The 56,282-nt window shown below is 67.7% G+C and carries 49 protein-coding genes, 1 tRNA gene and 1 pseudogene (2 of these 51 running past the window's edge); 35 read left to right on the top strand and 16 right to left on the bottom strand.

Translation table 11 applies throughout. The features are described from left to right. The 8 genes from DEQ92_RS07115 to DEQ92_RS07080 form a co-directional block, all read left to right on the top strand. Window positions 1–1,388 carry the 3' portion of a DNA-directed RNA polymerase subunit B'' gene (locus DEQ92_RS07115; RefSeq protein ID WP_004969057.1) on the top strand. It extends 178 nt beyond the left edge of the window, so 1,388 of the gene's 1,566 nt are visible here — the last part of the coding sequence; the start codon falls outside the window, past its left edge; the stop codon is at window positions 1,386–1,388. Between the two features lies 1 nt (window position 1,389). Beyond that, window positions 1,390–3,219 carry a DNA-directed RNA polymerase subunit B gene (gene rpoB / locus DEQ92_RS07110; protein WP_004973581.1) on the top strand — a complete coding sequence of 610 codons (1,830 nt, stop codon included), beginning with the start codon at window positions 1,390–1,392 and terminating at the stop codon, window positions 3,217–3,219. A 12-nt stretch (window positions 3,220–3,231) separates the two neighbouring features. Further along, window positions 3,232–6,156: a DNA-directed RNA polymerase subunit A' gene (locus DEQ92_RS07105; RefSeq protein ID WP_004973579.1), complete on the top strand. Its 2,925-nt coding sequence runs from the start codon at window positions 3,232–3,234 to the stop codon at window positions 6,154–6,156. Further along, the gene (rpoA2, locus tag DEQ92_RS07100; RefSeq protein ID WP_050458527.1) at window positions 6,149–7,408 is read left to right on the top strand and encodes a DNA-directed RNA polymerase subunit A''; all 1,260 of its coding nucleotides are present in this window, start codon (window positions 6,149–6,151) and stop codon (window positions 7,406–7,408) included. Before DEQ92_RS07105 ends, rpoA2 begins: the two co-directional genes overlap by 8 nt. A gap of 2 nt (window positions 7,409–7,410) precedes the next feature. Next, entirely contained in the window at window positions 7,411–7,830 is a 420-nt protein-coding gene (locus DEQ92_RS07095; RefSeq protein ID WP_004973575.1) for a NusA-like transcription termination signal-binding factor, read from the top strand. Between the two features lie 54 nt (window positions 7,831–7,884). Next, complete coding sequence (locus tag DEQ92_RS07090) at window positions 7,885–8,778, top strand: mechanosensitive ion channel family protein (RefSeq protein ID WP_004973574.1); 894 nt, start codon at window positions 7,885–7,887, stop codon at window positions 8,776–8,778. Window positions 8,779–9,003: 225 nt separating this feature from the next. Then, on the top strand, window positions 9,004–9,432 hold the full coding sequence (locus DEQ92_RS07085) for a 30S ribosomal protein S12 (protein ID WP_004044570.1): 429 nt from the start codon (window positions 9,004–9,006) through the stop codon (window positions 9,430–9,432). 2 nt (window positions 9,433–9,434) lie between these two features. Continuing rightward, entirely contained in the window at window positions 9,435–10,049 is a 615-nt protein-coding gene (locus tag DEQ92_RS07080) for a 30S ribosomal protein S7 (RefSeq protein WP_004973571.1), read from the top strand. Between the two features lie 105 nt (window positions 10,050–10,154). On the opposite strand, the gene DEQ92_RS07075 is transcribed toward DEQ92_RS07080, so the two are convergent. After that, window positions 10,155–10,910: a DUF5781 family protein gene (locus DEQ92_RS07075; protein WP_004973570.1), complete on the bottom strand. Its 756-nt coding sequence runs from the start codon at window positions 10,908–10,910 to the stop codon at window positions 10,155–10,157. A 190-nt stretch (window positions 10,911–11,100) separates the two neighbouring features. On the opposite strand from DEQ92_RS07075, the gene DEQ92_RS07070 reads away from it, so the two are divergent. The 8 genes from DEQ92_RS07070 to DEQ92_RS07035 all read left to right on the top strand — a co-directional run bounded on the left by DEQ92_RS07070 (window position 11,101) and on the right by DEQ92_RS07035 (window position 18,290). Then, the gene (locus DEQ92_RS07070) at window positions 11,101–13,284 is read left to right on the top strand and encodes an elongation factor EF-2 (RefSeq protein ID WP_004973569.1); all 2,184 of its coding nucleotides are present in this window, start codon (window positions 11,101–11,103) and stop codon (window positions 13,282–13,284) included. A 340-nt stretch (window positions 13,285–13,624) separates the two neighbouring features. Further along, a complete protein-coding gene (locus DEQ92_RS07065) occupies window positions 13,625–14,194 on the top strand; it encodes an amino acid-binding protein (protein WP_004973566.1) in 570 nt (189 codons plus the stop codon). Next, window positions 14,191–15,144, top strand: coding sequence for a homoserine dehydrogenase (locus DEQ92_RS07060; RefSeq protein ID WP_004973563.1), 954 nt, complete (start codon window positions 14,191–14,193; stop codon window positions 15,142–15,144). Before DEQ92_RS07065 ends, DEQ92_RS07060 begins: the two co-directional genes overlap by 4 nt. 190 nt (window positions 15,145–15,334) lie before the next feature. Next, window positions 15,335–16,600, top strand: a complete 1,266-nt coding sequence (gene tuf / locus DEQ92_RS07055; protein ID WP_004969067.1) for a translation elongation factor EF-1 subunit alpha — start codon at window positions 15,335–15,337, stop codon at window positions 16,598–16,600. 2 nt (window positions 16,601–16,602) lie between these two features. After that, window positions 16,603–16,911: a 30S ribosomal protein S10 gene (gene rpsJ / locus DEQ92_RS07050; protein ID WP_004044563.1), complete on the top strand. Its 309-nt coding sequence runs from the start codon at window positions 16,603–16,605 to the stop codon at window positions 16,909–16,911. A 252-nt stretch (window positions 16,912–17,163) separates the two neighbouring features. Further along, window positions 17,164–17,235: transfer RNA gene (locus DEQ92_RS07045), tRNA-Ala, on the top strand. Window positions 17,236–17,609: 374 nt separating this feature from the next. After that, window positions 17,610–17,984 carry a hypothetical protein gene (locus DEQ92_RS07040; protein ID WP_004973561.1) on the top strand — a complete coding sequence of 125 codons (375 nt, stop codon included), beginning with the start codon at window positions 17,610–17,612 and terminating at the stop codon, window positions 17,982–17,984. Between the two features lie 66 nt (window positions 17,985–18,050). Then, on the top strand, window positions 18,051–18,290 hold the full coding sequence (locus DEQ92_RS07035; protein ID WP_004065334.1) for a hypothetical protein: 240 nt from the start codon (window positions 18,051–18,053) through the stop codon (window positions 18,288–18,290). A gap of 115 nt (window positions 18,291–18,405) precedes the next feature. On the opposite strand, the gene DEQ92_RS07030 is transcribed toward DEQ92_RS07035, so the two are convergent. Further along, window positions 18,406–19,725, bottom strand: a complete 1,320-nt coding sequence (locus DEQ92_RS07030; protein WP_115820608.1) for a ribonuclease R family protein — start codon at window positions 19,723–19,725, stop codon at window positions 18,406–18,408. A gap of 120 nt (window positions 19,726–19,845) precedes the next feature. Further along, a complete protein-coding gene (locus tag DEQ92_RS07025; protein ID WP_008091528.1) occupies window positions 19,846–20,148 on the bottom strand; it encodes a hypothetical protein in 303 nt (100 codons plus the stop codon). Between the two features lie 211 nt (window positions 20,149–20,359). Between DEQ92_RS07025 and DEQ92_RS07020 the strand changes: the two genes are divergently transcribed. Further along, on the top strand, window positions 20,360–20,839 hold the full coding sequence (locus tag DEQ92_RS07020; protein ID WP_004969073.1) for an RNA-binding protein: 480 nt from the start codon (window positions 20,360–20,362) through the stop codon (window positions 20,837–20,839). Between the two features lie 47 nt (window positions 20,840–20,886). On the opposite strand, the gene DEQ92_RS07015 is transcribed toward DEQ92_RS07020, so the two are convergent. Next, a complete protein-coding gene (locus tag DEQ92_RS07015; RefSeq protein WP_115820607.1) occupies window positions 20,887–21,567 on the bottom strand; it encodes a DUF1028 domain-containing protein in 681 nt (226 codons plus the stop codon). Between the two features lie 219 nt (window positions 21,568–21,786). On the opposite strand from DEQ92_RS07015, the gene sepF reads away from it, so the two are divergent. Further along, the gene (gene sepF / locus DEQ92_RS07010; RefSeq protein ID WP_004969075.1) at window positions 21,787–22,143 is read left to right on the top strand and encodes a cell division protein SepF; all 357 of its coding nucleotides are present in this window, start codon (window positions 21,787–21,789) and stop codon (window positions 22,141–22,143) included. 117 nt (window positions 22,144–22,260) lie between these two features. Next, window positions 22,261–25,209 (top strand): excinuclease ABC subunit UvrA, encoded by a 2,949-nt coding sequence (gene uvrA, locus DEQ92_RS07005; RefSeq protein WP_008091532.1) that lies wholly within the window; start codon window positions 22,261–22,263, stop codon window positions 25,207–25,209. 36 nt (window positions 25,210–25,245) lie between these two features. Here uvrA and DEQ92_RS07000 read toward each other — a convergent pair whose 3' ends face one another. After that, window positions 25,246–27,198, bottom strand: a complete 1,953-nt coding sequence (locus DEQ92_RS07000; protein WP_008091533.1) for a COG1361 S-layer family protein — start codon at window positions 27,196–27,198, stop codon at window positions 25,246–25,248. Between the two features lie 133 nt (window positions 27,199–27,331). Between DEQ92_RS07000 and DEQ92_RS06995 the strand changes: the two genes are divergently transcribed. The 4 genes from DEQ92_RS06995 (at window position 27,332) to DEQ92_RS06980 (ending at window position 31,380) form a co-directional block, all read left to right on the top strand. Continuing rightward, window positions 27,332–28,324, top strand: coding sequence for an ABC transporter ATP-binding protein (locus DEQ92_RS06995; RefSeq protein WP_115820606.1), 993 nt, complete (start codon window positions 27,332–27,334; stop codon window positions 28,322–28,324). Beyond that, window positions 28,317–29,120 (top strand): ABC transporter permease subunit, encoded by an 804-nt coding sequence (locus DEQ92_RS06990; protein ID WP_008091536.1) that lies wholly within the window; start codon window positions 28,317–28,319, stop codon window positions 29,118–29,120. The genes DEQ92_RS06995 and DEQ92_RS06990 overlap by 8 nt, the downstream gene beginning before the upstream one ends. Window positions 29,121–29,213: 93 nt before the next feature. After that, window positions 29,214–30,221, top strand: coding sequence for a hypothetical protein (locus DEQ92_RS06985; RefSeq protein WP_115820605.1), 1,008 nt, complete (start codon window positions 29,214–29,216; stop codon window positions 30,219–30,221). Window positions 30,222–30,297: 76 nt separating this feature from the next. Continuing rightward, on the top strand, window positions 30,298–31,380 hold the full coding sequence (locus DEQ92_RS06980; RefSeq protein WP_115820604.1) for a geranylgeranyl reductase family protein: 1,083 nt from the start codon (window positions 30,298–30,300) through the stop codon (window positions 31,378–31,380). Between the two features lie 30 nt (window positions 31,381–31,410). On the opposite strand, the gene DEQ92_RS06975 is transcribed toward DEQ92_RS06980, so the two are convergent. Together DEQ92_RS06975 and DEQ92_RS06970 are read right to left on the bottom strand one after the other, a co-directional pair. Then, window positions 31,411–32,508 (bottom strand): aminomethyltransferase family protein, encoded by a 1,098-nt coding sequence (locus tag DEQ92_RS06975; RefSeq protein WP_008091542.1) that lies wholly within the window; start codon window positions 32,506–32,508, stop codon window positions 31,411–31,413. A gap of 137 nt (window positions 32,509–32,645) precedes the next feature. Then, window positions 32,646–33,029 (bottom strand): annotated as a pseudogene (locus DEQ92_RS06970) (DUF6432 family protein); the annotation flags it as partial. Between the two features lie 20 nt (window positions 33,030–33,049). On the opposite strand from DEQ92_RS06970, the gene DEQ92_RS06965 reads away from it, so the two are divergent. The 7 genes from DEQ92_RS06965 (at window position 33,050) to DEQ92_RS06935 (ending at window position 39,434) form a co-directional block, all read left to right on the top strand. Continuing rightward, entirely contained in the window at window positions 33,050–34,069 is a 1,020-nt protein-coding gene (locus DEQ92_RS06965) for a hypothetical protein (protein WP_004973534.1), read from the top strand. A 70-nt stretch (window positions 34,070–34,139) separates the two neighbouring features. Further along, window positions 34,140–34,520, top strand: coding sequence for a DUF5611 family protein (locus DEQ92_RS06960; protein WP_004973531.1), 381 nt, complete (start codon window positions 34,140–34,142; stop codon window positions 34,518–34,520). A gap of 193 nt (window positions 34,521–34,713) precedes the next feature. Next, window positions 34,714–35,172, top strand: coding sequence for a universal stress protein (locus DEQ92_RS06955; protein ID WP_004973529.1), 459 nt, complete (start codon window positions 34,714–34,716; stop codon window positions 35,170–35,172). An 87-nt stretch (window positions 35,173–35,259) separates the two neighbouring features. Continuing rightward, window positions 35,260–35,937: a TIGR00266 family protein gene (locus tag DEQ92_RS06950; RefSeq protein ID WP_004973527.1), complete on the top strand. Its 678-nt coding sequence runs from the start codon at window positions 35,260–35,262 to the stop codon at window positions 35,935–35,937. An 85-nt stretch (window positions 35,938–36,022) separates the two neighbouring features. Then, window positions 36,023–36,991 (top strand): ROK family protein, encoded by a 969-nt coding sequence (locus DEQ92_RS06945; RefSeq protein WP_004973524.1) that lies wholly within the window; start codon window positions 36,023–36,025, stop codon window positions 36,989–36,991. 464 nt (window positions 36,992–37,455) lie between these two features. Beyond that, entirely contained in the window at window positions 37,456–38,931 is a 1,476-nt protein-coding gene (locus tag DEQ92_RS06940) for an LVIVD repeat-containing protein (RefSeq protein ID WP_115804468.1), read from the top strand. A 170-nt stretch (window positions 38,932–39,101) separates the two neighbouring features. Then, the gene (locus DEQ92_RS06935) at window positions 39,102–39,434 is read left to right on the top strand and encodes a NifU family protein (RefSeq protein ID WP_004058105.1); all 333 of its coding nucleotides are present in this window, start codon (window positions 39,102–39,104) and stop codon (window positions 39,432–39,434) included. Between the two features lie 314 nt (window positions 39,435–39,748). Here DEQ92_RS06935 and DEQ92_RS06930 read toward each other — a convergent pair whose 3' ends face one another. Then, window positions 39,749–41,161, bottom strand: coding sequence for a DUF402 domain-containing protein (locus tag DEQ92_RS06930; protein WP_115820603.1), 1,413 nt, complete (start codon window positions 41,159–41,161; stop codon window positions 39,749–39,751). After that, a complete protein-coding gene (locus DEQ92_RS06925; protein WP_115820602.1) occupies window positions 41,158–41,532 on the bottom strand; it encodes a hypothetical protein in 375 nt (124 codons plus the stop codon). Before DEQ92_RS06925 ends, DEQ92_RS06930 begins: the two co-directional genes overlap by 4 nt. Before the next feature lie 162 nt (window positions 41,533–41,694). Here DEQ92_RS06925 and DEQ92_RS06920 point away from each other — a divergent pair, with 162 nt between their 5' ends. Beyond that, complete coding sequence (locus tag DEQ92_RS06920) at window positions 41,695–42,732, top strand: PrsW family intramembrane metalloprotease (protein WP_115820601.1); 1,038 nt, start codon at window positions 41,695–41,697, stop codon at window positions 42,730–42,732. A gap of 45 nt (window positions 42,733–42,777) precedes the next feature. Here the strand turns inward: DEQ92_RS06920 and DEQ92_RS06915 are convergent, their stop codons facing one another. Further along, the gene (locus tag DEQ92_RS06915) at window positions 42,778–43,389 is read right to left on the bottom strand and encodes a riboflavin synthase (RefSeq protein WP_004973513.1); all 612 of its coding nucleotides are present in this window, start codon (window positions 43,387–43,389) and stop codon (window positions 42,778–42,780) included. Window positions 43,390–43,498: 109 nt separating this feature from the next. Between DEQ92_RS06915 and DEQ92_RS06910 the strand changes: the two genes are divergently transcribed. After that, complete coding sequence (locus DEQ92_RS06910) at window positions 43,499–44,248, top strand: DUF502 domain-containing protein (RefSeq protein ID WP_004973511.1); 750 nt, start codon at window positions 43,499–43,501, stop codon at window positions 44,246–44,248. A gap of 15 nt (window positions 44,249–44,263) precedes the next feature. Here the strand turns inward: DEQ92_RS06910 and DEQ92_RS06905 are convergent, their stop codons facing one another. Beyond that, complete coding sequence (locus DEQ92_RS06905; RefSeq protein ID WP_004973510.1) at window positions 44,264–46,090, bottom strand: SLC13 family permease; 1,827 nt, start codon at window positions 46,088–46,090, stop codon at window positions 44,264–44,266. Window positions 46,091–46,236: 146 nt separating this feature from the next. Here DEQ92_RS06905 and DEQ92_RS06900 point away from each other — a divergent pair, with 146 nt between their 5' ends. Continuing rightward, complete coding sequence (locus tag DEQ92_RS06900; protein ID WP_004973507.1) at window positions 46,237–46,479, top strand: hypothetical protein; 243 nt, start codon at window positions 46,237–46,239, stop codon at window positions 46,477–46,479. On the opposite strand, the gene DEQ92_RS06895 is transcribed toward DEQ92_RS06900, so the two are convergent. From DEQ92_RS06895 to DEQ92_RS06880, 5 genes are all read right to left on the bottom strand, one after another. After that, window positions 46,480–47,640 (bottom strand): Xaa-Pro peptidase family protein, encoded by a 1,161-nt coding sequence (locus DEQ92_RS06895; RefSeq protein WP_115820600.1) that lies wholly within the window; start codon window positions 47,638–47,640, stop codon window positions 46,480–46,482. 6 nt (window positions 47,641–47,646) lie between these two features. Continuing rightward, window positions 47,647–49,497 carry a UvrD-helicase domain-containing protein gene (locus tag DEQ92_RS06890; RefSeq protein WP_004973502.1) on the bottom strand — a complete coding sequence of 617 codons (1,851 nt, stop codon included), beginning with the start codon at window positions 49,495–49,497 and terminating at the stop codon, window positions 47,647–47,649. Window positions 49,498–49,655: 158 nt separating this feature from the next. Beyond that, window positions 49,656–49,832: an HVO_0416 family zinc finger protein gene (locus tag DEQ92_RS24440; RefSeq protein ID WP_004973500.1), complete on the bottom strand. Its 177-nt coding sequence runs from the start codon at window positions 49,830–49,832 to the stop codon at window positions 49,656–49,658. Between the two features lie 91 nt (window positions 49,833–49,923). Further along, window positions 49,924–51,438, bottom strand: a complete 1,515-nt coding sequence (locus DEQ92_RS06885; protein WP_115804471.1) for a carboxypeptidase M32 — start codon at window positions 51,436–51,438, stop codon at window positions 49,924–49,926. A 328-nt stretch (window positions 51,439–51,766) separates the two neighbouring features. Next, complete coding sequence (locus tag DEQ92_RS06880; RefSeq protein WP_115820599.1) at window positions 51,767–52,861, bottom strand: M20 family metallopeptidase; 1,095 nt, start codon at window positions 52,859–52,861, stop codon at window positions 51,767–51,769. A 159-nt stretch (window positions 52,862–53,020) separates the two neighbouring features. Here DEQ92_RS06880 and DEQ92_RS06875 point away from each other — a divergent pair, with 159 nt between their 5' ends. Both DEQ92_RS06875 and DEQ92_RS06870 read left to right on the top strand, forming a co-directional pair. Then, window positions 53,021–54,652 (top strand): methyl-accepting chemotaxis protein, encoded by a 1,632-nt coding sequence (locus DEQ92_RS06875; protein ID WP_115820598.1) that lies wholly within the window; start codon window positions 53,021–53,023, stop codon window positions 54,650–54,652. A gap of 96 nt (window positions 54,653–54,748) precedes the next feature. Further along, window positions 54,749–56,282, top strand: the 5' portion of a protein-coding gene (locus DEQ92_RS06870; protein WP_115804473.1) for a PINc/VapC family ATPase. The gene runs 356 nt beyond the window's last position; 1,534 of the gene's 1,890 nt are visible here — the first part of the coding sequence; it begins with the start codon at window positions 54,749–54,751; its stop codon lies beyond the right edge, outside the window.

Below are 56,282 nucleotides of genomic sequence, written 5' to 3'. Positions count from 1 at the left end.
TCGAACTCGGTGGCGTCCGCGTGGAGACGCCCCGCGTCCGCGAGGCCGACGGCTCCGAGGAACTGCTCTTCCCGCAGGAAGCGCGCCTGCGCAACATCACCTACTCCGCCCCCGTGTTCATGGAGATGTCCATCGTCCGCGGCGGCGAAGAAGAAGAGGAGGTCGTCGTCGACACCGCGGAGACGAAGGTCGGCCGGATGCCCATCATGGTCGGCTCCTCGAAGTGCAACATCGCCGAGCTCTCCGACGAGGACCTCGTCGAAATCGGCGAAGACCCCGTCGACCCCGGCGGCTACTTCATCGTCAACGGCTCCGAGCGCGTGCTCATGACCTCGGAGGACCTGGCGCCGAACAAGATTCTCGCCGAGTACGACACGAAGTACGGCGACGAGATTCAGGTCGCGAAGACGTTTAGCCAGCGCCGCGGCTACCGCGCGCTCGTGCTCTGCGAGCGCAACCGCGAGGGACTCCTCGAAGTGTCGTTCCCGTCCGTCTCCGGGAGCGTCAACTTCGTCACGCTCGTCCGCGCGCTCGGCCTCGAATCCGACGAGGAGATCGTCCACCGCGTCTCCGACGACCCGGAGATTGTGAAGTTCATGCTCGAGAACCTCGAGGAGGCCGAGGTGCAGACCCAAGAGCAGGCCATCGAGGCGCTCGGCAAGCGCGTCGCCGGCGGCCAGGGCAAGAACTACCAGCTCAAGCGCGCCAACTACGTCATCGACCGCTACCTGCTCCCGCACCTCCACGAGGAGGGCGCGGAGGAAGAGGAAGTGCGCATGAACAAGGCGTACTACCTCTGTCGCATGGCCGAGGCGTGTTTCGAACTCGCGCTGCAGCGCCGCGACTCCGACGACAAGGACCACTACGCCAACAAGCGCCTGAAGGTCTCCGGCGACCTCATGAAGGACCTCTTCCGGACGGCGCTCAACAAGCTGGCACGCGACGTGAAGTACCAGCTCGAGCGCGCCAACATGCGGAACCGGAACCTGACGGTCAACACCGTCGTCCGGTCCGACGTGCTCACCGAGCGGCTCGAACACCCCATCGCGACGGGTAACTGGGTCGGCGGCCGCTCCGGCGTCTCCCAGCTCGTCGACCGCACCGACTACATGGGTGTGCTGTCGCACCTTCGCCGCCTCCGAAGTCCGCTGTCGCGGTCGCAGCCGCACTTCGAGGCGCGCGACCTGCACGCGACCCAGTGGGGTCGCATCTGTCCCTCCGAGACTCCCGAGGGACCGAACTGCGGTCTGGTGAAGAACTTCGCGCAGGCGATGGAACTCTCCCAGAACGTCGAAGACGAACAGTCGCTGAAACGAGAACTCGCGTCGATGGGTGTCGAGGGTATCCCCGGCATCGACAGCGTCGACGCCACACCCGCGGACGACTAACATGGCTCAGGCACAGCGAGAAGCGAAAGTATACGTCAACGGTAGTCTCGTCGGGACCCACCCGGACCCCAACCAACTCGCGGCACAGATCCGAGAGGCGCGCCGCCGCGGCGACGTGAGCCAGATGGTGAACGTCTCCGTCAAAGAGCGCACCCGCGAAGTCATCATCAACGCCGACGCGGGCCGCGCCCGCCGTCCGCTCATCGTCGTCGAAGACGGTGAGCCGCTCCTCGACGACGACCACGTCGAGGCGCTCGACAACAACGACCTCGACTTCGACGACCTCGTCGAGCGCGGACTCGTCGAGTTCATCGACGCCGAGGAGGAAGAAGACATCTACGTCGCGGTCGACGAGGACGAACTCAACGAGGACCACACGCACCTCGAAATCGACCCGCAGCTCATCTTCGGCATCGGTGCCGGGATGATTCCGTACCCGGAGCACAACGCCTCGCCCCGCATTACGATGGGTGCAGGGATGATGAAGCAGTCCCTCGGGCTGCCCGCGGCGAACTACCGCATCCGCCCGGACACCCGTCAGCACCTCATGCACTACCCGCAGCTCTCGATGGTCAAGACGCAGACCACGGAGCAGATCGGGTTCGACGAGCGACCCGCGGCCCAGAACTTCGTCGTGGCCGTCATGTCCTACGAGGGCTTCAACATCGAGGACGCGCTCGTCATGAACAAGGGCTCCGTCGAACGCGCCCTCGCCCGCTCGCACTTCTTCCGCACCTACGAGGGCGAAGAGCGCCGCTACCCCGGCGGTCAGGAAGACCGCTTCGAGATTCCGTCGCAGGACGTGCGCGGCGCGCGCGGTGAAGACGCCTACTCGCACCTCGACGAGGACGGCCTCGTCAACCCCGAGACGGTCGTCGACGAGAACTCCGTGCTGCTCGGCAAGACCTCGCCGCCGCGGTTCCTCGAGGAACCCGACGACATGGCGGGGCTCTCGCCGCAGAAGCGCCGCGAGACCTCCGTCACGATGCGCTCGGGCGAGTCCGGCGTCGTGGACACGGTCACGCTCATGGAGGGCGAAGACGGCTCGAAGCTCGCCAAGGTGTCCGTCCGCGACCAGCGCGTTCCGGAACTCGGCGACAAGTTCGCGTCCCGCCACGGACAGAAGGGCGTCGTGGGCCACCTGGCACCCCAGGAGGACATGCCGTTCACCGCCGACGGCGTCGTTCCCGACCTCGTGCTTAACCCGCACGCCCTGCCGTCGCGGATGACGGTCGGCCACGTGCTGGAGATGCTCGGCGGCAAGGTCGGTGCGCTCGAAGGCCGCCGCGTCGACGGCACCGCCTTCCAGGGCGAAAACGAAGAGGAGCTCCGCTCGGCGCTCGAAGAGCGCGGCTTCATGTCCTCCGGCAAGGAGGTCATGTACTCCGGCGTCACCGGCGAGAAGATCGAGGCCGAAATCTTCGTCGGCATCATCTTCTACCACAAGCTGTACCACATGGTGAGCAACAAGCTGCACGCCCGCTCGCGCGGTCCCGTGCAGGTGCTCACCCGCCAGCCGACGGAGGGGCGCGCCCGCGAGGGTGGCCTCCGTCTCGGGGAGATGGAGCGCGACACCGTCATCGGCCACGGTGCCGCGATGGTGCTCCAGGAGCGCCTGCTTGACTCCTCCGACAAGGAGAAGGTCTACATCTCCGCCGACACCGGCATGGTCGCCGTCGAGGACCGCGACCAGCGCCGCATCTACGACCCGGTCACCGGCGACGAGGACAACATCCACGAGATCGAGATCAGCTACGCGTTCAAGCTGCTCCTCGACGAGATGGTCGCGCTCGGCGTCCGGCCGCGAATCGAACTGAAGGACGCGGTCTAACCACTCATGTCAATGCAGACACCCAAAGAAATCGGCAGCATCCAGTTCGGGTTGATGGACCCGGAGACGTACCGAGACATGTCCGCGACGAAGGTCATCACCGCGGACACCTACGACGACGACGGCTACCCAATCGACATGGGTCTCATGGACCCGCGGCTGGGCGTCATCGACCCCGGCCTGCAGTGCCGCACCTGCGGCCAGCACTCCGGGTCGTGTAACGGGCACTTCGGCCACATCGAACTGGCCGCGCCCGTCATCCACGTCGGCTTCACGAAGCTCATCCGCCGCCTGCTCCGCTCGACGTGCCGCGAGTGCGGTCGCCTCTCGCTCACGGACGAGGAAGCAGACGAGTACCGCGACAAGCTCGGTCGCACGAAGGAACTCGGCGACGACTGGAGCGACGTGATGAAGTCGGCAGTCCGGCAGGCCCGCAAGGCCCACCGCTGTCCCCACTGCGGCTCGCCGCAGCACGACATCAAACACGAGAAGCCGACGACCTACTACGAGGTCCAGAACGTGCTCGCCGGGGACTACTCCGAGCGCATCGCCGAAGCGATGCAGCCCGACCCCGACGACGAGGACGACGAGGGCGTCGACCCCGTCACCCTCGCTAACGAGACCGGCCTCGACGCCGAGCGCGTCAACCAGGTGCTCGCCGGCGAGTTCCGCCCGGTCGGCGACGACCGCAAGGCGCTCGAGAAGGCGCTCGACCTCGACCTCACGGAAGAGGACATGAACAAGCTGATGCCCTCGGACATCCGCGACTGGTTCGAGGACATCCCGGACGAGGACCTCATCACGCTCGGCATCGACCCCGACCGGTCGCGCCCCGAGTGGATGATTCTGACCGTCCTCCCCGTCCCACCGGTCACGGCGCGTCCCTCTATCACGCTGGACAACGGCCAGCGCTCCGAGGACGACCTGACCCACAAGCTCGTGGACATCATCCGCATCAACCAGCGGTTCATGGAGAACCGCGAGGCGGGTGCCCCGCAGCTGATTATCGAGGACCTGTGGGAGCTGCTTCAGTACCACGTCACCACGTTCATCGACAACGAGATTTCGGGCACGCCGCCGGCGCGGCACCGCTCCGGCCGCCCGCTGAAGACGCTCAGCCAGCGCCTGAAGGGTAAGGAGGGTCGCTTCCGCGGTTCCCTGTCCGGAAAGCGCGTCAACTTCTCGGCTCGTACCGTCATCTCGCCGGACCCGACCCTGTCGCTCAACGAGGTCGGCGTCCCGGACCGCGTCGCGTCCGAGATGACCCAGACGATGAACGTCACCGAGCGCAACATCGACGAGGCTCGCCAGTACGTCCGTAACGGACCCGAGAGCCACCCCGGCGCGAACTACGTCCGCCGTCCGGACGGCCGCCGCCTGAAGGTGACCGAAAAGAACTGCGAGGAACTCGCGGAGAAGGTCGAACTCGGCTGGGAGGTCAACCGCCACCTCGTCGACGGCGACATCGTCATCTTCAACCGACAGCCGTCGCTGCACCGGATGTCCATCATGGCGCACGAAGTCGTCGTGATGCCGTACAAGACGTTCCGCCTGAACACCGTCGTCTGTCCGCCGTACAACGCCGACTTCGACGGCGACGAGATGAACATGCACGCCCTCCAGAACGAGGAGGCCCGTGCCGAGGCGCGCGTCCTCATGCGCGTCCAAGAGCAGATTCTCTCGCCGCGCTTCGGTGAGAACATCATCGGCGCGATTCAGGACCACATCTCGGGGACCTACCTGCTCACCCACGACAACCCCGAGTTCGTCGAGACGCAGGCGCTCGACCTGCTCCGCGCGACGCGCGTGGACACCCTGCCCGAGCCCGCGGGCGAAAACGAGGACGGCCAGCCCTACTGGACCGGCCAGCAGATCTTCTCCGAACTCCTGCCCGACGACCTGAACATGGAGTTCACTTCGAAGGTCGGCGACACGGTCACCATCGAGGACGGCCAGCTCACTCAGGGCACCATCGACGAGGACGCCGTCGGCGCGTTCGGCGGCGAAATCGTCGACGCCCTCGCCAAGGACTACTCGAAGACGCGCTCGCGCATCTTCATCAACGAGATCGCCTCGCTCGCGATGCGCGCCATCATGCACTTCGGGCTCTCCATCGGTATCGACGACGAGTCCATCCCGGACGAGGCGACGGCGCAGGTCGACGAGGCCATCGACGCCGCCTACGACAAGATTCAGGAACTCATCGAAATCTACGAGGCGGGCGAACTCGAGTCCCTGCCGGGCCGCTCCGTCGACGAGACGCTGGAGATGAAGATCATGCAGCGCCTCGGCAAGGCGCGTGACTCCGCCGGTGAAATCGCGGAGGACCACTTCGAGGAGGACAACCCCGCGGTCGTGATGTCGAAGTCCGGCGCGCGTGCGTCCATGCTCAACCTGACCCAGATGGCCGGCTGCGTCGGCCAGCAGGCGGTTCGGGGCGAGCGCATCAACCGCGGCTACGAGGGTCGCACCCTGAGCCACTACCAGAAAGGCGACCTCTCGGCCGAGGCCCACGGCTTCGTCGAGAACTCCTACCGCGCCGGCCTCACGCCGCGTGAGTTCTTCTTCCACGCGATGGGTGGCCGCGAAGGGCTGGTCGACACGGCAGTCCGGACCTCGAAGTCCGGGTACCTGCAGCGTCGGCTCATCAACGCCCTCTCCGAACTCGAAGCGCAGTACGACGGCTCCGTCCGCGACACGTCGGGGACCATCGTCCAGTTCGAGTTCGGCGAAGACGGCACGAGCCCGGTGAAGGTCTCGTCCGACGACGAGACGCCGATCGACGTCGAGAACATCGCCGACCGCATCCTCACCTCGGAGTTCAGCTCCGCCGAGGAGAAGGAACGCTTCCTCGGCGAGCGCGAACCGCCGACCAACCTCTCCGAGCACGCCGAACCGCGTGTCGACGCCCGTGCGGGGGTCGAATCCGATGACTGAACACGACGCAACCGACGACTACGAGTTCGTCGACGACGCCATCGTCGACGTCGTCGAGTCCAAAGAGCTGTCTCGACGCCTGAAGGACCGCATCTACCAGACCATCGAAGAGCGCGAGGGCGTCTCGTTCGAACAGGCCGGCGAAATCGCGCAGGCCGTCGAGGCGCGCTACCTCGACACCCGCGTCGACCCGCTCGACCCCGTCGGGACGGTCTCGGCGCAGTCCATCGGTGAGCCGGGGACGCAGATGACGATGAACACGTTCCACTACGCGGGCGTCGCCGAAATCGACGTCACGCAGGGGCTGCCGCGCCTCATCGAACTGGTGGACGCGCGGAAGACCCCCGACACGCCGATGATGACCGTGTACCTCGAAGACGAGTACGCGAACAACCGCGAACTCGCCCACCAGGTCGTCTGGAACATCGAGTCCACGAAGATTCTGGCGCTCGGCGACATCTCGACGAACGTCGCCGACATGGTCGTCCAGATCAACCTCAACGACGAGACGCTCCTCGAACGCTGGCCGACCTACGACGACGAGGGCGTCGTCGCGAGCGAAATCGCGGAGACCATCGAGGACGCGCTCGGTATCAAGACCCGCCGCGAGGGGACGCTCATCGAGTTCGGTCCCGAGAGCCCGAGTTACCGCCGACTCCTCCAACTCGTCGAGGAGCTTCGCGACATCGTGTTCAAGGGCATCGAGGAGGTCTCCCGCGTCGTCATCCGCAAGGAGAACAACGAGGACACCGACGAAGAGGAGTTCGTCCTCTACACCGAGGGTTCGGCGTTCGGCGACGCGCTCGCCATCGAGGGCGTCGACGCCTCCCGGACCACCTCGAACAACATCCACGAGGTGCACAAGCAACTCGGCATCGAGGCCGCCCGCGAGGCCATCATCGACGAGACGATGAACACGCTCCGCGAGCAGGGTCTCGACGACGTGAACATCCGCCACCTGATGCTCGTCGCGGACATCATGACGAACGACGGGACCATCGAGTCCATCGGTCGTCACGGCATCTCCGGGTCGAAGGACTCCGTCCTCGCCCGCGCCGCGTTCGAGGTCACGGTCAACCACCTGCTCGACGCCGCCATCCACGGCGAGGAAGACGACCTCGACGGCGTCATCGAGAACGTCATCGTCGGCAAGCCGATTGCGATCGGCACCGGCGACGTGGACCTCCGCATGGGCTCGCTCGACGTCGAGGACGCGGACGCCAACGCGGCACCCGAACCGTCTGACGACTGACGATGAAAGTTACGCTGTCGGATACGGCCCGGCGCTTCATCGCCCTCTTCGAGGAGGAGACGGAGGCGACCGCCCACGACTGCCTCGTGTTCGAGGACCGCGTCGTCTTCCTCGTCGCCGCGGGCGACATGGCGACGGCTATCGGCCCCGGCGGGCGGACCGTCCAGTCGGTCGAGCGACAACTCGGTCGGTCGGTCGAACTGGTCGAGGACGCCGACACGCCGGAGGCGTTCGTCGCGAGCGCGCTCGCGCCGGCGGCCGTCCGACACGTGACTCTCTCACGGCAGAACGACACCGTCGCGTACGTCGAGGTCGCCGAAGCCGACCGCGGCGTCGCCATCGGCGCGAGCGGAAAGACCATCGACACCGCGCGCGAGCTGGCGCGTCGTCACTACGACATCGACGACATCCAGTTGACGTAGGGCGGCGGTCGACTCGACCACACGTTTTTGTCCTCACCGAACGGCGAGCTACGCATGTCGCCGATACGACAGTCTGTCGGAGTCGCGGTCGGACAACTCGACCCGACGGGATTCGCCGAGTACGAGGAGCTCGCGAGCGCGACCGTGGGGTTCGCCGCCGCGGCGGTCGTGGTCTATCTCGTCGGTCGGCTCCTCGTCGTCCCGGGCGTGACGAGGCTCGTCAGCGCCCGGAACCGGAACAACCCGACGCTGCAGTCGGCGACGGAGACCTACGCGCACGCGTTCGTCATCGCGCTCGCAACGCTCGCGGGCGTCGTCGGCGCGGGCTACGCGTCGGTGCTGACCGACACCGCGCTCATCGTCGCGGCGCTGACGCTCGTCGTCGGCGTCGCCGGGCAGGAGGTCATCGGCGCGCTCATCAGCGGCCTCTTTCTCGTGGCCGACCCGGACTTCAACGTCGGCGACTGGATATCGTGGCCCGGTGGCGAGGGCGTCGTCGAGGCGGTCGACTTCCGGGTCACGCGCGTGCGGACGGTGAATAACGAGACTATCTCCGTGCCGAACACGGAACTCACGACGAACGCGCTCACCCGCCCGTACGGCCGAGAGCGGTACCGAATCACCGAGCGCGTCGACGTCGCGTACGCCGACGACACGGAGTTGGCGCTCCGCGAACTCGTCGAGACGGCGCGGGAGGACGACCGCGTGCTCGACGACCCGGAGCCGACCGCGCGCATCCTCGAGTTCGCCGGGAGTTCGATCGGCCTGCAGGCGGAGTTCTGGGTCGAATCGCCGATGGACGTGAGTCTCGTCGACGTCCGCTCGCAGTACCGGCGTCGAGTCAAGCGGCGGTTCGACGAGGAGGGGCTGACGCTGGGCCCGGCGTCGGGCCGGGAGGTCAGCGGCCGCCTCGACGTGGACCTCGTCGGGGAGCGCGGCGGCGAGTGACCCGGTCAGACGGGCGCGTCACCCCGCGTGCGTGTCGTTCGCACGGGTGGACGAAACGACACCATCTCCGGGCGGTTTAGTCCCTCTTCGCCGCGGAGGGGGCGTCGTTCGAATCGGAGAAACGACCTCAGATTCCTCCTTAGGGGTCGCTAATCGCTCCTGAAGCCGTCTCGTCGGATTCGAAAAGGGAGGCTTAAGTAGCTCCATCTGGAACTGTTGTTCACTATGGCGAACGGCAAATACGCCGCGCGCAAGCTCAAGCAGGACCGGCAGAAGCGCCGCTGGTCCGACTCTGAGTACGCGCGCCGTGAGCGCGGTCTCGGCAAGAAGTCCGACCCGCTCGAGGGTGCTCCGCAGGGTCGCGGCATCGTCCTCGAGAAGGTCGGTATCGAAGCGAAGCAGCCGAACTCGGCGATTCGGAAATGCGTCCGTGTTCAGCTCATCAAGAACGGAAAGCAGGTCACCGCCTTCTGTCCCGGTGACGGCGCGATTTCGTTCATCGACGAACACGACGAAGTCACCATCGCCGGTATCGGCGGCGCGAAGGGTCGCGCGATGGGTGACCTTTCGGGTGTCAACTACAAGGTCGAGAAGGTCAACGGCGTCTCGATGATCGAACTCGTCCGCGGGAACGCTGAAAAGCCGGTGCGCTAACCATGTCGGAAAGCGACGCACCCGAGCCCGAGTCCCCCGCGAGCAGCGAGGAAGCAAAGGAGAACGCGCTTCTGTTCGGCGTCTGGGACGTCTCCGAGATGGAGTACACCGACCCCAGCATGAGCCGGTACATCAAGGCGACGCCCATCGCCCACACGATGGGTCGTCACGCCTCGAAGCAGTTCCAGAAGTCCGAAATCAGCATCGTCGAGCGGCTCATCAACCGCCTGATGCAGACCGAGGACAACACGGGACACAAGCAGAAGACGAGCAAAATCGTCAAGGAAGCGTTCGAAATCGTCAACGAGCGCACCGAGGAGAACCCCGTGCAGGTGCTCATCCGCGCGGTCGAGAACGCCGGTCCCCGCGAGGAGACCGTCCGCCTCAAGTACGGCGGTATCTCGGTCCCGCAGGCCGTCGACGTCGCCCCGCAGCGCCGCGTCGACGAGGCGCTGAAGTTCATCGCGCAGGGTACGCTCAGCGGCTCCTACAAGACGACGACCACCGCCGCCGAGGCGCTCGCACAGCAGCTCATCGGCGCGGCCGACTACGACGTCCAGACGTACGCTATCTCCCAGAAAGAGGAGAAAGAGCGCGTCGCCGAAGCGGCCCGGTAATCTCTCCACTCTCTTTCGTTTTTCACTGCGCCGAGTGACGACGCTGTACGGTCGGCCCGTGGGACCACAGCGTTCGCCTGACGCCTCGCGGCCGGCGCGCGTCGCTCAGTCGGCGGCCATCCCCGGATTGACCACGTAGTGTTTCACCACGTCGACGAGCGTCCGGCGGTACTCGCTTTTCGAGGGGTCGTCGGCGAGCGTTCGGAAGTGCTCTTTGAACGTCTCGAGAGAAACCGACGGCGCGTCGTCGCCCGCGGCGTGGGCGAGGTCGTACAGCCGGTGGTCGGACTCGACGAGGTCGTGTCGCTCCACGAGCGCGAGGGCGAACGCGGCGTTCACGGCCGTGATTTCGGGGTCCGAACCCGCGGTGACGAGTCGGGAGCCGGGGCGGCCGGACGCCTGCGGTCGGTCGGCGAGCGCCGCCGCCAGTTGCGACTCGAGGAACTGGACGAGCTTGTCCGCGGGCGCGACAGACAGCGTCAGGTCGTCGGCGTAGATGTCCTTGCAGTGGTTGGCGATTTGATAGCAGTGCGCGAGCTTTCGGCGCTCGACGGTGCGCCCCGCGAGCGCGAGAAAGACCGCCTCGCGCGTGGACTGGTAGTGCGAGACGTGCCCCTCTTCGTTTCGGGCCATGTGTGAGAGTTCGTGGAGCGCGAGCTCGCGGGCCATCGCGCTGGTGGCGGCCTGTCGGGAGATGTTGAGGACGTGGCGGTCCTGATAGTGGCCGGCCCACGTGCGGGAGTCGGGATCATCGCGAACGCGCACGTACACGGGGTACGAAAGCTCGAACTCGGTTTCGAACAGGTCGGCGGCGCTCAAGAACGGGTCTGCCGGTGCGCCCCCGACGACTCGGAGGTCCATTCGACTTGAGAAATGTTATCAATCAACATGACTCTTACGCCGACCCCGGCACCGAGATTCGCGTCCGGCGGACAGTCTCGCCTATCGTGACAAAAATGCTCATACCCCGGCGGTAGGACGGCTGAAAATGGGAAATCCGCTCGGCAAAAACACTACTCTTTTGACCCTCCTGCCGGTAGACCCCTGTATAATGGGCCGACGAAAGAAGATCGTCCAGGAATGTGAGAAACTGATGGACAAGCCGGAGCAGATCCGGAACATCGCCATCGCCGCTCACGTCGACCACGGTAAGACGACCCTCTCCGACAACCTCCTCGCGGGTGCGGGCATGATCTCTGACGAGACTGCCGGCCAGCAGCTCGCGATGGACACGAAGGAAGACGAACAGGAACGCGGCATCACCATCGACGCCGCAAACGTCTCGATGACCCACGAATGGGAAGACAAGAACCACCTCATCAACCTCATCGACACGCCGGGCCACGTCGACTTCGGTGGCGACGTGACGCGCGCGATGCGCGCCGTCGACGGTGCGCTCGTCGTCGTCGACGCCGTCGAGGGTGCCATGCCGCAGACCGAGACGGTCCTGCGTCAGGCGCTCCGCGAGGGCGTCAAGCCGGCGCTTTTCATCAACAAGGTCGACCGCCTCATCAACGAGCTGCAGGAAGGTCCCGAGGAGATGCAGAAGCGTCTCGTCGACGTCATCTCCGACGTCAACGAACTCATCCGCGGGATGACCGAGGAGAAGGACTACGACTGGACGGTCTCCGTCGAAGACGGAACCGTCGCCTTCGGGTCCGCCCTCTACAAGTGGGGCGTCTCCATGCCGTCGATGGAGGAGACCGGTATCTCCTTCGGCGACATCATGGAACTCGAGCGCGGTGGCGACCGCCAGGAACTCCACGAGCGCACGCCGCTTTCGGACGTCGTCCTCGACATGGTTGCGGAGCACTTCCCCAACCCGCTCGACGCCCAGCCCCGTCGTATCCCGACGGTCTGGCGCGGTGACTCCGAGTCCGACCTCGCGCGCCAGATGCGCGAAGTCGACGACGACGGCGAAGTCGTCTTCATGGCGACCGACATCTCGATGGACCCCCACGCGGGCGAAATCGCGACGGGTCGCCTGTTCTCCGGCACCATCCGCAAGGGGCAGGAGCTCTACGTCTCCGGGACCGCGGGCAAGAACCGCGTCCAGTCCGTCGGTGTCTTCATGGGCGGCGAGCGCGAGGAACTCGACCGCGGCGTCCCCGCGGGGAACATCGCGGCCGTCACGGGTCTCCGTGACGCCATCGCCGGTTCCACCGTCTCCTCCGTCGAGATGACGCCGTTCGAGTCCATCGAGCACATCTCCGAGCCCGTCATCACGAAGTCCGTCGAGGCAGAGCGCATGGACGACCTGCCGAAGCTCATCCAGACGCTCCAGCAGGTCGCGAAGGAAGACCCGACCATCCGCATCGAGATTAACGAGGACACGGGCGAGCACCTCATCTCCGGTCAGGGCGAGCTCCACCTCGAAGTCATCACCCAGCGTATCCGCGACAACCAGGGCATCCCGGTCCGCACCGGTGAGCCGATTGTCGTCTACCGCGAGCAGGTCCAGGGCAAGTCCCACGAGGTCGAGGGCGTCTCCCCGAACCGCCACAACAAGTTCTACATCACGGCGGAACCCCTCTCGCAGGACATCGTCGACTCCATCAAGCTCGGCGAAATCTCGATGGACATGCCCGAACTGGAGCGCCGCGAGGCCCTCCAGGAAGCCGGCATGGACAAGGACACGTCCCAGAACGTCGAACACATCCACGGGACGAACATCCTCATCGACGACACGAAGGGTATCCAGCACCTCAACGAGACGATGGAACTCGTCATCGAGGGTCTCGAAGAGGCGCTCGACGACGGTCCGCTCGCCGCGGAGCCCGTTCAGGGGACGCTCCTGCGCCTCCACGACGCGCGACTCCACGAGGACACCATCCACCGCGGTCCCGCCCAGGTCATCCCTGCGACGCGTGACGCGGTCCACCGCTCGCTCATCGCGGGTCAGGTGAAGCTCCTCGAACCCATCCAGAACGTCCGCATCGACGTTGCCTCCGAATACATGGGCTCGGCCTCCGGCGAGATTCAGGGTCGCCGCGGCCGCGTCGACGACATGTACCAGGAAGGTGACCTCATGGTCATCGAGGGCATCGCGCCCGTCGAAGAGATGATCGGCTTCTCGTCGGACATCCGTTCGGCCACGGAAGGTCGCGCCTCCTGGAACACGGAGAACGCCGGCTTCCGCGTGCTCTCGGACAACCTCCAGCGCGAGAAGATCATGGAGATCCGCGAGCGCAAGGGCATGAAGCTCGAGCTCTCGCAGGCTATCGACTACATCTAAGCGCGAACCTTCGCGCCTTCTTTCGTTTTTTCACCCGGGCAGCGATGGCCCCGGTCCGTCGGCCCGCCACCGTGCCGCGTCCGACGGCCTTCCCGCGTCGTCTCCCGGTGGCCGAGACCGTCTTCGAGCGCTCTGTCGCGGTCGACCTCTCCGTGACACATGCCAGCACGCTGTCGACGTCGGCAAACCGTGTCGGCTGCGAAGGCTTATACCACGTGGCCGAATCACGGATACGTATGCGTAAGGGTACGTCTCTCGACTCCTGGCGCGACGACGCGAAACCACGACCGAACCGCGCGTCGCGGACAACAGCGTCGGGACGGCCCACGGGGGTGGGGCGATGAGCGCACAGGACCTCGACGGCGGGAGCGACGCCGAGACCGACGGGAGCGGCGAGATGCCGAAACCGCACACGATTCGGCTCGAACTCGTCGACGAGCCCGGACAGCTTTTAGCCGCGCTCAAGCCCATCTCCGACAACGGCGGTAACCTGCTTTCCATCTTCCACGAACGCGGGAGTCTGACTCCCCGGGGGCACATCCCCGTGGAGGTCGACCTCGAATGCCCGCCCGACCGCTTCGAGCGAATCGTCGAGGCGCTCCGCGAGGCCGGCGTCAACGTCATCCGCGCCGGCGCGGAGCACTTCGGTGAGGAGGTAATGGTCATCCTCGTCGGCGACATCGTCGATTCCGACCTCTCGGACACGCTCCACCGCATCGAGTCCTCGGCGGACGCGACCCTGCAGGACCTGTCGCTGTCCGCCCGCGAGGGGACCGACGAGGCGTCGAGCGCCCGACTCCGACTCGCGGTCCGCTCCGGCCGCGTCGACGAGACGCTGTCGGTCGTTCGCGACCTCGCCGCCGAGAAGGGACTGCACGTCGTCGAACCGCTCGCGGAGGGGTCCCAATGAGCCTCAGACTCGCCGTGCTCGGCGCGGGCGCGGTCGGCGGCTCGGTTCTCGATCTCGCGGGCGACTACGGTCACGACGTCGTCGCGTTCGCGGACTCGTCTTCCTCCGCGGTCGACCCCGCCGGACTCGACCCGAGCGCGGTCCACGACCGAAAGGAACGCGACGGCGTGGTCGGCGAGGCGGCCCCCGAGGCGGTGTTCGACGCCGACTACGACGTGTTGGTGGAGGCGACGCCGACGACGCTCGGCGACGCCGAGCCCGGCTTTTCGCACGTCGAGCGGGCGCTGGCGGACGACCGCCACGTCGTGCTCGCGAACAAGGGTCCGGTCGCGGAACGCTACGCCGACCTGCGCGCGCTCGAAGCCGAAAGCGAGGGGACCGTCCAGTTCGAGGCCGCCGTCGGCGGCGCGATTCCCGTCCTCTCGACCATCTCGGACCTCGGTGCGCCCCACGTGACCGCCGCTCGCGGCGTGCTGAACGGGACGGCGAACTTCATCCTCTCGCGGATGGCCGCCGAGGGGCTCGACTACGAGCACGTGCTCGCGGAGGCCCAGGACCTCGGCGTCGCCGAGGCGGACCCGACGTTCGACGTCGACGGCATCGACGCCGCGCTGAAGTTCGTCATCCTCGCGAACGTCCTCTCCGACGGCGAGACCGAGTACGCGCTCGACGACGCCGAGGTCGAGGGCATCCGCAACGTGCCGGGAACGGCGCTCGACCTCGCCGCCGAGGACGGTCGGACGGTCCGCCTCATCGGCGAGGCGACGGCCGACGGGGTCCGCGTCGCTCCGCGGCTGATTCCACAGGGCTCCGCGCTGTCGGTCACGGGCACGCAGAACATCGTCCAGTTGGAGACCAAACACGCGGGTCAACTGAATATCAGCGGCCGCGGGGCGGGCGGTCCGGAGACGGCGACCGCCGTCCTGTCCGACGTTTCACGCCTCGAATAGCGGCACAGGCGGCCCGTACCCCTGTTTCTTTCGACTGTCGGTATCCACCGGACACGCCGTTTCCGGGACCATGGTATGGTTCCGCAAATCGCAGTACGGCGGTTAGACGGCCCGTAGCGCGTATCGAAATCGTTTTAGGGGTTTCAGCAAAAACATTCCCCACAGAGCGCCTTAGCGCGTGAACACACCAATGAGCGACAAACCCCACCAGAATCTGGCCATCATCGGCCACGTCGACCACGGTAAGAGTACGCTCGTCGGCCGACTCCTGTTCGAGACCGGCTCCGTCCCGGAGCACGTCATCGAGCAGCACCGAGAGGAAGCCGAGGAGAAGGGCAAGGGCGGATTCGAATTCGCCTACGTCATGGACAACCTCGCCGAAGAGCGCGAGCGCGGTGTCACCATCGACATCGCCCACCAGGAGTTCGACACGGACGAGTTCTACTTCACCATCGTCGACTGTCCTGGCCACCGCGACTTCGTCAAGAACATGATCACCGGTGCCTCGCAGGCTGACAACGCGGTCCTCGTCGTCGCCGCCGACGACGGTGTCGCGCCTCAGACCCGCGAGCACGTCTTCCTCGCCCGCACCCTGGGCATCGGCGAACTCATCATCGCGGTCAACAAGATGGACGTCGTCGACTACAGCGAAGACAAGTACAAGGACGTCAAGGAGCAGGTCAACAAGCTCCTCAAGCAGGTCCGCTTCAACTCCGACGACGCGACCTACGTCCCGATTTCGGCCTTCGAAGGCGACAACATCGCCGAGCGCTCCGACAACACGCCGTGGTACGACGGCGACATCCTGCTCGAAGCGCTCAACAACCTGCCGGCACCGCAGCCGCCGACGGACGCGCCGCTGCGCCTGCCCATCCAGGACGTCTACACCATCTCCGGCATCGGTACGGTCCCGGTCGGCCGTATCGAGACGGGTACCCTCAACCCCGGCGACAACGTGAGCTTCCAGCCCTCTGACGTCGGCGGCGAGGTCAAGACCGTCGAGATGCACCACGAGGAAGTCGACCAGGCCGGACCTGGCGACAACGTTGGTTTCAACGTTCGTGGCGTCGGCAAGGACGACATCCGCCGCGGCGACGTCTGTGGCCCGGCTGACGACCCGCCGAAGGTCGCCGAGACGTTCAAGGCGCAGGTCGTCGTCATGCAGCACCCCTCGGTCATCACCGCTGGCTACACGCCGGTCTTCCACGCCCACACGGCGCAGGTCGCGTGTACCATCGAGTCGATCGACCAGAAGCTCGACCCCGCGTCGGGCGAGGTTGCTGAGGAGAACCCGGACTTCATCAAGTCCGGCGACGCCGCCATCGTGACCGTCCGTCCGCAGAAGCCGCTCAGCATCGAGCCGTCCTCCGAGATTCCGGAGCTCGGCAGCTTCGCTGTCCGTGACATGGGTCAGACCATCGCGGCCGGCAAAGTGCTCGAAGTCAACGAGCGATAACGATGCAACAGGCACGCGTTCGGCTCGCCGGCACGAGTCCGGAAGACCTCGACGATATCTGCGACGACGTCCGCGAGATCGCGAACAAGACGGGCGTCAACCTCAGCGGGCCGATCCCGCTGCCCACGAAGACGCTCGAAGTCCCCGCCCGCAAATCGCCTGACGGCGAGGGGACGGCGACGTGGGAGCACTGGGAGATGCGCGTCCACAAGCGTCTCATCGACCTCGACGCTGACGAACGCGCTCTGCGCCAGCTGATGCGCGTTCAGGTTCCGAACGACGTCAGCATCGAGATCGTCCTCGAAGACTAACGACGGCGCTGTCCGGACTCCCGGATCGCCCGTTCGTGACGGCCCGCCCGTCACACTCGCGGTTGTCGAGGCGCGCGTCCGGAGGACTCTGCCTCCGAGCTGACTTTCAGCGCTAAGGCGCGTGTCATCTCACTTCCGTTCGACACGCGAGCAGACGTCCGTAGAATCACCCGACGGAACGGGATGCTATCGCATGCCCGACCGCGGACAAAACATAGGGTATAAGTGTATCCCACGACTCCGTGGGAATGAGGGCTCGTAGATCAGTGGCAGATCGCTTCCTTCGCAAGGAAGAGGCCCGGGGTTCAAATCCCCGCGAGTCCACTACTTTCTCTCGACACCACGCCTTCGAGCAGTGGCTCCGTCAGGAGCCCTGCGAGTCACGTCGGTGTCGAGTGTAATCGTGCCTGTTCGAGCGGGGATTTGAGCAGCGAGCAACGCGGAGCGTTGCGAGTGAGTTCAATATCCCCGCGAGTCCATTTCCTTCCGTCACTTCGTTCCGTCAGTCAATAGACTCGCTTGCCCCCACTCGCTTCGTTCGTGGGGACCCCGCGAGTCCGCTCCCATTTTCGCGACGCCACCCAACGTGACTCGGTCGTCGAGCTTGGCTCGCTGACACGCCTTCACTTCCGCCGAACCCGACACTTTCACTCCGCTCATGGCGGACTCTCTTACCGTCTCGCTCCGAGGGCGTCGGTATGGAAACACGACGAGGCGAACCCCCGTCGGACCCGACGGCCCTCTTTCGAGCCATCGTCTCGAAGCTCCGCGAGACGCGCCGGGGAGTCCACCAACACCGCATGGCGCAGGCGCTCCTCCAGAAGGACGCCAACGGCTCGCGGCTGGTCGGACTCGACGAGGACACCGAGCGGGCGGTCTTTTTCAATCCCGCGTCGCGGACGCTCGAACTGATACCGTTCGACCGGGAGGGGACTCACGAGGAGCGCGCGACGGTGCTGTCGCGTCGGCTGAGCGACCCGTCGTCGTGGGTCGAAGCCAACGCCGCGGGGCTGTCGTGGGTTCACCCGCACTTCCGGTGGGCCTGCGGGTTGGACGACGCCGGGCACTCGTGAGTCGTCAGACCGTAACCGGTGTCCGACCGTGAAGAATTATACGCACGCCGCGCGCACAACACGTCCATGAACGACGAGGAACTCGACGAACTCCGGTCGTCGCTCACGCCCTACGAGTCGAGCGGCGGCGTCACCACCTACCAGAACACCGTCTCCATCGCCTGTCCGGCCTGTGAGAAACCGTTCGACGACTTGGTCGTCTGCGAAAACGACTACAACAGTCTCGAACTGAGCATGATGCTCGACCTCTGTGTGACCCAGCACGACGGCGACGTGCTGCTGTTCACGCACAAACAAGAGGAGTAAGGGCCGCGGCGGTGAGCGCCTTTCGGTCGCTTCGGTACGTCGCTGACTGAGCCCGTGGTCTCGCGTTCGTCTCGCCGGCCGCGGGCGACGAGGACGACCGTCCGGTTATGCCCGGTTATTCGCGCGGCGGGAGGCCGTTTTCGTCGATGACCTCGCCGTCGTCGTCGACGGTGACGATGCCGCGGTTGTTGACCGCGTAGGGGTCCAAGCCGACTTCTTGGAGGAACTGCTTGTAGAGCCGCTCGGCCGTCTCGGCGTCCTTCTGACGGTCGGAGGCGCGGTCGCAGAGCTCGACGAGGTCTTCGGGCACGTCGTTCTCGTGGACGATCCAGTGGTTGATGAGGTCCGACAGCCGCCGGATGGGCGAGGTGAAGTGGCCGTAGATGTCGAAGTTGAGCGCGTAGTGGCCGCCGAAGGGGTCGTTCATGTACTTCGCGCGGGGCATGACCTTCAGCACGGCGCGCTGAATCTTGTTGAGCGTGCGGGAGTTCGCGCTCTCCAAGGCGTCGTTGACGGCCTTCCGGGGCTCGTCCCACGACGTGGACTGGATGCTCACGCCGTCGAGTTCGGTGATTTCGCGGAGCGCCTTGTCCCACTGGTCGGGAGTGGGTTGCGGGTGGACGCGGTACATCGCCTCGACGCCGCGGTTCCACATGAGTTCGTGCGTGACGGCCTTGTTCGCCTTCAGCATGCACTCCTCGATGATGGTGTGGGCGCGGTCGCGGCTCGGGTTGAGAACGAGCGAGCCGTCTTCCTTGCGCTGTTCGTGGAGTTGGTCCGCGAGGTCGAAGACCAGCGCGTTCTCGTCGTGGAGGGGGAGGTCGGGGTCTTCCAGCCGGTTTTCACACTGCGTGTAGGTGAGCCGTTCGTTGGAGTGGATAACGGACTTGTAGATGTCGATAGACTCGAACGAGAGCGTGTCCTTCTTGATCTCCATCTCGACGGTGTGGGCGAGGCGGTCCTCCTCGGGGACGAGAGAACAGACCGTCTCGGCCAGCGCCGGCGGGAGCATGTGGATGGTGTAGGCGGGGAGGTAGACGGTGTTCCCGCGCTTGACGGCCTCGGCCCACATCTCCGAACCGGGGTGGACGTAGTGGGTCACGTCGGCGATGTGGACCCACAGCGTGTACGTCTCCTCGTTCTCGCGGATGCTCAGGGCGTCGTCGAAGTCCTGGGCGTCGACGGGGTCTGTCGTCCACGTCGTGAGGTCTCGGAGGTCCTTGCGGTGTTCGAGCTCGTCTTCGATTTCCTCGTGGACGCCGTCGGTGCGCGCACGCGCCTCCGAGAGGACTTCCGGCGGGAACTTGTCTCGAATCTCGAACTCCTCGAACAGGTCCTCGCGCTTGTTCTGGAGGTGTCGCGCGAGTTCGGCGTCTATCTCCACCGGTCCTTGCCCTTCGGCGGTCCCGGCGTACGCCTGCGCGTCGTCTGACATAGCCCCGACTAGACGGGGCAGGGAGAAATGAGTGTCGGGCACGGGCCGCGACGAGAGGGAAACGACGTCGCTCGTGAGCACGCTCGCGCGCGCCCCGGCGGCGGGCCAAGGAAAGCGACCTCAGCGACCGCGCTCGCCGGGGGATTCGTACCGCTCTTTGACCGCGTCGAAGTAGCGAAGCAGGAACTCCTCGTTGGTGATGCCGTGTTCTTCGATGTCGATGAGGAGGCCTTCGAGCTCCCCGCGGGGCTGGTGACAGAGCCCTCGATAACAGGACTTACAGAGGTGTTCGAACCGCTTGCCGTGCCGTTCCCAGCGGTTCCCCTCTTTGTCGTACTCGCGCGCCGCCGACCGGAGGACCGCGTCACCGCATGCGATGCACACGACACGTTTCCGGTCCCGGTTCGTCCGGGAGCGCCACATATCGTTGGAGTGGACCCAATCGTACTTAGCAGTTTATCCTGTCACAGTCTGACGCGCGTCAGACGCCGACGTGGTTCGGGTTGCTTCGGATTGCTTCGGGTTGGTTTTGGGTTAGCTCGGGTCGACTCGCGTTCGACCGGCCGCCGGGGTCGTCGCCGACCACTCGATGCGGAGCGGTCGATTTATCGGCCGTGAGCGTCCACGACCCGGTATGAAGGTCAAGTCTCGCCACCACCTCCGAAGCGACGAAATCGACGCCCTGTGTGATTCCATCGAATCGTCCCTCGGCGTCGCCCTCGACGGCGACGCGTTCGAGGCGGTCGAGTTCGCCGACGCCGACTACGAGGTCGTCCTCGTCGACGGCGAGCCGGCGGTCATGTACGTCGACGACCAGCCGTTTCTCACGGTCAAGGGCGCGAACCAGTTCCCGCCGACGACGAACGTCGTCACGGTCGACGCGGGCGCGGTCTCGTTCGTCTCCAGCGGGGCCGACGTGATGCGCCCCGGCATCACCGAGGCGGACGACACCATCGAGGCTGGCGACCTCGTCGTCATCGCCGAGGAGACCCACGGCAAGGTGCTCGCCGTGGGTCGCGCGCTCGAAGACGGGGCGGACCTCGTCGGCGACTCCGGCAAGGTCGTCGAGTCAATCCACCACGTCGGCGACGACCTCTTCGAGTTCTCCGTCTGAGCCGACTGTTTCTTTGCCCCGGCGCGCGCGGCTCTCGGCCACGTCGGCTACTCTTCGGCGTACTTCTCCAGCGCCGCCTCGTATCCCTCTCGCGCCATCGAAAACGTCTCCCGAAGGTCGCGAAGCGGCGTCTCCGTCGCGTCGACCCGGAGGTCGTTGTAGTACGGCTCCATCTCGCGGTCCTCGGTCGTGGTCACGACGACGGCCGCGCTCTGGACGTCGAGGTCGTCGCGCTTGTCGCCGCCCGCGGCGTGTCCCGCGCCGAGCGCGTCGATGAGTCGCTTCGCGAGCGGCTCGTCGCCGTCGACGCTTCGCTCGTAGGCGTCGGCGGCGGCTTCGACGACTTCCGCGCCCGTGAGCAGGTTGCCAGCGACGGTGTAGTCGTCGCCTTCGCGGTGGCCCGCCCAGCCGAGACAGTCGTCGCCGGTGAAGGCGAACGTCCCCTCGGAGCCGACGCCGTGGAACTGTCGCTCCGACCGGCCGTCGTCGGCGTTCAACAGCGCCTGTAGGGCGTCGTCGACGGCGAGGCCGTCTTCGAGGTAGTCCATGCCCTTCTCCCCGAGTTCGACGTTCGTCAGCGCCTGTGTCGCGACCGCGCCGTGTTCACTTGCAAACGGACAGAGGGCCCCGACGCCCGGCAGGCGGGTCGTCACGGCGACGCCGAAGCGGTGCTGGTCGTCGCCGCCGTCGTCGACGTACGACTCGCGGACGCAGATGCTGAAGGTCATCGTGTTCGTCTGCTCCCGCGCACCGCGAGGTAAAAACACCCGGCGAAACGACGCGGACGGCGCGCGCGTCGGACGTCCGCCGGCGTCGTCGCCTCCCGCGGCACCACCCTCCTGTGGCCGTACTGCCGTCGATTCGTCCCGCCTCAGCGCTCAGACATGTCTGAAGAGAGACAATCGTCTGACGTAAGAACTAACCCCGTTGTGGCCTCTCTACGTCCTATGGGTATCATGAGTAAGATTCTCGGTGGTGGTGGTTCCCGAACGACCGAGGACTACGTCGAACTCGACCTCGACGACTTCGACACCGCTCGCGGCGACGCCGGCCTCTCGGTTCACATCGCCGAAATCGGCGGCCAGCAGGACGTTATCGCCATCAAAGACGCCGTCTACGACGGCAATCTGGTCATCGCGGACATCACCCGCCACACGACCTCCGACAACACGATGGAACACATCATCGACGACCTCCGGCAGGTCGCGCGCGAGGTAGACGGCGACATCGTCCAGAAGGGCGACGACCAAATCGTCATCACGCCGACGGGCATCTCCATCTCGCGGCAGAAGCTCAACGGCTGACGCCGGCGGACGACACCGCGCACGCTCCGATTTCTCCCGAGTCGCCGACGCGAGCGATGCGGCTCGAACGGCCCGAACCGATGCCTATTCGGTCCTCTCGTTCCTAGAGTCGTCCGAATGAGCAAGGACTACATCGAGGTTCGCGGTGCCGAAGAGCACAACCTCAAGAACCTCGACGTTCGCATCCCCCGCGAGACGTTTACCGTCGTCACCGGCCTGTCGGGGTCAGGCAAGTCCTCCCTCGCGTTCGACACCGTCTACGCGGAGGGTCAGCGGCGGTACATCGAGTCGCTTTCGGCCTACGCGCGGAACTTCCTCGGCCAGATGGACAAGCCGAAAGTCGAGGCCGTCGAGGGCCTCTCGCCCGCCATCTCCATCGACCAGAAGAACGGGGCCAACAACCCCCGGTCGACCGTCGGGACCGTCACCGAACTCCACGACTACCTCCGCCTCCTGTACGCCCGCGTCGGCACCCAGTACGACCCCATCACGGGCGAGAAGGTCGGCGAGCAGTCCGCACAGGACATGGTCGACCAGATTCTCGAACTCCCCGAGGGCACCCGAGCGAAGGTCGTCGCGCCGGTCGTCCGCGACCAGAAAGGCGAGTTCAAGGACCTGTTTTCGGACCTCGTCTCCGAGGGCTACGCCCGCGTCGAGGTCGACGGCGAGGAGTTCGACCTCTCGTTCGAGACGCCCGAACTCGACAAGAACTACGACCACACCATCGACGTGGTCGTCGACCGCGTGAAGGTCGCGCCCGAGGCGCGCTCGCGCATCGCCGACTCCGTCGAGACCGCGCTCGACGAGGCCGGCGGCGTCCTCAAACTCATCGTCCCCGACCCGCCCGAGGACCTCCCCTTCGCCTCCAACACCCGTTCGACCGGGTCGCTCGCGGGCGAGGGCGACGACCGCCTCGTCGTCGAGTTCTCCGAGGAACTCGGTAACCCGAACTCGTCGTTCCGTTTTTCGGAAATCGAGACGCGGTCGTTCTCGTTCAACAGCCCCCACGGGGCCTGCCCGGAGTGCGAGGGCCTCGGCAAGGCGAAGGAGGTCGACCCCGACCTCGTCGTCACCGAGCCGTCGAAGCCGCTCAAGCACGTCTTCGAGCCGTGGAGCTACAACCGGACGTACTACCGCCGCCAGCTCGACAACGTCGCCGACCACTTCGGCGTCAGCGTGGACACCCCGTTCGAGGAGCTTTCGGACGAGGTGCAGGACGCCTTCCTGTTCGGCACCACCGAGGACGTGGTGTTCGAGTGGACGACGAAAAACGGCACGCGCCACAAGGAACACCCCTTCGAGGGCGTCGTCGGCAACCTCGAACGCCGCCACGTCGAGACCGACTCCGACCGGACGCGGGACCACATCGAGGAGTTCATGGCCGTCACGACCTGCCCCGACTGCGACGGCTCGCGGCTCAAAGAGCAATCCCGCCACGTCCGCGTCGGCGGCACGACGCTCCCCGAGGTCAACCGCATGACCATCGCGGGCGCGCTCGAACACTTCGAGGGCCTCGAAGCCGACCTCTCGGAGCGCGACCGCACCATCGCACAGGAGATTCTCAAGGAGATTCGCGCCCGCCTCGGCTTCATGACCGAGGTCGGCCTCGAATACCTCACCTTGGACCGCGAGGCCGCCACGCTCTCGGGCGGCGAGTCCCAGCGCATCCGCCTCGCCACGCAGGTCGGCTCCGGCCTCGTGGGCGTTCTCTACGTCCTCGACGAGCCGTCTATCGGCCTCCACCAGCGCGACAACGACAAACTGCTCAACACGCTCGAAGGCCTCCGCGACCTCGGTAACACGCTCATCGTCGTCGAACACGACGAGGAGACGATGCGCCGGGCCGACGAAATCATCGACATGGGGCCCGGCCCGGGCAAGCGCGGCGGCGAGGTCGTCGCGCAGGGCGATTTCGACGATATCGTCGCGGCCGACGACTCCATCACGGCCGACTACCTCTCGGGCCGCAAGGACATCGACGTGCCCGACGCGCGGCGCGAGGGCGACGGCGAACTCGTCGTCCGCGGCGCGCGCCAACACAACCTCGACGACCTCGACGTGCCGCTTCCCCTCGGGACGTTCACCGCCATCACCGGCGTCTCGGGGTCGGGTAAGTCCACCCTGATGCACGAGATTCTCTACAAGGGACTCGCCCGGCGGATGAACGACAACACCTCCGTCGACCCCGGCGAGCACGACGCCATCGAGGGCTACGACGAAATCGAGACCGTCCGGCTCATCGACCAGTCGCCCATCGGTCGCACCCCGCGGTCGAACCCGGCGACGTACACCGGCGTCTTCGACTACGTCCGCGAACTGTTCGCCGAGACGAAGCTCTCGAAACAGCGCGGCTACGAGAAGGGCCGCTTTTCCTTCAACGTCAAGGGCGGCCGCTGTGAGGCCTGCAAGGGACAGGGCAACGTCAAAATCGAGATGAACTTCCTCTCGGACGTGTACGTGCCCTGCGAGGAGTGTAACGGCGCGCGCTACAACGCCGAGACGCTCGACGTGACGTACAAGGACAAGACCATCGCCGACGTGCTCGACATGGAGGTCGACGAGGCGCTCGACTTTTTCGAGGCGAACTCGCAGATTCGCCGCCGCCTCCAACTGCTCCACGACGTGGGCCTCGGCTACATGCAGCTCGGCCAGCCGTCGACCACGCTCTCCGGCGGCGAGGCACAGCGCGTCAAACTCGCCGAGGAACTCGGCAAGAAGCAGACCGGCGACACGCTCTACCTGCTCGACGAGCCGACGACCGGTCTCCACAAGGAAGACGAGCGGAAGCTCATCGAGGTGCTCCAGCGCCTCGTCGACAACGGCAACACCGTCCTCGTGGTCGAACACGAACTCGACCTCGTGAAGAACGCCGACCACATCGTCGACCTCGGCCCCGAGGGCGGCGCGGGCGGCGGCACGGTCGTTGCCAGCGGCACCCCCGAGGAGGTCGCCGAGAACCCCGACTCCCACACGGGTCGGTACCTCCGCGACTACCTCCCCGACGTGGACGAGGAGGGGCCGCGCTCGGACCGCCGCAACCCCGCGAAAGTGGCGAACGACGACTGAACGCGCGCCGACTTTTCTTCAGCGCCGACGGTGCTCTCAGCGACGCTGATACCACCAGTAGCCGACGCCCGCGAGCGCGAGGACCACGACGAGCGCCGGGAAGAAGGGGAACGTCGTCGCCGGTTCGACCACCTCGACGGCGACCCGCTGGGTGCCCGTCGAGAGCTGTCTGCCGGCGTCGTCCTCGTAGCTCACGTCGACGCCGACGACCTGCGTCTTCGGGACGGCGTCGCCGCTCACTTCGAGGTCGAAGACGACGAGGCGCGTCTCGCCGGCGTCGAGTCGCGGGACGAACGCGACGGCGTCCTCGCTCGAAAGCGGCTCCTCGGCGACGAGCCTGACCGTCACGTCGGTCTGCGGCGTCGCCTCGGTGTTCGTCACCGCGAGGACGAGCCGGCCGGTCGAATCCACCTCGAACGTCGCGTTCCGCGGTTCGACCGCGACGGCGGGGTCGCCGGTGCTCACCGCCGCGAGCACGTCGGTCCGGTCGGCCGCGCGCAGTTCGTCGCCCGGCGGCCGGTACTCGACGACGAACGGGAGTCGACGCGTCCCCGGCGTCGTGCCCGCGGCGAGGCCGATGGCGTACTCGAACTCGGCGACCTCGCCGGGCGCGAGCGTGCCGACGGTCACGTCGAGGTCCGTCGGCGTCAGCGCCGGGTCGTCGGATTCGAGGCGGAGCACCACGTCTCGGGCCTCGCCCTCGCCGACGTTCTCGACGGTGCCGACGACGCGGCCGACACCGCCGACTCTGAGCGTGCTCTCTTCGACCGTCACGGCGAACGCCGGGCCGGCTCCGGGGTCGAGACCGGCGACCAGTGACTGGACCTTCCGGTCGCCGCCGGGGTTGCGGAACGAGACGGCCACGTCGAGCGAGTAGGGCCGGTCGAGCGCGTCGTCGGCGACGCGGGCGCGGAAGCTCACGCGCCTCGTCTCGCCGGGTTCCCACGCGCCGACGTAGGCCTCCGCGGCGGGCGCGCCGGCCCCGAACGTCACTTCGGAGTCGGCGGACGCCACGCCGACGGTCGTCGCCGAGGCGGTCGCGTCGCCGACGTTCACGAGTTCGAGCGTCAGCGTGCCGGTGTCGCCGACGGCGACCGCGGCGTCCACGTCCGCGAGTTCGAAGTCGGCCCCGCGGGTCGGGCGCACCCCGGCGACGAACGACCGCGAAGTCCGCGTTTGACCGTCCTCGTCTCGGTAGGTCACGGTCAGGTCGACCGAGTAGTTGCGGACGATGGCGTCGTCGGCGACGCGGGCGCGGAAGCTCACGCGCTCTGTCGCGCCTTCCTCCCACTCGCCGACGAACGTCTCCGCGGAGGCGACGCCGCTTCCGAACGTTATCTCCGGGTCGGTCGAGGTGACGGTCACCGTCGCGTCCGCGGCCCCGACGGGCCCGACGTTCTCGATGTCGACCGCGACGGTCCCGCTGTCACCGACCGCGAGGGCGGCGTCGACCGTCCGGACCGCGAACGCGGGTCTGCGCTCGACGACCACTTCGAGGTCCCGCTTGATGGTCCGACTCCGGTGGGTCGTCCGGACCGTCTCGCCGTCCACGTACACCGAGGCGGTGTAGTCGTAGGTGAACGTGACGGGGAGTTCGTAGGTACCGGGCCGCGCGCCCTCGGCGACGCGGAGGCGGAGCGACGCCGGCCCGGAGACGCCCTCGGGGACGGTCCCGACGGGAATCTCACCGCTGACGACGGTGATGGGGCCGTTCGACTCGCCGCGGATGGTCAGCGCGCGGGCCGTCTGGACGAGCGCCTCGTACTCCTCGGGGCCGTCGTTGGTGACCGTCCCGCTGTTGACGACGAACACCTCGACCGCGGCCTCGGTACCGGCGACGAGTCGGTTCTCCGGCGCGATAATCGAGAGGTCGGGACTTCCGGTCACTCGGCTGGCGGCCGCGGCGCTCCCGGTTGCGCCGGCGAGGGCGGACAGGACCAGTAGCGTGGCGAGGAGCGCCGCGCTCGCCCGCCGGGTACGACGAGTCATGGTGAAGGGACCGGCGGGCGAGCCCGCTTCAGTCGCGCTAGATACGCGGCATGTAAGCTTAACAACACGCTCGGCTCTCAATCGGTGGTAACGTCACGCAAGGGATACGTCCGGAGCGCGCCTACGTGTGGGTATGTCCGTCCCCGCCATCGACATCGACGGCCTCACCAAGTTCTACGGGGACGTTCGCGGGGTCGAGGAGCTCTCGATTTCCGTCTCGGAGGGCGAGCTGTTCGGCTTCCTCGGCCCCAACGGCGCGGGGAAGTCAACGACGATTCGCCTGCTTCTCGGCCTGCTCAAACCGACCGACGGCACGGCGAGCATCCTCGGGGTTCCGGTGGACGACCGCGCGGCCTTCCTCGACGTGCTCTCGCGCGTCGGCCACATCCCCGGCGACCCGCGGTTCTACGACGACGTGACCGGCCGCAAGACCCTCGACTACTTCGCCGGACTCTCCGGCGACGCCCGCCGCGACGAACTCCTCGGCCGCTTTCCGGTGCCGCTCGACCGGCCGGTCCGGGCCTACTCCCGCGGCAACCGGCAGAAACTCGCCATCGTGCAGGCGTTCATGCACGACCCGCGGGTGGTCGTGATGGACGAGCCGACCTCGGGGTTGGACCCGCTCGTCCAACAGGAGTTCTACGAGTTCCTCCGCGAGGAGCGCGCCCGCGGGGTGACGGTGTTCTTCTCGACGCACATCCTCGGGGAGGTCCGCGAGGTCTGCGACCGCGTCGCCATCATCCGAAACGGTCGGCTCGTCGCCGTCGAGGACATCGACGACCTGCTCGCCCGGAGCGGGAAGGTCGTCACGGTCCAGTCGCCCGACTCCATCGACCTCGCCGACTTCGACTTTCCGGAGACCATCGACGCCCGCATCGAGCCCGACGGCTCCCTCCGACTCGTCACCTCGGGCAACTACGACGCGCTCGTGGACGCCCTCGACGGCTACCGAATCGACGACCTCGAAGTCCGCGAGACGGCCATCGAGGACGTGTTCATGCACTTCTACGACGAGGGTGACGGCGGAGAAGACGGCGTTGACGTCGGCGACAGCGCCGCCACCGACGACGGGGGCGACGCCGAGGACCCGTCGCCCGCCAACGCCGAGGAGTCCGCGAATGCGTGAACTCGACATCGCGTCCTTCGAATTCGCCCGGCGACGGCGCGGGCTCGTCATCGTCTGCGTGCTCCTCGTAGCGACCGCGGGGCTCACCATCGCCGTCTTCCCGTCGTTCGGCGAGTCCGACATCGACTTCGCCGAACTGCTGGAGTCGTACCCCGAGGAGTTTCAGGCGGCCTTCGTCGGGAGCGTCACCGACTTCTCGTCGCTCGAAGGCTACCTCGTGGTCGAACTCTACCAACTCGTCTGGCTCCTCATCGTCGGGAGTTACTTCGCCTACGCCGCGGGGTCGCTCGTCGCCGGCGAGGTCGACCGACAGTCGGTCGAACTCGTCCTCGTCCGGCCCGTCTCGCGCACCCGGTTCGTCGTCGGTAAGTTCCTCGCGATGCTCCCGGCGGTCGCCGTCGTCGACCTCGCACTCCTCGCGGCCGTCGTCGTCGGCGCGGGCCTCATCGACGAGGAGATTCACCTCACTCGCCTCCTCGCGGTCCACGCCGTCGGCGGCCTCTACCTCGTCGCCTGCGTCGCGGTCGGCCTCCTCGCGTCGGCGTTCTTCGGGCGCGTCCGCCGGGCGCAGGGTGCGGCCATCGGCGTCGTCTTCGGGACGTTCCTCCTCGACTCCCTGACCGTCGACACCGACTACGAGTTCCTCGGAGCCCTGTCGCTCACGCGCTACCTCGACCCCGGCGAACTCCTCGTCGCCGGCGACGTGGACTGGGGTGGCATCGCCGTGCTCGTCGCCGTGACGTGCGTCCTCGTCGTCCTCGCGGCCGAGGTGTTCGAGCGTCGCGACCTGTCGTAATCGTCGTTCTGCTCTCGGTCACCCGCGGCCCGCGCGACCGGCGCGAGCCACGCCCCGCGCCCGCTTTTTCACCGTCGAGCCCCTCTGTCCCCCATGCACCTCTACGCCGCCGCGAACGGCGCGGTCCTCTCGGTCTCGGGGTCGCCCGACGACTCGACCGCCCGTCGGAGACTCGCCGACCACCGCATCGAGTGCGTCGCGGCCGACCCGCGCGCGCCGGACCGGGCGTTCTGCGGGACCTTCGACGCCGGCGTCTTCCGAACGACCGACGGCGGGGCGTCGTGGCACGCGGTCGGCACCGACGCGCTCCCCGAGTCGGTGACGAGCCTCGCCGTCTCGCCGGCCGACCCGGACGTGGTCTACGCCGGTACCGAGCCCTCGGCAGTCTTCCGTTCTCCCGACGGCGGCGACACGTGGGCCGAACTCGCGTCGCTTTCGGACCTCGATTCGGCGTCGTCGTGGGCGTTTCCGCCCCGCCCGCACACCCACCACGTCCGCTGGATAGAACCGGACCCGACCGACCCCGACCGGCTGTTCGTCGCGGTCGAAGCCGGGGCGCTCGTCCGCTCGCTCGACGGCGGGGAGACGTGGCAAGACCGCGTGCCGTCGAGCAAGCGAGACACGCACTCGATGGCGACGCACCCCGACCGACCGGGTCGCGTCCGGGTCGCCGCGGGCGACGGCTACGCCGAGACCGACGACGCGGGCGAGACGTGGACGACGCCGACCGCGGGGCTGGGCCACGGCTACTGCTGGAGCGTCGTCGTCGACCCCGCGGACCCGGACTCGGTGCTTCTGACGGCCGCCTCCGGGCCGATGCGCGCCCACCGGGTCGAGTCGGCGGCGGCGTACCTCTACCGCCGGGCGGACTCGTCAGAGGACGGCGGCGAGTCGTGGGAACGCCTCGACGAGACCGGACTCCCGACCGGGCCGGGCGCGACGCGAGGGATTCTTGCCGCCGGTCTGTCCGGCGGCGAGTGCTACGCCGCGACCGACCGCGGCCTCTACCGGACGACCGACTTCGGCGACTCGTGGGACCGAATCGAGGTCCCGTGGGACGGGACACGACGGACTGCGGCGGGGCTGGCGGTCGTCGAGTAGCCGGGCGGTTTTTCCTCCGAGACGTCCCCTCGTCCGAAGCGAGAAGATTCATGGGTCGGCGCGGCAACGGCCAAGCATGTACGATTTCGCCGTCGTCGGCGTCGGTCCCGCCGGCGCGCGGTTCGCCCGCCGCGCGGCCGACGCGGGCTACGACGTGCTCGCGCTGGAGAAAGGCGAGGTCGGGACGCCCCTCGCGTGCTCCGGGCACGTCAGCACCGACATCTGGGACTACGTCCCCGACGAGGCGCGCGACCGCCTGTTTCAGAACCGCATCTACGGGGCGAACTTCCGCGTCGGCGGCCCGAACTCCAAGGCATACCCGTTCTACAAGCAAAGCGAGGTCTCGAACGTCATCGACCGCGTCGAACTCGACCGCACCCTCGCCGACTGCGCCCGCGACGCCGGCGCTGACGTGCGCGAGGGCCACACCGTCACCGCCGTCGAGGAACTCGACGACCGGGTCCGACTGACCGTGAGCGTGGCCGGTGAGGCCGGTACCGTCCGGTTCGAGGCGAAGATGGTCGCCGGGTGCGACGGCCCGACCTCGCGGGTCCGCCGAGCGCTCGACCTCCCCGAACCGTCGGAGACGCTCCACGGCGTCCTCGCGTTCGACCCTGACCCGGACGACGGCGACTTCGTCGACGTGCACCTCACGGTCCCGCGCTTTTTCGCGTGGCGCATCCCCCGCGGCGACGCCGGCGTCGAGTACGGCCTCGCGGCCCCGCCGGGCGCTGAGGTCAACGAAATGTTCGACGCGCTCACGAACACCTACGACGTGGAGACGGAGCACTTCTGTTCGGGTGCCATCCCCATCGGCCCGCCGGACCGGACGACCACTCGTCGGGCGTTCCTCGTCGGGGACGCGGCCGCCCAGACCAAACCGTTCACCGGCGGCGGCATCCTCTACGGGATGACCGCGGCCGACATCGCCGCCGCGACCATCGACCCCGACGACCCCGAGACGCTGTCGGCCTACGAGGACGCGTGGCGCGACGAACTCTCCCGGGAGATTCGGCTGGGCCACCTCGTGCGCCGGTGTTACTCTTTCCCCGAGTGGCTCCAGCGGGTCGGTCTCCGGTCGCTGTCGGGGGAAATCGGCGTCCACATGGACAAGCCGAGCTCGTTCTTCTCGCGCGAACACCTGAAGAAACTGCTCTGAAAGGGCCGGGAGCGCCGAAACGCTCCGCTCCTATTTCTCGCCCGGATACGTCGGGAGCCGCGCCGACACCGCGCTCCCCTCGACGAACGGGAGCGACTCGCGGGTCGCGCCGACGCGGTCGTCACCGACCGCGACTTCGAGGTCGTCGGCGTCGAGGCCGTAGTCCACGAGCGCGAAACCGATGGGTGATTCGAGCATCGGGCTCTCGACGGCGCGGGTGACGGTCCCGACCGGGTCGCCGTCCGCGGAGACCTCGGCGCCCGCGTCGGGGAGGTCGTCGGCGCGGAAGCCGACGAGTCGGCGCGAGGGCCGCCCGCGGTTTTCGACCTTCGAGACGACCTCTTGGCCGACGAAACAGCCCTTGTCGAAGTCGAGCGCGTTGCGGACGCCGACGACGTTCGGGAGGTTGCCGCGGAGTTCCGACTCGAAGAGCGGCGTGCCGGCCTCGGCGGTGAGGCTGTCCCACGTCTGATAGCCGACGGGGACCGAGGGGTTGCCGTAGAACAGCAGCGCGTCGAGCACGTCTTCGGCGTCCTTCGCGCGGCAGATGACGTCGTAGCCCTCCTCGCCGGTCGGGTTGTCGGAGGCGACGACCGTGACGCCGAGTTCGCCGCCGATGGAGCCGCGGACGAAGGAGAGCTCCGGTTCGGGCGCGCCCGCCCCCGAGAGGATGCTCGCCACCTTCTCGGTCGACTGCGGGCCGTGGACGCCGAAGACGCCGAACTCGTCGGACGCGTCGCGGAGTTTGACGCGCTGGAGGAACGTCTTCGAGCGCCACTCCTCGACGAGCGGTTCGGCGCGGTCCCGCGGGGTGAAAATCAGCAGTCGCTCGCCCGCGTTGTAGACGTACATCTCCGTCTCGATGCGGCCGTCGGGGTCTAAAAGCAGGGCGTAGACGCCCTCGCCGTCCTCGTCCGGGACGGTGTTAGTCACCGCGTTGTCGACGTAGTCGACCCGGTCTTCGCCCTCGACGACGACGACGCCGTAGCCGTGTTCGATGACGCCGACGCCGTTTCTGACGGCGCGGTGGGTCCGCTCGGGGCGGCCGTAGTGGCTCACGACCTCGATTCCGCCGCGCGTCTCGAACGTCGCACCGTGTGCCTCGTGGATGTCGGCGACGAGTGTCATTACCCCCCGTTTCGCCTTCGGCGCGTAAAACCCTCCCACTCCCGGACGACTCGCCCGGCTTTCGGTCGGCGGTCCGCCGGCGGCGGCCGCGGGCGGACCGGACAGTCAAAACGAGACCGTTCTCCGCGCTGGCTCGCTCAGAGCCCGAACCGCTCGCGAAGTTTCTCGAACAACGACGCGTCCTCTTCGACGGCTTCGCTCGGGTCCGGAACGACGCGCTCGTCGGCGTGGATGAGCACCCGCGTGTCGGCCTCCTCGACCACGATGAGGCCCTCGTCTTTCAGCGCCGACAGCGCCTCTTCGATGGTGTCGATGTCGGCGTCCACGGCGGCACGGAGTTCGAACACCGTCATCCCCTCGTCGTGGCGGTCGACGAGCGCGTCGAGCACCGCGACCTCGATGTCGCGGCGGTTCCGGAACTCCCGCCTCGCTCTCATAGCGGGTACATCGTTCGCCTCCTGTTTACTTGTACCGCCCGTCTGACGGACGTCCGACAGGCAGGGGGTACCTTTTTGTTTCCGAACCCCGGAATCCTCGCGTAATGGGACTTACTTGCCGTCTTCTCGGGCACTCCTACGGAGACCCCGAGACGGAACGGGAGCGAGAGGAACGCGGCGACGAGGTGGTCGTCTCGATTCGGGAGATACAGGTCTGTTCGCGGTGCGGACACGAACAGGTGATGAGCGAGAACAAGGAGGTCACGGCCATCCGAACGCCCGAGGAGGTCGGGATGACGGAGGGCGAAGTCGAGACCGCGGCCGCGGGCTTCGAACCGGCGAACCCGCAGCCCGGCGTCTCCGACAGCGAGGACGCCGCCATCGAGACGGCTCCGGACGCGGAGACGCGGGCCGAGGTCGACGACGCCAACGCCGCCGCCGACGCCGCTGCGGACGCCGACGCCGACGCCGGCGCGGACCCCGCGGCGCAACAGCCGGCCGAGGCCGCGAACGCCGCCGACGCCCAACCCGCAGACGGGCCGGACGCGGCTGACGACGCCGGGAGCGTCGACGCCCCGCCGGTGACCGACGACGGCATCATCCTCGACGACGACGAGGAGCAGTCGGCCACCCGCGACCGGACGCAGTGGCCCGACGAGGTCGACGAGGTCGAGACCGACGACCCGACGCCGCCGGCCGACGGCGACGACGCGGAGTTCATCGACGCGGACGCCGAGGCGGGCGTCGAAGCCGACGCCGAAGCGGAGCCCGAACAGACACAGACCCGCGAACGCGGCGCGTGGCCCGACGCGCCGGGCGACGACGAGGGATGGAACGCTCAGCCCGACGACGGCGAGCCCGTCTCCGTCTCGTTCGGCGGCGGACTGGCCCCGGAGGGCAACAGCTCGCCGAGCCAGCAGTCGAACGGTCAGTACGTCGAGGCGGAGGAAGACGACTTCGTCCGCGCCGACGAGTCGAACGTCGGAAACGAGGCCCCCGACGACGCCGTCGAGTACTACTGTCCGAACTGCGGTCACGCCCGCGGCGCGTCCTCGTCGTCGATGCGGGCCGGCGACATCTGCCCCGAGTGTAAAAAGGGCTACATCGCCGAGCGGGAATCCTGACCGCGGCACGCCCTCGCAGGCGTCGCAGAGTCGCGAAACAGGTAAACCATCCCCTGTCGAAAAGGCGTCCATGAAGGAGTACAAGATGCGTCGTGGGGAGACGCTCGAAGAGCGAATTCCGGACATGAAAGCGACGGTCGAAGACTACTTCGGCCCCATCACGGACACCGAGGAGTTCAAAGGAAGCGACCTCTACGTCGTCGGCGAGCCCAAGAACCCCGTGTTCACCCGCATCGTCGCCGGCGCGGTCAAGTACAGCGGCAAGAAGGACAAGCTCGCGGTCAACTTCGAGGAGGCCGACCCGGCCGACCTCGCTCCCGAAGACCTCGAAGCCGCGGGCGAGGCCGTCAGCGCGAAGAACGACTTCCTCCTCGAGGCGACGGGCCGCGACGCGAAGTCCCGCCGCGACTCGATGAAGCGCGCGGTCGAAGACGACGCGCCCGACGTCTGAGCCGTCCGACGCGGGCTGGTTTTTCTCGCGCACCCACCCGCCGAGCGGTGGTGCCGCCAGCGAAACGTACATATTGCTACCGCGTGACACTCCCGCTGTCAGCGACTGCGAAACCGTCGAACACGAATTTTTATTTCGGTTCTGAGTAAAAATCCCCGGCACGATTAAGTGACGCCGGGGCGAACGGGCTGGTATGGCTATCGAAACTATCCTGCTCGCGGTCGGCGCGGGCGACGCCGAGCGAATCGACAGACTCGCCGAGGAGACAATCGACGTGGCCGGACCGACCGGCGCGACGGTCGTCATCGGGCACGTTTTCACGAGAGACGAGTACGACGAGGCGCTCGACAACCTCGATTTCGACATCACGGCCGAGGAGGTCTCCGCGGACGACGTGGCCCGACGACACGCCATCGTCCGAGAGCTCACGCGGCGCTTCGACGACGCGGACATCGACTACGTCGTCCACGGCCGAGTCGGCCACCACGGCGAGAAGCTCGTCGAACTCGCGGGCGAGGTCGACGCCGACCGCCTCATCGTCGGCGGTCGAAAGCGCTCGCCGACCGGTAAGGCCGTCTTCGGCAGCGTCGCACAGGAGGTCATGCTCGAATCGTCGTGTCCCGTGACGTTCGTCCGCGCGGACACCAAGTGACGGCGTAACGGACGAGCGCCGGCGAGACCACCGACTCGACCGGGTTTCGCAGGCAACTACATATCTTAGCGCGCCGTCATCTCCCGCATGGACCACTCCATCGATTACCGCCCGTCGTTCGCCCTCCTCACCGTCTCGCTCGACGAGGGCGAGTCGCTCCGGTCGGAGGCCGGCGCGATGGTCAGCTACTCCGACGGCATCGACATCGAGACGAACGCGAAAGGCGGCCTCTTCGGGTCGCTCAAGCGGAGCGTCCTCGGCGGCGAGTCGTTCTTCCAGAACACGTTCAGCGCGCGGCAGGCGGGCGAGGTCTCCTTTGCGCCCCCGCTTCCGGGCGACATCGTCCACCACCGCCTCGAAGACGAGACGCTCTTCGTGCAGTCCGGGTCGTACATCGCCTCGGACCCCGCGCTCGACCTCGACACCTCCTTCGGCGGGGCGAAGACCTTCTTCGGGAGCGAGGGGCTGTTCCTGCTCAAACTGACCGGCACCGGCGACAGTTTCCTGTCGAGCTACGGCGCCATCCACGAGGTCGAACTCGGCGAGGGCGAGCGTTACACGGTCGATACCGGCCACATCGTCGCCTTCGACGAGACGACGAGCTTCTCGGTCGAGCGCGTCGGCGGCCTGAAGTCCACCCTGTTCAGCGGCGAGGGGCTCGTCTGTACGTTCACCGGACCGGGAACCGTCTGGATACAGTCGCGCAGCATGGAGTCGTTCCTCTCGTGGCTCATCCCCAAGCTCCCGACCAACAACTCCGCGTAGGCGGCGGCCGCCGACTTACATCGCGGCGAGTAAATCTACCGAGAATCCCGCTTAGTTAAGTGGAGGGCGCATCGCTATGGGAACGATGGCGTACTACGTGGGCGTCGACCTGGGGGCGACGAACGTCCGTTCCGTGGTGGGCGACGACGATGGAACTATCCTCGGGGAGGCCCGTGACAACACTCCGCGCGGCCCGACCGGAATCGCGGTCACCGAGGCGGTCCTCGGCGTCGTCCGCGAGGCGTGTGCCGAGGCGGGTATCGACCCGAGCGACGCGGTCGCGGCCGGCATCGGTGCTATCGGCCCGCTCGACCTGGCCGAGGGCGCGGTCGAGAACCCGGCGAACCTACCGGACACCATCGACCGCATCCCGCTGACCGGTCCCCTCTCGGTGCTCTTGGAGACGGACGAGGTGTACCTGCACAACGACACGAACGCCGGGGTCATCGGCGAGCGGTTCCACTCCGACCGCAACCCCGACGACATGGTGTATCTCACCATCTCCTCGGGTATCGGCGCGGGCGTCTGCGTCGACGGGCACGTCCTCGCCGGTTGGGACGGCAACGCCGGTGAAGTCGGCCACCTGACGCTCGACCCGAACGGCTTCATGACGTGCGGGTGCGGCCACAACGGTCACTGGGAGGGCTACTGCTCGGGGAACAACATCCCGAAGTACGCCCGCGAACTCCACGAGGAGGACCCGGTCGACACCGCACTCCCCGTGTCGGACCCCGATTTCTCTGCGGTCGACGTGTTCGAACACGCCGGCGAGGACGAGTTCGCCGACCACATCATCAACCAACTGGGCCACTGGAACGCGATGGGCGTCGCCAACATCGTCCACGCGTACGCGCCGCTCATCATCTACGTCGGCGGCGCGGTCGCGCTCAACAATCCGGACCTCGTGTTAGAGCCCATCCGCGAGCAGATGAGCGAGATGGTCATGTCGAACATCCCCGAAATTCAACTGACGACGCTCGGCGACGAGGTCGTGGTCGAGGGGGCGTTGGCGAGCGCGATGACCGGTGGGACTGGCGACCGCTCGCGGCTGTGATGCGGCGAGGATTCGCCAGTTCCGGCGCAGGTGGCACCGGCGACCGGTCTCGACTGTAACGCGGTGCTTCGCTTCTCCGCCCCGAGTTATCTCGATTGATACTCGGTGGCGCACTCTTATAACCCCGGTCGAGAAACGCGATGACGTGCACCCGACGACGCCGAGTCGCTCGGCGCGCCGGTCGGCGCGTTCCCGTTCTCGTCGAACCGAACGGTGCACGGGCGTTCCACCGGAAGCCTAGAACGGGACTGGTCGACAACCCCCACCACCATCGTCGACCGACCGACGCCGACGGGGTACCCACACCCACCCACCCACCCACCCACCCATCCCCGCCGGCGTCGCTTCAGTTCTCACGCAACCCAGTGCAGACTGAGCGGTCCCCGCTTTCCCCCGGTTCCCGGGCCCTCCCGCTACCCAAGGACCTCCGTCCGATTTTTCTCCTCGGCACTCTCAGACTCACCGTGGACCGCCGCCAGTTCCTCCGCTCCATCGGCGCGAGCGCGGTCGCCGCCACGACCGTCTCCGTCGCCGGTTCCCGCCCCGTCACCGCCCACCCCGGTCCCTTCGAGCCGCTGGGTCGAATCGACATCGACGGCGCGAAAGAGGCCGTGGTCTCCGCCGACGGCCAGACCGCCTTCGTCGCCGCGACCAGCGGCTACGCCGTCGTCGACATCTCCGCGCCCGACCGCCCCGAACTCCTCGCCGAGCGCCGCGACCCGCTTTCCGACCGCGAGGACGGTCCCTTCCGCGGCATCTACGACGTGAAGCTCGACGGGGACACGCTCCTCGTCGTCGGCCCGGCCAACCCGATACTGGGCGCGCCGGCGGGCGTCCTCGTCGTCGACGTGTCCGACCCCGCGACCCCCGAGGAAATCGCCTTCCACGAGACGGAGTTCCCCATTCACAACTGCTTCGCCGCCGACGGGCGGGCGTACCTCACCGCCAACGACGGCGACCGGAACCCGCTGGTCGTTCTCGACACCGACACCGGCGACGAACTCGGCCGCTGGTCGGTCGTCTCCGCGGACGACCGCTGGGCCGACGTACCCGCCTCGGTCCGGTCCGTCCACGACGTGTGGGTCCGCGAGGGAGTCGCGCACGTCGCCCTCTGGGACGCCGGGACGTGGCTCGTCGACCTCTCGGACCCCGCGTCGCCCTCGGTCCTCGGGTCGGTCTCACCCGGCGACCCCGAGGAGCTGTCGGGGTTGGGTGCCCGCGACCGCCACCGCGAGGGGCGGACGCCGCCCGGCAACCACCACTACGTCGCCACCGACGACTCGGGCGACCTCCTCGGAGTCGGCATCGAGTCGTGGGCCGTCGAAGTCGAGCGCGACGACGGGACGACCGACCTCGTCGGCGGGCCGAGCGGCGTCGAACTCTGGGACGTGTCGGACCCCGCGAATCCGACGATACTCTCGACCATCGAGCCGCCGACCAGTCCGGACCCGACGGTCGGCGGCGTCTGGACCACGGCGCACAACTTCGACTTCCGCGACGACAGGCTCTACACCTCGTGGTACCGCGGCGGCGTCAAGCGCCACGACGTGTCGGACCCGACCGACCCCGTCGAACTCGCGTGGTGGCGCGACCCCGAGCGCGCGAGTTTCTGGACCGCGCGGTACGCCTATCCCTTCGCCGACGAGGGCGTGTTCGTCGCGTCGAGTTGGGGCGTCGGCGACGCGTCGCCCGCGCTCTACACGTTCCCCGACCACGCCGGCGACCAGCGCGACCCGCCGACGCTCGGTCCCGAGACGACCACCGAATCGCTCGTCAACACGCCGACGCCGACCGCGAACGAGACGACCGCGCCCGAACCCGGAGACGAGTCGTCGGAATCGACATCGACGACCGACGCGCCGGGGTTCGGACTCGGTGTCGGTGCGGCGGCCCTCGGCGTCGCCGGCTGGTTGGCCCGTCGTCACCGGCGGCGCGACTGAGGGCGGCGCGACTGCGGGCGACCGGCTCAGACGCCCGACGCGCCGGTTTACCGGCTTCCGTGGTTCCCCCGCCGAATCTATCACGAACGACCGAGACAGCCTTTCTCTCGCCGGCCGGCGCGTTGGGAGAACCGTTTCATTCTAATCCGTGGGGTTCGAAGCGTCGGGGTATGAGCGACGAGTCGGAGAGCCTCAAAGAGCGCGTCGAGACGTGGATGGTCGGCCAGATGCCCATCATCCAGATGCACGGCGGCAACAGCGTCGTGCGCAAGGCCGATGCGGAATCGGGGGAAGTCGTCGTCGAACTCGGGGGCGCGTGCGCCGGGTGCGGCATCTCGAACATCACCGCCCAGAACATCCAGTCGGACCTCATCATGACGTTCGACGAGATTACCGACGTGCAGGTCAAGGTCCCCAGTTCCGGCGACCACGGCAGCAGCACCGTCGAGGGCGGCCGCGGCGGCGAACTGCAGTACGGCGACGAGGGACCGGGTCACTTCTAACCCCCACCTTTTTCACGGGGTCCTCGGCAACTTCGTTGCCTCGAACCCCGCCAAAAAATCTGGACCAAAAAAGGCGGCTACTCTCTTCGGTCGTAGCCGTGGTTCCCTCCAACACTAGCACCCCGCCCCGCTATTCTCGATACGTATCCAGCCGTGTCGACCGTGTGAATAGATTGGTCGTCCTCGCGCTCGCTCACCTCGTTGCCCTCGCGGGGTGTTCGTCTGCCAGTCCAGTTATCGACCTATCGACGACTCCCGCCACCACGACGACTGAGTCCTCCCCGGCAACGACGACTGACCGTCTTCCGAAGTTGCTACGCCTCCCCCGACAGCGCCGACTCCAGACTCGACGCCACCGACCGCGCTTTTTCGGCCAACTCCTCGGAGATGTGGCCGGCCTCGACGGCTTCGTCGAGTTCGTCGTCGTCGACCCGCTCGACCGTCCCGTCGGCGTGTTTCACCACGTCAACGTGGAGGTCGACGTACCGAATCTGGTCGGGGAAGCACTCGACGGGCGTGCAGATGTTGACGTAGGTGCCCTTGACACCGCCGTCGGAGTCGCGGTACACCGTCGGGTACCACCAGCGCCCCTCGCGGAACTTCGTGACCGCCACGTCGCCGGACTCGCGGTCGACGCCGAGGGCGTCGTAGGTGCCGCCGCCGGTCATGCCGCGCCGGAGTTCCACCGTTCCCTCGGGGTCGCGGTCCGTCACCTCGCCGGAGCCGAGCGTGATGAGCCGACCGTCCGGCTTCCCGTGGCCGATTTCCACGTCGTCGCCTTCCAGCGGGCCGAACTGCGCGGTCACCACGTCGAAGGGGAACTCGCCGTCGCCGACCGACTCGCAGAGCGACTCCGCGAGGTCGACGCCGGCGGAGGCCTTCGGCGAGGCGGCCTTCGTCCGGTGGTGGCCGGGCATCGTCGTCTCGACGGCCCGGCGCTGGGCGTCGAGTTCGAACCGGGTCTCGCGGCCGAACCAGACCCACGTCGTCGCGGTGGGAGCCGCGACCGCCCGCGGGGCGTCGACGGGTTCGGAGAGCGCGTCATCGAGTTCCGCGGCCACCTCGGCCGCCCGGTCGAGCGCGTCGTTCAGGGCGCTCATGTCGGCGTCGACGGCGTCGCGGTGCCAGCGGATTCCCCAGCCCTCGGGCGGGTCGCCGCCGAGGAGGTCCGTCATTCCCGCCAGTTCGCGGGCTGCGGCCTCGTCGCGGGTGTCGACGCGGACGCCCTCCGAATCGGGGTCGAGCGTCGCCAGCCCCGCGACGGCGCGGACGTCGCCGGTCAGTTCGGCGCGGCGGGAGTCCCACGGCGGGGCCGACTCGGCGACCTGCACGCGGACCTCGTCGCCGACTTCCACGTGCCCGTCGAAGTCGCCGTACGAGAGGTAGCCCTCGGCCTCGCCGAGGTCGCAGACCGCGCCGCCGCCGAGGGTGTCGGTCACGCGGGCGTCGAACACCGCGCCGGTCGGGGCGGGGTCGTCCCACGCGAAGGTGTCGATGCCGAGCTCGGTGAGTCGCTCTGTGGCCGTCGCGACCGCCTCGGGCGCGCCGGTCGCGCCGACGCCCTGTCGGTTCCGCGTCGTCTCGACCGACACGTCGTGGTCCGACGAGTCGAACTCGGCGTCGAAGCGCTCCCGAATCGGGCCGGACGCCTGCACCACGTCGTGGCCGTCGTCGAGGAAGACGCCCGTGAGCGCGGTGGCGTAGATGCCGCGGACGCGGACCCTCATAGCTCGTCGGGGTCGCGGGCGAAGGTGACGCGAGCGTCGACCGTCGGGCCGAGCGTCAGTTCGATCTTCTTCTCGCTGAGCACGCGGCCGCCCTCGATGGGGACGCCCCACGAGTCGAACTTGAGGTAGCCGCGGAGGTCCGCGCCGTGGGTGTAGAGGTCGACGTGGTCGACGGCGTGTTCCTGCACGTCACTCGCGCTGTGGGCCATCTCCATGTCCGAGTAGACCGTCCCGCCGTCGCCGAAGAACGCGGCGATGGCGTCTGCGTCCGATTCGACTGCGTCGCTCACGAGGTCCGACGCGGCCCGGAGGTCGTCGGTGTCGAGGCCGACCTCGCGGAGCGCCGCCTGTTCGCGGGGGTCGAAGTGCATACCCGCCCTTCGGAGCGGAGGCATTAACGTCGTACGGTCGGCAGTCGGTCGCTGGGCCGGACGAACGGTCGCCGGCCAGCCGACTATTGACCGTTCAGCCGGTCGGCCGCGGGGTGCCGTGGCCGAAGCTATTACCAGATGCGATACCCTTTATGCCACGTGATGGACCAGCAGGACCCAGTCGAGCAGGCGTCCGACGGCTCGGACGACCTCTACGACATCGCCACGTGGGAGGAACGAACCTCGGTTGACGGGCTCGCGGTCGCGCTCTACCGGGTGCTGGTCGCGTCGACCCGCGCGGTGGTCGTCCTCGCCGCGTTGCTCATCCTCGTCGGTATCGGCGGCCTCTCGGCGCTCACCGACCCGCAGGTCGGCGCGCTCACCCTGCTTTCGGCGCTTCCGGCGCTCGCGCTCGCGGGCTACGTCTACTACTCCGACGTGACCCAAAACGAGCCGCTGTCGATGCTCGTGGTGACGTTCCTCCTCGGCGTCCTCACGGCCACGTTCGCCGCGATTCTCAACTCGCTTCTGAGCAACGTCGGTCAGACTATCGCGGCCAAGTTCCAGCTGTCTATCGGCTTCCTCGGCAGTATCGTGTTCTACTTCCTCGTGGTCGGTCCGGTCGAAGAGACCGTCAAGCTCCTCGCGGTCAGGCTGTACGCCTACTCCCACGACAGTTTCAACGCCGTCATCGACGGCGCGGTCTACGGCGCGATGGCCGGTCTCGGCTTCGCCACCATCGAAAACGCCCTGTACATCACTCGGAACCTCACCTCGTCGGGACTCGACGTCGGGTCCGGCGGCGTCGGCATCATCGCCGCCGGCGGGACGATTACCGCGGTCCGAGCGCTCGCCGGTCCGGGCCACGTCATCTACTCGGCCATCGCCGGCTACTACCTCGGCCTCGCCAAGTTCAACAAGGAGAACGCCGGGCCCATCGTCATCAAGGGCCTCATCCTCGCGGCGCTCGTCCACGCGACGTACAACTCGACGGTCGGCCTCGGCTCGTCCGTCATCGCGGGGATAACCGGCATCGGTGGTCTCGCGGCCTTCCTCGTCTACGTCATCATCTACGACGGCATCTTCGGGCTCTACCTCATCGGGAAGCTCCGCAGCTACAGTCAGGCCTACCACAGCGCTCACGCGCCCGGGCCGAGCGCGGCGTCGTTCGCGTCGGAGCAGACGGAGTTCGAGGACTGAGCCGGCGACGGCGCGGGAACGTACGAAACGAAAGAACCGGTCGCCCTACTCGGCGACCAACCGCTCGGCGTAACCGTCGAGCATCGACTCGACGTACTTCGCCACCACGTCGACCTCGACGTGAATCGGGTCGCCGACCTCCTTTTCCGAGAGCGTCGTCAGGTCGTAGGTCGTCGGGATGATGGCCACGGCGAAGGAGCCCTCGCGGCGGTCGGCCACGGTGAGGCTGATGCCGTCGAGACACACCGAGCCCTTCTGGACGACGTACTTCGCCAGCGACTCTGGGAGGTCGAACTCGAAGAACCAGTCGTCGCCGACGCGCTCGACGTTCGCGACCGTCGTCGTGCCGTCGACGTGGCCCTGGACGATGTGGCCGTCGAAGCGGTCGTCGGCCGCGAGGGCGCGTTCGAGGTTGACGCGGTCGCCCTCGACCGCGTCGCCGAGGTAGGTCTTCTCGACGGTCTCCGCCGCGAGGAACACCTCGAACCAGTCGTCGCCGAACGCCTCGACGGTCAGACAGACGCCCGAGACCGCGATTGACTGGCCGTGGTGGAGGTCGTCGAACGCGAGGTCGGTGCGGATGCGGAGGCGGCGACCGCCGTCGGTGTCGGCCACGTCGACGATTTCGCCCGGCCCCTCCACGATTCCCGTGAACATACCCGCGGCTTCGGACGGGTGAAGTTAATGCCTATCGTTTCCGTTCTCTATCACGTTTCTGTGACACTCTCGCCCATACAATTTTACGCCCGTCGTCCGGAGAGTCGGTATGGACGTTCTGGCCCGACTGCGGAGCAGTTTCGTCACCGGTCTCATTCTCGTCACCCCGCTGGCCGTGACCGTGTTCGTCCTCCAGTTCGCGTTCAACCGAATCACCGCCGCGCTCCGTCCGGTCGTCCGTCAGGTGTCGCCATTCCTCGCCGAGGCGCTCAACTACTCCGGCGACATCGTCTTCATCTCGCAGGTGTTGTCGGCGCTCATCATCGCGGTGGCCGTCTCGCTTCTCGGCTACCTCGCGTCGATGAGCCTCGGCCAGCGGCTCTTCGGGAGCTTCGAGCGCGGCGTCCGGCTCCTCCCGCTCGTCCGCACCATCTACTTCGGCGTCCGGCAGGTCTCCGAATCGCTCACGGAACCGACCGCCGGCTACGACCGCGTGGTGTTGGTCGAGTACCCGCGCGAGGGGCTGTTCTCCATCGGCTTCGTCACCAACGAGGCTCCCCCGTCGGTCTCGGCGGTGTCCGACGACGAACTCTTCACCGTGTTCGTCCCGCACAGCCCGAACCCGACCGCCGGGGCGCTCATCATGGTCTCGCCCGACGAGATTCGCGAACTCGACATGCCGGTCCGCCGGGGTCTCAGACTGCTCGTCACCACGGGCCTGAGCGTCGACGACCCCGAGACGCTCCCCTCGGGACCGGCGGCCTACGACCCGTCGAACGGCGACGGCGTCCGCGACGGTGTCCGGTCGGAGTCTGAGCAGCGACGGAACGCGGGCGAGACCCAAAAGCGAGCCGAGTGAGTCGCCGCGGCGGCCTCACAGTCCCCAGATGAGGACGATTCCGGCAGTCGTGACGACCGTGAGTAACAGTTGGAGCGGCGCGCCGACGCGGAGGTAGTCGGTAAAGCGGTAGCCGCCGGGACCGTACACCATCAGGTTCGTCTGGTAGCCGATAGGCGTCATGAACGCCGTGCTCCCGCCGAAGGTGACCGCGATGGCGAAGCCGAAGGGGTCGGCACCGAGGCCGAACGCGGTGTCGATGGCGACCGGCAACAGGAGGACGACGCTGGCGACCGGCGTGATGACGTTCGCCAACAGCCCCGTGAGCAGGTAGAACGCGGCGACCACGACGACGACGGGCAGGTAGGTCGCGGCGACGCCGACGAACTCCGAGAGCAGCGCGACGCCGCCGGTCAGTTGGAGCGCCCGACCGAGCGGGATGACGCCCGCGAGCAGGAAGATGACGTTCCAGCTCACCGCGTCGTAGGCGTCGCTCGCCGACAGACAGCCGAGCGAGACCATCGCGGCGACCCCGCCGAGCGCGGCGATGGCGATGGGGACGACGCCGAGGGCGGCCAGTCCGATGACCGCCGCGATGACGGCGAACGCGCGGAGCGCCGTGGGCGACAGCTCGCCGTTGTCCTCGATGAACTCGTCGGCGACCTCGCTCGTCACGACGAAATCGCCGCTGTCGCGGAGGTACCGCGCCGTCTCGTTCGTCGTCTGGAGGAGCAGCGAGTCGCCGACCTGGAGGTCCACGTCTCGGAAGTGCTCGCGGATGAGGTCGCCGCCGCGCCGCCGGACCGCGAGCACGGTCGCGTCGTACCGCTCGCGGAGTCGCGCCCCGCCGATGGTCTCGCCGACGAGTCCTGACTCGCGGGGGACGACGAGTTCGACGAGCGCCACGCGGTCGGGAAGGTCGAGTTCGGCGTCGGTGACCGACGCGCGCGGGAGGAACCGCAGGTCCGCGAGGTCGCAGAAGCGCCGAATCGTCGCCGGGTCGCCCCGGATGGTCAGGATGTCCCGCGACTCGACCTCGCGGTCGGAGTCGGCGGCGATGAAGTGCTCGCCGCCGCGGAGCACGTCCAGGATGTCGACGTTGAGGTCGCGGTAGGTGTCGTCGGAAACCTCGCCCGCCGGGATGCCGACGAGCGGCGACCGCGCGGGGACGAGCACGCGGGCGAGAAACGGCTCGACGCCGTAGTTGCCGGTTCGGTTCCCGGGCTCGATTCGCTCGGGCAGGAGCCGCGGCGCGACCGTCAGCAGGTAGCCCGCGCCGACGACGAACACCACCGCGCCGAGGGGGGTGAACGTGAACATCGAAAACGGCGGCAACCCGGTCGCCTCGGCGTAGGCCTCGCTGGCGACGAGGTTCGTCGCCGTCCCGACGAGCGTGAGCGTGCCGCCGAGCATCGAGGCGTAGGAAAGCGGGATGAGGAGCTTCGACGGCGAGACGTTCGCCTGGTCGGCGAGGTCCGAAACCATCGGGATGAACACCGCCACGACCGGCGTGTTGTTCACGACGCCCGCGATGGGGCCGGTGAGGCCGACGACCGCGCCGAGCAGTCGGTTCTCGCTTCCGTTCGTAAAGGACGCGACCGCGTCGCCGAGGACGCGAATCGCGCCGGTCTGTCGAATCCCCTCGCTGAGGGCGTACATCGAGAGGATGGTGATGGTCGCGGCGCTCGAAAACCCCGACAGCCCCGTCTGGAGGTCGACCCCGGTCCACGGTTCGAGCACGACGAGCGCGACGATGACGCCGATTGCCGTCACGTCCGGCGGGGCCGCCTCCGTCACGAAAAGCGCCATCGTGACGACGACGAGACCGAAGACGACGAGCATCCCGGACGTGATGGCGACCATGCGGGCAGTCGATTCGGAGGCGGCTTAATCCTACCCCGCGAGACTGTCGGCCGCGGCGACGGGTCGTTCGGTTCTCCACGAGCGAGAACGCCCCCGTTCATCGCCGGTCGCGACGCTTTTAGTCGCCCGCGGAGTACCCTCGGGCGATGCGACTCGGAATCTTGGAGATGGTCGGTCTCGCGGCGACTCTCATCTTCGCCATCCCCGTCGGCGGCTTCGGACTCACGCTCCTCGCCGACGGCCAGACCGTCTTCGGCGGCGCGATGCTCCTTCTCGCGGTGCTGATGGTCGCGCTCCCGAAGTTCCTCACCATGCCGCAGGACATCCCCTCGCTCGCGGCCGAGAAAGTCATCGGCGGCGTGGCGAAAGAGCCGGACGAAGAGGAGTAACTACCAGCGACTCGGGTCGAGACCGGTCGGCGCGTCGCCGAGCAGTCGCGGCCCGTCTTCGCCGACGACCAGCACGTCGGTCAGCTCGACTCGCCCGTGGTCCGGGTGCGTGACCGCGGACCGAACCCGAAGGACGTTGCCGGCGACGAGTTCTCTATCGCCGTCGAGCGGCGGGTCCTCGCGGGCCGCGAGGCCGATGCCGCCGCCCACGTCTCTCGTCACCTCGTCGGCCATCGAGAAGCCGAACGCGGCGGTCTCCGCGCGGAGTTCGCTCCCGAGGAAGCCGGCGTCGTCGCCGGGGTCGGCCTCGACCAGACTGACCTTTCTGGCGGCGTCGCAGGCGACGTGCGCCCGGCGCTCCCACCCGCCGTCGGGGTCGACGACGAACGTGCGGGCCAGCGCGCCGCGGTAACCTGTCGGCCCGCGCGGGCCGACCGAGACGACTACCGGTTCGCCCGGCCGGAGTTCGACCGGTTCGTTCCCGTCGCCTCGGGTTCCCGCGCGGACCGTCGTCGCGCCCGCGGAACCGACGCCCTCGGCCGCGAGCGTCGCGTTCACCTGTCGGCGGAGTCGCTCGGTCGACAGCGGCGCGCCGTCCCAAGAGAGGACGGCTTCGCCGTCGTCGTCGCGGTCGTCACCCACGCGGCCGCCGTCGCGGTCGTCGGCCGCTTCGACCGTCGCCGCCGACAGTATCGCGGCCGCGCGACCGACGCCGCGGGTCGCCGCGCGCTGGGCGGCCTCGATGGCGTCGCGCTCGTCGTCGTCTTTCACCGCGCGGGCGTCTTCGACCGCCGGGGTCGACGCGAGGTCGTAGCCCGTCGCTTCGAGGTGGAGCGCGGCGTCGTGCGGAATCGTCTGCGGCGCGAGGACGGTCCCTTCGGAAGCGGCGTGTTCCGCGAGGACGGCCGCGGCGGCCTTCCCCGGCGGCCTGTCGTCGACGCGGACCGAGGCGACCGGGAGGGACGGCGGTTCGACGGTCGAGGGCACTCGAAGATGCGTCTCGCCGGCGACGCGGACGAACACGAGGTCGGCGTCGAAGTCACGACCCGTGAGGTAGCGACTCGTCGGGTCGGGGCCGCGGGGGACGGCGACGAAGCCGACGGCGTCTCGCTCGTCGACGGCGGCGTCGATGGCGTCGCCGCCGCGAGGTCTCCCTCGCACGGGACGTTACGCCTCGGGTTCGGGCGCGGGCGGTTCCTGCGCGTCGTCGACGAGCTCCTGTGCGGGGTCCTCGCGAATCTCGTTGTGGAGGAGGACGCTGATGGGGAGCGTCGGCGCGCCGGTGACGAGGTTTTCGAGGACGATGAGGCGCTCTCTGGCGCGGGACATCCCGACGTAGAAGACGCGGCGCTCGTTGTCGGTGATGAGCGGGACGGGGCTCGTCGTCGCGGTGAACTCCTCGATGCCGCGGGCTTCGAGCTCCTCGTCGGAGACGGAGGCGGCCATCTGCTCGACGACCTTCTCGGTCAGGTCGGTCGCCATGAACACGTGGTCGGCCTCGCGACCCTTCGCGGAGTGGATGGTGCCGACGCGGACGCGGCTGGGGTCCATCCCCTCGTAGTCGCCGCCGAAGTACGCGTTGACGGACTTGCGCTGGAAGCTCGTCACCTTGCGCACCATGTCGCTTGCGGACGCGCTGTCGGGGGCGAAGGGCGCGAAGTTCTTGATCTCCTTCGGCGTGAACTCGATGTTCGTGATGTCGTCGACGCCGGCTTCCTCCTGTCTGTCGTCGATGGCGTCGAAGAGGTCGTCGCGGTCGTTCGTGCCGAACGCGGAGTCCTGAAGCATGTCGGCGAGCCGGCGGGCCTCCAGCCCGTCGACGGGCTCTTCGGCCTCCAGCGCCTCGACCGCGCGGACGTACTGCGTGAGCCGGTCGGTCCACATGCGCTGGTCGGTCAGCGTCGAGAAGGGGATGCCCGACGGCAGGAACTCATCGATGAACTGGAACATCTGGTAGCGCGCGCGGAACAGCACCATCACGGTGCCCTCGTCTTTCTCGACGGTGTAGCGGACGTTCCGGGCGAGTTCGAGCATCGACGGGCTCTCGACGGCCTCGACCGCGCCGCCTTCCTTGCGGGGCTTGAGGTCCTTCTCCTGTCGCTTGTCGATGTGGCGAATCTCCCGGTTGACGACGTTGAGGACGTTCGACGGGAGTCGGTAGGAGTTCGGGAGAATCTCGTCGTTGTCGCGTTCGGCGTCGAGGAGGAGGTTCGGGTCCGCGCCCTGCCACGCGTAGACGACCTGGTCGTCGTCGCCGGCGATGAGGACGCCTCGCATGTGGGGCTTCCACTCCTCGTACACGTCGTACTGGAGGGTCGTGATGTCCTGGAACTCGTCGATGACGAGGTAGTCGACGTTGGGGACGAGCGCGCGCTGCTTGACGCGTTCGAGCATGTCAGCGAATCCGACCAACCCGTGTTCGCCCTTGTAGGCGCGCCACGCGCGGATGGCCTCGGGGATGTCGATGCGGTCGTCGTCGGAGGGCCACGTCGGCGTGTACTTGTTTCCTTCCTGCGCGTTCGGGTCGACCTCAGGCGGGAGGCGGACCTCCTCGACGTTCCACTGGAACGGCACGTCGTACCAGTCGGAGACGTCGCGGCGGGTGCGCTGGAGCCACTGGCTCGTGGCGATGACCTTGTTCCCGATGGTGGTCGAGCGAGCGGTCCGACGGCCCGCGCCGCCGTACTCGTCTTCGAACTCGATGCCGTAGTCCTCGCAGAACTCCTGTTTGTCGTTCTCGCCGACCACGTCGTTCCGCGAGAGGCTCAGCAGTTCGTACGCCTTCGCGTGCATCGTCGAGACGTTCCCCTTCAGCGACCGCGGGTTGATGTCGAGACGCTCCGCGAGCCGGTCGCGGACCTCGGCCGCCGCGGCTCGAGTGTAAGAGACAACGAGAATGTCGCGGATGGTGACGCCGTCTTGTTCGAGAATCTCCTCGACCTTGTCGAGCAAGGCCGTGGTCTTCCCGCTTCCCGGGCCGCCGAACAGCCGGGTGACGGTCACGTCGGATTCGCTCATTGTGCACGTTCACGGCCTTATCGGTGATAAGCGACGTGCTTCGGACGAGGGCGAACGCGCCCGGAGTAGTGTAACTCGCCGGGCGTTCGCGGACGGCTCACCGAACGGGTGAGAAACCGTCGAGAACAGGTGCTTGTGGCTTGGTCAGTTCGGACGCGTCAGGCCTCCGGCACCCACCCGCAGACGGAGCAGGTCGCCGCGCCCATGTCGTGCAGGGCCCCGCAGTCGGGACACTGCAGCTTGTTATAGGATCGGTCCCAGCGTACCGGTTCTGTCTCGTGACCGCGGTCGGTCAAGAACTGGTCGAACAAGTCGTCACTGGGTGCTGAGGCCATACGTGGTATGATATGGCATACCCCTATTTAGTTCCTGCGACGACTCCGAAGCGTCGAAAATCGGGGGACTGCGGCGGACTGTCAGTCTCGCCTACAGGTCGTACAGCGACCCGTACTTCGACTCGACGTAGCCGAGGAAGTCGTCGGCGGCGAAGTCCTCGCCGGTGGCCCGCTTCACGAGGTCGTTGGTCTCGTAGCGCCGGCCGTGCTGGTGGACGTTCTCGCGGAGCCACTCGCGGAGGTCGCCGAACTCGCCGTCGGCCAGTTTCCCGTCGAGGTCGTCGATGTCCTCCTCGGCGGCCGAAAACAGTTGGGCGGCCATGATGGAGCCGAGCGAGTACGTCGGGAAGTAGCCGAAGTTCCCGTACGCCCAGTGGATGTCCTGCAGACAGCCCTCGGAGTCGGTGTCCGGGCGGATGCCGAGGTACTCCTCGTACTTGTCGTTCCACGCCTCCGGCACGTCCTCGACGGCGAGGTCGCCGGCGATGAGTTCGCGTTCGAGTTCGAACCGGATGACGATGTGCAGGTGGTAGGTCAGCTCGTCCGCCTCGACGCGGATGAGGTTGTCGTCGTACACCTGATTAGCCGCCTCGTAGGCCTCCTCAACCGTCGCGTCGACCTCGGGGAACCGCTCTTCGAGCGTGGGCAGGAAGTGCCGCCAGAAGGCCCGCGAGCGCCCGACGTGGTTCTCCCAGAGCCGCGACTGCGACTCGTGGACCGAGAGGTTGCGGTTCTCGCCGAGCGGCGTCGCGTAGTGCTCGTCGGGCAGGCCGAGGGTGTACAGCGCGTGGCCGAACTCGTGGACGGTCGAGAACAGCGACCCGAGCACGTCGGAGTCGTCGTAGCGGGTCGTCACGCGGGCGTCGAACTGCGTCCCCGACGAGAACGGGTGCGGGGCGGTGTCGAGGCGGCCGCGCTCCCACGGGTAGCCGAGCGTCGAGAGCGCGTCGCGGACGAGCGCCTCCTGGTCTTCCTCGGGGAACTCGCCCTCGAAGGCGTCCACCGCGAGGTCGACGTCGGACTCGCGGATGTCATCTATCATCGGGACGAGCACCTCGCGCACCTCGGCGAGAATCTCCTCGGCCTGTTCGAGGGGGAGACACGGCTCGTAGTCCTCGAACAGCACCTCGTAGGGGTCGCGGTCGGGGTCGATGTGCTCGGCGTACTGCCGCTTCAGTTCGACGTGCTTCTCCAGATGCGGCGCGAACGTCTCGAAGTCGTCTTCGGCCTTCGCCTGCTTCCACGCCGGGATGGCCTCCGACGACGCCGCGGAAATCTTCTCGACGAGGTCGTTCGGCACGCGGGCCGCCCGCTCGTAGTCGCGGCGGAGTTCGCGCAGCACGTCGGCCTGCTCGTCGGTCGGGTCGTCGGCCTCGGCCGCGTCGAGCAGGTCGCCGAACTCGTCGTCGGTCAGGAGTTCGTGGCTCAGCGCCGACAGCGCCGACATCTGCTGGGAGCGCGCGGGCGTCCCCTCGTCGGGCATCATGACCTGCTGGTCCCACGAGAGGATGCCGCCGGCGTTCTCGACGTTGGCGATTCGCTTGTACTTCTGGAGAAGTTGTTCGTACGCCGACTCCGAGTCGGACTCTGCGGAGGATTGCGCCATGGTACGAATGGTGGTCTCGGAGGCGTATTAAATCGCAGGAGCCGGTTATCCGTGGTGGGCTTTTGATACGCGGTTGTCGCTTGTCGCTCCGTCCTCGGGGATACCGCAATCGCCCCCGCCGTAACGGCCGCGGTCGATACCACCGCGAAAGCCCCCGCGAGCGACGACTCCCGCGGCGACGCGCGCTCCTCGGCCTCCGGCCTGCGGTGCTCACGCCGCCGGGGTTCGCCCTCGCTCGCGGCCCCTTTCAGTCCCGCCCGGTGGTTTGTCGGGAGTCGTCGTCGTGGGTGGGGTGTTCAGGCGTCGTCGCCGGCGGATTTGACCGCTCTCACCAGTCTTCAACGAGGTCACGGTACGTCTCGTAACACCGCGCCAGCACGTCGAGCGACACGCTCTCGTCTTTCGTGTGCGCCTCGCCGGGTTCCGAGGGGCCGTAGACGACGCAGGTCGTCCCGGCCTGCGCCAGCCACCCGGCGTCGGTCGCGTGGGGCTTCGTCGTCTGCTCCGGCTCTGCGTCGCCGCGGGCCTCGTGGACCGACCGGGCGGCGTCGAGGACGCGCTCGGCGAAGTCGGCGTCGTCGCACGCCATCGGCGGGAGGTCCTGTTCGACGACCCACTCGACGCCCTCGATTGCTTCCGTCCGGGCGAGGTCGGCGAAGCCGCCGGGGACGGTCCGCTCGTCGATGGTCACCTCGCAGCGGTCCGGGATGACGTTCCACGCGCTCCCGCCGTCGATTTCGGTGACGGCGATGCTCCCCGAGACGGGGTGGCCGAGGACCTCGGCGTCCGGCACCGAGAGGTCGCGGACCACGTCCACGGCGTCGGTCGCGCGGTAGACGGCGTTCTCGCCGCGCTCGGGTTCGCTGGCGTGGCAGGCGGTCCCCGACGCGACGAGGGTGCTCGCCCGGCGGCCGCGGTGGGCGACGACCACGTCGGTCCGGTCGGGGCCGGTGTAGTTCGTCGACCCCTCGGCGACGACGGCGTAGTCGAGTTCGAAGCCGTCGTCGAGGGCGGCGCGGACGCCTTCCCCGCCGATTTCCTCGCCGACGAACGAGGCGAAGACGACCTCTGAATCGGCCTCGGCGGCGGCGTCGCGGAAGGCGAGCATCGAGGCCGCGACGGCCCCTTTCATGTCCGCCGAGCCGCGGCCGTAGAGTCGGCCGTCGCGGGTCTCGACCACGTAGTCGCCGTCGTCCGTCGTCTGTCGGTCGGCCGGCGGGACCACGTCGTGGTGGCCGACGAGCGCGAGCGACTCGCCGACGCCGGGATTGACGCGGGCGACGACGTTCCCCGCGTCGTCTCTGGTCACGCCGGCGTCGGTCTCCTCGCGGAGCCACGATTCGATGCGGTCGCCGACGGCGGTCTCGTCCTCGTGACTCGGCACCGACACGAGGGCCGCCGTGAGGTCGCGGAGTTCGTCCATGCCGGCCCCTCGGGGGGTCGCTTCAAAAGCGTGTGGCGTCCGGCAGTCCGCGCGCGGCCCGCCGCGCCGGAGGACGACTGCCGCCGCTCGGCACCCCCGCGTTATCAAAATACGAGAATGCACGGGCCGGCTTATTGTGCGTTCCCCGCACGTCCGAGTATGCGACTCGTCTCGACGTACGAACGGTTGCTCTGGGGAAGCATGGACGCGCTCGGAATCTCGGATTCGGTCGAGAGAAAGGTCGTCGCAGCCGTCGCCATCCAGTTCGCGGTCTCGCTCGCACAGGCCGCGCTCCCGTGGGTCGCGACCGGCGCGCTCCGACTCGAACTCTCGGCGCTCTTCCTGTTCGGTGCCGGCCTCGCGTTCGTCAACACGATTATCATCACGCGAAAAGACATCGTCTCGCCCATCGAGTCCATCTCGTCGGCGGCCGCGGGCGTCGCGGCGGGCGACCTCTCGGCCCGGCCCCCGGGCGTGCCCGGGAACGACGAGGTGGCCCGCCTTGCCGACGACTTCGGCGCGATGCACGACCACCTCTGTATCGTCGCCTCGCAGGCGGGCGCGCTCGCCGACCAGCGGTTCGACGACCCGGCGCTCGACGAGGACCTGCCGGGCGAGTTCGGCGACGCGCTCGACCGGATGCAGCGCGACCTCGCCGACTACACGCGCAACCTCCAGCACCTCGTGGAAGCGTTCGCCGAGGCGACCTCGCGGGCGCAGGCGGGCGACCTCACCGCCACCATCGACACCGACGACTGGGGTGTCGACGACGAGCGATACGAGGAGGTCGCGGCGACCTACAACGACCTCGTCCGCACCCTCTCGTCGACCATCGGCGAGGTGCAGTCGTTCGCGCAGGCGGTGTCGGAGATGAGTTCGACCGCCCGCGAGCACGTCCGCCGGGCCGACGCCGCCAGCGAGGAAGTCGCCGCCTCGGTCACCGAAATCTCCGACGGCGCGGGGGCGCAGACCGAGCACCTCCAGACCGTCTCCGACGAACTCAACACGCTCTCGGCGACCGTCGAGGAGATAGCCGCCTCCGCGGACGAGGTCGCCACCACCGCCGAGACCGCCTCCGAGCGCGGCGAGGTCGGCCGGGACGCGGCGACCGAGGCGATGCGGGAGTTGGACACCGTGGAGGCCCGAATCGACCGCACCGCCGACGCGGTCGCCGAACTCACCGAGAGCATCGAGGAGATAGACGAAATCGCGGCGTTCATCGACCACGTCGGCTCTCAGACCGACCTGCTCGCCATCAACGCGGCCATCGAGGCCGCCCACGCGGGCGAGGCCGGCGACGGCTTCGGCGTCGTCGCCCAGGAGGTCAAGTCGCTCGCCGAGGAGACCCGCGACTCGGCCGACGAGGTGTCCGGCCTCATCGCCGACATCACCGACCACTCCGAGGAGACGCTCGCCGACGTGCGGGAGATGAACCGGCAGGTCGCCGACAGTTTGGAGACCGTCACCGAGGCCATCGGCGAGTTCGAGAGCATCGTGGACATGGTGACGGACATCGACGCCAGCGTGGCCGAGGTGAGCGCCGCGACCGACCAGCAGGCAACGTCGGCGGCGGACATCGCCGCCCGCGTCGACGACGTGGCCAACATCTCCGAGGAGACCGCCGGCCAGTCGCGGACCGTCGTCGAGACGGCACGGGAGCAGTCCACGTCCATCGGCGACCTCGCGGACCAGACCGAGGTGCTGTCGTCGCGGGCGGCCGACCTCGACGGCCTCGTCGGGTCGTTCGAAGTCATCGGCGGGAGGCGAGCGGTCGCGCCCGGCGACGACTGAATCGAAGTCGAGAGCCGCGGTACCACCCGCCGCCCCGTCGGCGGTGTCACCGCTTTTATCTACAACCTTATCCGTCACCCGCCCAAACCCACGCGCATGAAGATAGTGCCGGACACGAGCGCGGTCATCGACGGTCGCGTGTCCGAGCGAGTCGACGACGGCACCTACGAGGGTGCCGACGTACTCGTCCCCGAGGCGGTCGTCAGCGAACTCGAATCGCAGGCCAACGACGGCCGTGACACGGGCTGGGAGGGCCTCTCCGAGCTCCAGCGTCTCGCGGAATTCGCCGACGACGGCGTCATCGACCTCAAGTACGTCGGTCGCCGCCCGAGCTCCGGCGAGACGAAGGGTGCCGGCGAGGGCGACATCGACGCGCTCATCCGCGACATCGCCACCGAGCGGTCGGCGACGCTCCTGACGAGCGACGTGGTGCAGGCCGAAGTGGCGAAGGCGAAGGGCGTCTCGGTCGAGTACGTCGAGGCCGCGGTCCGCGGCTCCGGCGGGCTCATCATCGAGCGCTTCTTCGACGACCAGACCATGTCGGTCCACCTCAAGACCGACACCCGCCCGAAGGCCAAACGCGGCGCGGTCGGCGAGATGCACTACCAGCCAATCGCCGACGAGCCGACCGACGAGGCGACGATGAAGGAGTGGGCCGACGACATCGTCAACTCCGCCCGCGCCGCCACCGACGGCTTCGTCGAACTCTCCGAGCCGGGCATGGACATCGTCCAGTTCCGCGACTACCGCATCGCGGTCGCCCGCCCGCCGTTCGCCGACGGCATCGAAATCACCGCCGTCCGGCCCATCGTCAAGACCGAGCTCGACGACTACGAGTTCGCCGACGAACTCCGCGACCGACTCGCCGAGCGCCAGCGCGGCGTCCTCATCGCCGGGTCGCCCGGTGCCGGGAAGTCCACGTTCGCGCAGGCGGTCGCCGAGTTCCTCAACGACAGCGACTACGCGGTCAAGACGATGGAAAAGCCCCGCGACCTGCAGGTCGGCCCCGACATCACCCAGTACACCGCCCTCGGCGGCGATATGGCGAAGACGGCCGACTCCCTGCTCCTCGTGCGCCCGGACTACACCATCTACGACGAGGTCAGAAAGACCGAGGACTTCTCGGTGTTCTCCGACATGCGCCTCGCGGGCGTCGGCATGGTCGGCGTCGTCCACGCCACCCGCGCCATCGACGCGCTCCAGCGCCTCGTCGGCCGGGTCGAACTCGGCATGATTCCGCAGGTCGTCGACACCGTCGTCTACATCGAGGACGGCGAGGTCCACACGGTGTACGACGTGAGCACCGAGGTCAAGGTGCCCGAGGGCCTCTTCGCGGAGGACCTCGCCCGCCCGGTCATCCAGATTCGGGACTTCGAGACCGGCACGCCGGAGTACGAGATTTACACGTTCAACCGGCAGGTCGTCACCGTCCCGCTCGGCGAGGGCGGAGAAGAGAAAGAAAGCGGCGTCTCCCGGCTGGCGAAACAGGAGATCGAACGCGAGATTCGCTCCATCGCCCGCGGCCACGTCGACGTCGACCTGAAGGGACAGAACCGCGCGGTCGTCTACGTCGAGGAAGACGACATCTCCTACGTCATCGGGAAGGGCGGCGGCCGCATCTCGGACGTCG

The sequence above is a fragment of the Haloferax sp. Atlit-6N genome (genome assembly GCF_003383195.1).
Classification (GTDB): Archaea; Halobacteriota; Halobacteria; order Halobacteriales; family Haloferacaceae; genus Haloferax; species Haloferax gibbonsii.
The sequence above is the reverse complement of the archived record's forward strand: the minus strand, read 5'-3'. Positions and strand labels throughout refer to the sequence as shown.

Excerpts from the sequence above, each read along its gene's own strand:
- rpoB (WP_004973581.1), top strand. The coding sequence starts at position 1,390 with ATGGCTCAGGCACAGCGAGAAGCGAAAGTATACGTCAACGGTAGTCTC.
- DEQ92_RS07105 (WP_004973579.1), top strand. The coding sequence starts at position 3,232 with ATGCAGACACCCAAAGAAATCGGCAGCATCCAGTTCGGGTTGATGGAC.
- rpoA2 (WP_050458527.1), top strand. The coding sequence starts at position 6,149 with ATGACTGAACACGACGCAACCGACGACTACGAGTTCGTCGACGACGCC.
- DEQ92_RS07095 (WP_004973575.1), top strand. The coding sequence starts at position 7,411 with ATGAAAGTTACGCTGTCGGATACGGCCCGGCGCTTCATCGCCCTCTTC.
- DEQ92_RS07090 (WP_004973574.1), top strand. The coding sequence starts at position 7,885 with ATGTCGCCGATACGACAGTCTGTCGGAGTCGCGGTCGGACAACTCGAC.
- DEQ92_RS07085 (WP_004044570.1), top strand. The coding sequence starts at position 9,004 with ATGGCGAACGGCAAATACGCCGCGCGCAAGCTCAAGCAGGACCGGCAG.
- DEQ92_RS07080 (WP_004973571.1), top strand. The coding sequence starts at position 9,435 with ATGTCGGAAAGCGACGCACCCGAGCCCGAGTCCCCCGCGAGCAGCGAG.
- DEQ92_RS07075 (WP_004973570.1), bottom strand. The coding sequence starts at position 10,910 with ATGGACCTCCGAGTCGTCGGGGGCGCACCGGCAGACCCGTTCTTGAGC.
- DEQ92_RS07070 (WP_004973569.1), top strand. The coding sequence starts at position 11,101 with ATGGGCCGACGAAAGAAGATCGTCCAGGAATGTGAGAAACTGATGGAC.
- DEQ92_RS07065 (WP_004973566.1), top strand. The coding sequence starts at position 13,625 with ATGAGCGCACAGGACCTCGACGGCGGGAGCGACGCCGAGACCGACGGG.
- DEQ92_RS07060 (WP_004973563.1), top strand. The coding sequence starts at position 14,191 with ATGAGCCTCAGACTCGCCGTGCTCGGCGCGGGCGCGGTCGGCGGCTCG.
- tuf (WP_004969067.1), top strand. The coding sequence starts at position 15,335 with ATGAGCGACAAACCCCACCAGAATCTGGCCATCATCGGCCACGTCGAC.
- rpsJ (WP_004044563.1), top strand. The coding sequence starts at position 16,603 with ATGCAACAGGCACGCGTTCGGCTCGCCGGCACGAGTCCGGAAGACCTC.
- DEQ92_RS07040 (WP_004973561.1), top strand. The coding sequence starts at position 17,610 with ATGGAAACACGACGAGGCGAACCCCCGTCGGACCCGACGGCCCTCTTT.
- DEQ92_RS07035 (WP_004065334.1), top strand. The coding sequence starts at position 18,051 with ATGAACGACGAGGAACTCGACGAACTCCGGTCGTCGCTCACGCCCTAC.
- DEQ92_RS07030 (WP_115820608.1), bottom strand. The coding sequence starts at position 19,725 with ATGTCAGACGACGCGCAGGCGTACGCCGGGACCGCCGAAGGGCAAGGA.
- DEQ92_RS07025 (WP_008091528.1), bottom strand. The coding sequence starts at position 20,148 with ATGTGGCGCTCCCGGACGAACCGGGACCGGAAACGTGTCGTGTGCATC.
- DEQ92_RS07020 (WP_004969073.1), top strand. The coding sequence starts at position 20,360 with ATGAAGGTCAAGTCTCGCCACCACCTCCGAAGCGACGAAATCGACGCC.
- DEQ92_RS07015 (WP_115820607.1), bottom strand. The coding sequence starts at position 21,567 with ATGACCTTCAGCATCTGCGTCCGCGAGTCGTACGTCGACGACGGCGGC.
- sepF (WP_004969075.1), top strand. The coding sequence starts at position 21,787 with ATGGGTATCATGAGTAAGATTCTCGGTGGTGGTGGTTCCCGAACGACC.
- uvrA (WP_008091532.1), top strand. The coding sequence starts at position 22,261 with ATGAGCAAGGACTACATCGAGGTTCGCGGTGCCGAAGAGCACAACCTC.
- DEQ92_RS07000 (WP_008091533.1), bottom strand. The coding sequence starts at position 27,198 with ATGACTCGTCGTACCCGGCGGGCGAGCGCGGCGCTCCTCGCCACGCTA.
- DEQ92_RS06995 (WP_115820606.1), top strand. The coding sequence starts at position 27,332 with ATGTCCGTCCCCGCCATCGACATCGACGGCCTCACCAAGTTCTACGGG.
- DEQ92_RS06990 (WP_008091536.1), top strand. The coding sequence starts at position 28,317 with ATGCGTGAACTCGACATCGCGTCCTTCGAATTCGCCCGGCGACGGCGC.
- DEQ92_RS06985 (WP_115820605.1), top strand. The coding sequence starts at position 29,214 with ATGCACCTCTACGCCGCCGCGAACGGCGCGGTCCTCTCGGTCTCGGGG.
- DEQ92_RS06980 (WP_115820604.1), top strand. The coding sequence starts at position 30,298 with ATGTACGATTTCGCCGTCGTCGGCGTCGGTCCCGCCGGCGCGCGGTTC.
- DEQ92_RS06975 (WP_008091542.1), bottom strand. The coding sequence starts at position 32,508 with ATGACACTCGTCGCCGACATCCACGAGGCACACGGTGCGACGTTCGAG.
- DEQ92_RS06965 (WP_004973534.1), top strand. The coding sequence starts at position 33,050 with ATGGGACTTACTTGCCGTCTTCTCGGGCACTCCTACGGAGACCCCGAG.
- DEQ92_RS06960 (WP_004973531.1), top strand. The coding sequence starts at position 34,140 with ATGAAGGAGTACAAGATGCGTCGTGGGGAGACGCTCGAAGAGCGAATT.
- DEQ92_RS06955 (WP_004973529.1), top strand. The coding sequence starts at position 34,714 with ATGGCTATCGAAACTATCCTGCTCGCGGTCGGCGCGGGCGACGCCGAG.
- DEQ92_RS06950 (WP_004973527.1), top strand. The coding sequence starts at position 35,260 with ATGGACCACTCCATCGATTACCGCCCGTCGTTCGCCCTCCTCACCGTC.
- DEQ92_RS06945 (WP_004973524.1), top strand. The coding sequence starts at position 36,023 with ATGGCGTACTACGTGGGCGTCGACCTGGGGGCGACGAACGTCCGTTCC.
- DEQ92_RS06935 (WP_004058105.1), top strand. The coding sequence starts at position 39,102 with ATGAGCGACGAGTCGGAGAGCCTCAAAGAGCGCGTCGAGACGTGGATG.
- DEQ92_RS06930 (WP_115820603.1), bottom strand. The coding sequence starts at position 41,161 with ATGAGGGTCCGCGTCCGCGGCATCTACGCCACCGCGCTCACGGGCGTC.
- DEQ92_RS06925 (WP_115820602.1), bottom strand. The coding sequence starts at position 41,532 with ATGCACTTCGACCCCCGCGAACAGGCGGCGCTCCGCGAGGTCGGCCTC.
- DEQ92_RS06920 (WP_115820601.1), top strand. The coding sequence starts at position 41,695 with ATGGACCAGCAGGACCCAGTCGAGCAGGCGTCCGACGGCTCGGACGAC.
- DEQ92_RS06915 (WP_004973513.1), bottom strand. The coding sequence starts at position 43,389 with ATGTTCACGGGAATCGTGGAGGGGCCGGGCGAAATCGTCGACGTGGCC.
- DEQ92_RS06910 (WP_004973511.1), top strand. The coding sequence starts at position 43,499 with ATGGACGTTCTGGCCCGACTGCGGAGCAGTTTCGTCACCGGTCTCATT.
- DEQ92_RS06905 (WP_004973510.1), bottom strand. The coding sequence starts at position 46,090 with ATGGTCGCCATCACGTCCGGGATGCTCGTCGTCTTCGGTCTCGTCGTC.
- DEQ92_RS06900 (WP_004973507.1), top strand. The coding sequence starts at position 46,237 with ATGCGACTCGGAATCTTGGAGATGGTCGGTCTCGCGGCGACTCTCATC.
- DEQ92_RS06890 (WP_004973502.1), bottom strand. The coding sequence starts at position 49,497 with ATGAGCGAATCCGACGTGACCGTCACCCGGCTGTTCGGCGGCCCGGGA.
- DEQ92_RS24440 (WP_004973500.1), bottom strand. The coding sequence starts at position 49,832 with ATGGCCTCAGCACCCAGTGACGACTTGTTCGACCAGTTCTTGACCGAC.
- DEQ92_RS06885 (WP_115804471.1), bottom strand. The coding sequence starts at position 51,438 with ATGGCGCAATCCTCCGCAGAGTCCGACTCGGAGTCGGCGTACGAACAA.
- DEQ92_RS06880 (WP_115820599.1), bottom strand. The coding sequence starts at position 52,861 with ATGGACGAACTCCGCGACCTCACGGCGGCCCTCGTGTCGGTGCCGAGT.
- DEQ92_RS06875 (WP_115820598.1), top strand. The coding sequence starts at position 53,021 with ATGCGACTCGTCTCGACGTACGAACGGTTGCTCTGGGGAAGCATGGAC.